The sequence below is a fragment of the Acinetobacter ursingii DSM 16037 = CIP 107286 genome, from assembly GCF_000368825.1.
Taxonomy (GTDB): Bacteria; Pseudomonadota; Gammaproteobacteria; order Pseudomonadales; family Moraxellaceae; genus Acinetobacter; species Acinetobacter ursingii.
In genome coordinates, this window is the sequence record NZ_KB849719.1 from 115,343 (window position 1) to 173,013 (window position 57,671).

Sequence of the window (57,671 nt, forward strand, 5' to 3'; positions counted from 1 at the left end):
TTCAAGTAAATCATCCATTTCGCCTGCTGAAATATATTGCAGCAACTTTTCGTGAGAAATTGACTGGACAGTATCACGTTGAAATAAATGCTGAAAGAGAGATGTGGTGCGATCAAACTGATTCTGATTTTCCTGAGAAAATGGTTTTAAAAACCCAGCTTTAATGCCGTTGCAATCCAGCGCATACACCATCCCCAAACAGGCTGAGGTTAAACCAACGCCTTCAGCGGTTGGAATCATTAAAATTGTATTCATAATGACCTTAAATAAAATTATATTTTTAACATTTGTATTTGGCCTATTGAGAGTACTGATCTCTCAATAAGCTCTGCATGATTAGCCAATCACAACGTCAAGCTTTTTTGCCTGTTGCACCACTTGCTCAGTTTCTTTGGCAATACGACCTTCTTCATCTGTAGGAATCACCCAGATTTGTGGTCCTTGACCTACATCAATCCGGCCCTCTGTACCACGTTGTAGTGTATTGTTTTGATCTTTATCTAGTTTAAAACCAAAATGAGGTAGATATATCATGGTTTTTTCGCGGATATAGGCTGAGTTTTCCCCAATCCCACCTGTAAAAATCAGACCATCGATTTTGGGTAAACCGCAGCTTAAACCAGCTAATGACTTGGCTAAACGGTAACTGAATACTTCAATGGCAAGTCTTGCATCTTCGTTGCCATTTTCTGAGGCTTCGATCAATGTGCGCATGTCATTAGATAAATTATCAGATAAACCTAACAACCCACTTTCTTTGTTGAGCATTTTATCAATCTTGTCGATATCCCAACCTAAGTTGTTGGCAATAAAACTATGAATACTTGGATCGACATCACCACTACGGGTTCCCATCACGATCCCTTCAAGTGGGGTTAAACCCATCGAGGTATCAATACTTTCACCATTCCAGATGGCACAGGTCGAGCTACCATTGCCTAAATGTGCACTTAACCAGCCGCCTTGTCGGAATTGTCCAGCCAGTTCACTGGCGCGATCAGATACATACGCATGGCTTGTACCATGAAAGCCATAGCGGCGGACATAGTGTTCCGTGTAAAAGAATTTCGGCAAGGCATAGCGATAAGCATGTTCAGGCATTGTTTGATGAAATGCGGTATCGAATACAGCCACTTGGGGTAATTCGGGAAACAAACGCATAGTGGCATCAATACCAACCAAATGTGCAGGGTTATGTAAGGGTGCTAATGGCGTTGCAGCAACAATACGTTCAATAATTTCTGGGGTGAGTAATTCCGCTTTGGTTAATGTTCCACCATGGACCACACGATGTCCTATTGCCTGCGGCTTATAGTTGGCTAAGCGTGCCAACAATGTTTCAAGTGCTTTTTCATGGTCAGCGTGTGGAATGGATAATTCAAGGGGCTCACCGCCGACGGTAATCCCTTTAATACGAGCTTCTGCTGTGCCTAGATTTTCAGCCAAACCGTAAATACGGTTTTCACGACGATCTGAAACCAAAGCATATTTGATAGAGGAAGAACCACAGTTAATCACTAAAACGGATGTAGACACGGTATTGCACCCAAAATATTTTAAATTGTTTCCTTAATATATTGATTTTCAAATCTGATTTTGTCAGTCCGAATATCAATATGACATGTTGTAACATGTGTCGTTTTTCTGTCCAAGCTAGACTTTAGCCGATTAGACTTAAGCACTATCGAACAATCTTTAATTTATCGTTAGCATTCATGGGTTAAAACCAACGAATAACCAACCTAAACGAATTTTCTTTTAAACCCAATATAACGTTGAACCGCTATTTTTTATAGTTTGATCATGTTGCAATTTATTTAATAAAAATGTTTCTATTTTTAAAAAATAACTTCATGATTCAATGCTGAATCATTTTCTGGCTCTGTCGACTGAACGACAAAACCAGAAGACATATTATTTTATTGACGAATTTGACCGTCACCAAATACGATCCATTTTTGTGAGGTCAAGCCTTCTAAACCCACTGGACCGCGCGCATGGATTTTATCGGTCGAGATGCCAATTTCGGCGCCTAAACCATATTCAAAACCATCGGCAAAGCGTGTAGAAGCATTAATCATCACAGAGCTTGAATCTACTTCAGCCAAAAACTTGCGAACTAATGAATAGTTTTCAGTAATGATTGCATCGGTATGGTGAGAACCATATTGGTTAATATGTTGAATCGCTTCCTCAATACCCGATACCACTTTAATCGCAAGGATGGGCGCTAGATATTCGGTATACCAGTCTTCTTCAGTGGCGACTTTGACGCTTTCACCGAGGATGCGGCGAGTTTGGTCACAACCTCGAAGCTCGACATGTTTTTCAGCATACAGTTCAGCAATACGCGGTAAAAACTCTTCTGCGATATTTTCATCGACCAACAACGTTTCCATGGCATTACAAACACCATAACGATGAGTCTTCGCATTAAGCGCAATTGGGAGAGCTTTATGTAGATCAGCTTCAGCTTCTACAAAAACATGACAATTGCCATCTAAATGTTTAATAACAGGAATACGTGCTTCAAGGGTAATTCGTTCTATCAGACCTTTACCGCCACGTGGAATAATCACATCGACATATTCGCTCATGGTAATCAGTTGACCAACTGCGGCACGATCAGAGGTTGCAATCACTTGGACGGCATGCTCAGGTAAGCCCACTTTTTTAAGCCCATACTGAATGGCTTCGGCGATGGCTTTATTGGACTCAAGCGCTTCTGAACCGCCACGTAAAATAATGGCATTGCCAGATTTTAGCGCTAAGGATGCTGCTTCAAGTGTGACATTTGGCCGTGATTCATAAATCATGCCGACAACGCCTAAAGGCACACGCATCTTACCGAGTTGAATACCTGTAGGGCGATATGACATATCAGTAATTTCACCGATTGGATCTTTAAGCGCAATCACATCTTTTAAGCCTTGTAACATGCCTTTAAAGCGTGAGGGGTTAAGTTCTAAACGATCAAGTAGAGCACTATCCAGGTTGTTTTCGTGCGCTTTTTGCATGTCAATCGCATTCGCCGCTAAAATTTGCGGTTGACGATCTTCTAGCGCAGTGAAAATGGCTGAAAGCGCATTGTTTTTCGTTAAGGTCGATGCGCTGGCCAACAAGCGGGAAGCCTGACGCGCATTTTGACCTACTGTTTGCATATAGTGTTCAATTGAATCGTGCATAGCAGTCTTTGATCGGTTAAAAATCCATAAAGGTACATTGCATAGTAACAGGCTATGACCAGATTGGTATAGTCATCATAATGCGGTAAAGATGAGCTAGTGCGTGATTTAGTAGAAAACTGTGAAATTGTTACGCGACTTTAAATATTTTGAAACTTGAAAAAGATCGAAACTAGATGAGTGGTTATAGAAAGGGTTGCTTAAAAAAGTCACATCTGTATAGAATGAAACAATAAGGCTATTGACGTTATACAAAAAAATTGAGTAAGGATGCATAGCCATTGTGTCGCATGGAACGGAGCCTGCATAGATAAAAAACAACGCAGGCAGGAGGCAGGAAATGAATTCCATTATCCAGATGGACGCGGATCTTCACCAAGCGGGTTCACCTTTTGGTTTTTTTGATCTTTATCATAAAGATATTTTTAAGCAATCTGCTCGTGAAACATGGATTGATGGCTGGAAAGTCGAATTCATGGCCATGGCTGATGTGCGTACAATTCATCAGACTCCCATAGTAATTGTGGGCGGGGCATTTCAAAATTTCAACTCTTATAAATATTGTGTTGAACAACTGTTTGCCTGCGGACCTGTCATTTTAATTGATTTACCTTCAATGGGTGCGAATCAGCAGATTACCAACCGTGATACAGGTGTTTCTGCGGGAATGCTTGAATTATCGGATTTATCCAGAATGCTTGGTATATGGCTGGATATCGTCGGTATTTCCAAAGTCTCTATGATGGGCATGTCATTAGGCTCAGTGGTTGCTTCTTCATTTGCGCACCAACGTCCTGAACTGGTTGACCGTATGGTCCTAATGGGAGTGATGCAAAAGACCCGTAAAAGCTGGCGCATGATCTTGGAAGAGTCACTGAAGTTGATGCAAGAAGATCGGATGGAAGAATTTGGTCAAGCCGTGATTTTGTATCTGGTAAATCATGCCAAACTTGACAAGACTCGCATGTCACCTACAGCTAAGCGTTTGTTCTTCCGTCAAATGGCTGAATTTACCAAAACTGAGCGTTTGCGTTATGAGATCAACTGTAATCGGCTATTGCGTTTAAAAGATGTGCCGATTCCACAGTGCAAAACGCTGGTTGCCGCTGGGCAGTATGATAGTTTCACCTTGCCTTTTGAAAATGCAAATTTTGCTTTGCAATGTCCTGATATGCAGTTTGCCTTGATCGCCAATGCGGATCATGTGCCGCAGCTTCAACGCCGTAAAGAAACCATGCATTTGTTTGCAACCTATTTAAATGGTGAATCGATTCAGGGTTTGGATGGCATTATTCCGATGACCCGTGAACAAATCAAACATATGGATCGTCGTGGTGAAGAGCGCATTGAAGTCATGCAACCACATACGCAACTGACCCATCGTTATTTGCCTGAGCAGTTCAAAGTAATGATTAGTGATTTAAGTTTCTTTGGTGTACTTTTACAACTGAATCAGCCGAATGAAGCGAATCGTGTCGAAAGTTATCCACGAGATTTGGCTCTTCATTTAGAAGATGAAGAAGGTATGTTTAGTATCGAATGTCTGATTTTTCAGGTCGATACAGCAGGGGTAAGAGCGATCTTTAAACACGGTAGTTTTGCGGTTGCAGATCGTTTGCTGCGCTATGTGGCGCGACAAAAAGAACATCAACTTCAGTACGCTGAGGTGGTGTAACGCGATTAAAGATATCTGAGAAGCCGTATCTTGCCGCGTTATTTGGGGATAAAAAACAGCATCTTTGATGCTGTTTTTTATTGTGTAAACTTTGCTTTATCTATCGATTCTAAGAGTGTTTCTTATTGATAGCATGAATCGTCCAAACTAGATCGCCTAAGTGTTCCTGTTTATTCTGCTGTTGTACGGTGTCTGAATCAAAATAATCTTTTGGTTGTGTCACTTTTACCTGATCAAAACCATTTTCCATAAAAAAAGTTTCAACATCGGCTGGGGTAGTAAAATGAAAGCTAAAGGCGCTGCGTGACATCCATTTGAGAAGTTTGCTGCTACTCCAGATAATATTTGCCAACTTGTTTTTGACTGGTTCTGGGTACAAGTCGGTGAGATAATGTAATTCTTTAAATGGCTGACCATATTCAGCAATCGACTGAATTAATTGAGCTAACAAAGGTTTATCAAAATAATTAATCAGCCCTTCACTGATCACCACCAGAGGAAACGAGGGGTCAAATAAGTCAAATGCTTGTTTAAATTCTGCGGTAAATAAATCAACAGACAGCATTTCGGGTGCATTGGCTTCAATCTGTTGCAATGCAGCTTGTTTGGTTTGTGCCATGTCTGGTAAATCTAGTTCACGGTAAGTGATCTCTGGATAATGTTGTCTAAACCACCAACCTCGCGGTGAAAGACCACTGGCGATTTCCAAAACCTGTAACTGAGGATGATGCTCAATGAGCGTCGTAAGCTGATCATCCAGTAAGGTGTGTCGTTGTTTGAGAGTACTTCGCATACTGCCACCGACATATTTCTCTGCCCAACTTTCCAATGGGTGAACCAGTGCAGCTAAAGACTTGCCCTTTTTGGTGGCAAAGACCTGATGTGAGATCCCCATTTGATACCAGATGTAACCTGTGTAATGAGCGGTAAAAGAGATATGTCGATGTTTTGAAAGTGGTTGGGTCATATTCCTGAGCCTGTTATTTTATTTATCATCCATGCATAATTTTAGACATCATGAATATACCCGTATATTCATGATGTAAAAGCGACTTTATTATAACCTTCAATGCCTTAAAAGCTATCTTTGAATTTTTCGATCTGCGCTTTATGAGATTGCCAGACATCTCCTAATTCAAGCGTATTGCCAATCTTTAATTCAGGAATCTTGCCTCGCATACGTTCCAAGCGTTGCTGATGTGGTAAAGCTAGATGCTCAATCGAATCGAGTGCCAAACAAGCCGATGAGCGGTCATTACACACCAATCCCATATCACAGCCTGCGGAAAGTGCCGCCTGTAAACGTGCATCAGCTCCACCCGCAACACAAGCCGCTTGCATGCTCAGGTCATCTGAAAATAACACGCCATCAAAACCTAACTGCTTACGCAAAATTTCCTGAACCCAAAATGGTGAAAAACCAGCAGGATTAGGATCGACCTGTTCATAAATCACATGGGCAGGCATGAGTGCATCCAGTTGTGGCATCAATTGGATAAACGTCTGCATGTCTTTTTGATGGATTTCATCGTAACTACGATGGTCAATCGCTGCGGCAACATGAGAGTCTGCCTGCACAGAGCCATGACCAGGGAAATGTTTGCCCGTATTCGCCATACCTGCTTGTTGCATACCTTTCATAAAGGCTGATGCTAATGGCACAATATCCTGCGGATTTTTGGCGAAGCCACGATCACCAATCACATCACTTAGGTCATTGATATCCAAAACGGGCGCAAAGCTAAAATCAATACCCACGGCTAAAACCTCAGTTGCCATGAGCCAGCCACATTGCTCAGCCAATTGAATCGCTTGTTCAGGTTGTTGTTGATATAACTCACCAAAACGACCCATTGCAGGTAATAAGGTAAATCCTGTTTTTAAACGCTGTACACGCCCACCTTCCTGATCGACAGCAATTAAAATATCTGGACGGATTTGGCGCATGTGATCTGTTAATGCACGCACTTGTTGTGGTGATTCAATATTTCGTGCAAATAAAATCATGCCACCGACTTGCGGAGCGCGTAAGAGTTCAATATCTTCTTGTGTAAGTTCTGTGCCAGCAATGTCTAGCATCAAAGCGCCGATCATAAAGGTTGCTCGTCTAATTTTTGGATAAAACAATAGCGGAATTTTGCAATGATTTGCTACATTCTGCCAGCATAGAATATGATAAAACTACACGACATACACAAATTAAGTTGGTTAAGATGTTGAATCTGTGACATTCGGGGTCGATGGCACAGCGGGTAATATTGGAAAATCCAAGGAAGTATTAAAAATTTATGAAACTTCAAACGATAGCTTGTGCAGTTGCAGTCGCGACTGGTGGATTGTTCTTCACACATGCGATAAACGAAGCAATTGCGGCAACTGATACTGCACCTGCGGCCATCTCTCAAACCATTCAACCGACTCAGGAACAAGCGCTGGTTTCACGCCAGTTAGCGACATTGGTCGACCGTCAGCATTATTTAAATATGCGTCTGGATGCCAATACCTCTAATCGTATTTTAGATATGTATCTGGATAGTCTGGATCCTGATCATTCTTTATTTTTGGCTTCTGAGGTTCAGGACTATAAAACAAAATATGGCTCGACTTTTGGCGCGGCGCTGAAAGCAGGTAATTTGACTGGTCCGTATGCGATACATGATCAGTACCGTAAACGCCTACGTGCCTTTTATGAGTACATGTTGTCTGAACTGAAAAAGCCACAAAATTTACATCAGCCGAATGTTTTCATTGATACTGATCGTGAGAAAGCAGCCTATTTTAAAAATACCGCTGAACAGCAAGATTACTGGCGTAAAATGTTGGTGTCGCAGCTCATTAACCTCACCATTAGCAAAGAAGAAGATCTGGCTAAACAAAAAGCCTTGAAAGACAATCCAGAGCTGGCAAATGGTCAGGATTTAACCAGTCCAGAAGATTTAACACCTGTTCAAACACTCACCAAGCGTTATACCCGTCAGCTTGAGCGTATTAGTCGCGTGAAGAGTGATGATGTGTTGGACAAAACCTTAAACGCCATGATGGCAACTTACGATCCGCACAGTAATTATTATCCGCCGATTGATGCGATGGAGTTGAATCGCCAGACTACGCTGCAACTGGAAGGAATTGGGGTTTCGATCCGCCCTGAACGCGGTAATGAAGACTATATTAAAATTGAAACCATTGTAGAAGGTGGTCCTGCAAGTAAGTCGGGTCAGGTCAAATCGGGTGATCGCATTGTTGGGGTTGCTCAGGATGGCGACAAAATGGTCGATGTGGTCGGCTGGTCGAGTGCTGAGATTGTCGGGTTGATTCGTGGTAAACGCGGAACCAAAGTCACGATCAAGTTACTCGGGCCGGGCGCGTCTATGAGTCAGGCGCGTACTGTAAGTTTGGTGCGTGATGTGATTCAGGAAGAAGATGCAGGTGTCCGTTCACGTACCGTTGATATTATGCGTGATGGCAAAAAACATACCTTTGGTGTGATTGAAATCCCTTCGTTCTACTTAAACTATCGTGCGCGCCGTGCGGGAACAGAATATCGTTCAGTGTCTGAAGATACCAACAATGCTTTGAAATCACTTTCTGCTAAAAAAGTGGATGGTATTTTAATTGATTTGCGCAATAACCCAGGCGGTTCACTTGAAGAAGTGGCACGTATGCTCGGACAGGTCATCAAATCTGGGCCAGTCGTGCAAATTCGTGATGGTAATGGCAATGTCAGTGTGTTTGAAGATAACGATGGCGGCGCACAAACTTATGCAGGTCCATTGGCAATTTTAGTGAATCTGGCTTCAGCTTCTGCCAGCGAAATCTACTCGGCTGCTATTCAGGATTATGAGCGCGGGATCGTGATTGGAAGTACCACCACAGGTAAGGGGACAGCCCAAGTTCAACTTGATACCTTGGCACATGGTCAGGCGACTTTAACGCAACGTAAGTTCTATCGTATTACAGGTGGAAGTACTCAAAATAAAGGCGTTATTCCAGACATCAAGCTCGTGGATATTTATGATGAGGAGTTTGGTGAACGTAAAGCTAAGAATGCATTGAAGTGGGATACCATTCCAACTGCGCCATTTAAGCGTGAAGGTTCAATCCAGCCTTACGTAGAAAAGCTGTCTCAGGAATCTAAAGCCCGTGTTGCGGTTGATCCTCAATTTAAATATCTTGAAGCGCGCCGTGCGATCGCGGATGAAACCAAAGATCAAAAACGTATTGTGTTAGATATTGATCAGCGTAAGGCGGAAATTTTAAGACTGGAAAAACAAACACTTGATGCTGAAAATCAGCGTCGTGCAGCGACAGGGTTAAAACCTTTTAGTAATTGGGAAAGTTATCAGGCATCACTGGATGCCTTGAGCGAATCTCGTGCCAAAATGAAGATCAATGCACGTCCGCCGTTACCAGAGGAAGAAACCTTTGTGAATGAAGCGGCGAATGTATTATTAGATTATGCCAAATTACAAAATCATTGATTGATTTTGAGTGAGCAAAAAAGCATATTTCGATATGCTTTTTTTGTGTCAAAAAACTGTCATCTGGATATCATCAAAATGTAAAAACGATTGTCTAATATTTGAGCTATGAAAATAAATCAAATGGATAGTTGTATGCAAGGTTCATTCGCTACAACGCTGCTAAAACAAGAAAATTTCCCAGACAGTTTTAAATTCTATTTTAAAAACAGACATGCGCAAATTCAACAAAATTGGCATGAACTGGATAAATTGGTACGTCCCAAACTCAAAATTGCCATTGTCACTGAGACATGGCCACCCGAAATTAATGGCGTGGCTTTATCTTTATTGCAACTGTGCAAGGGTTTACAGCAGCAGGGACACAAAATTTTACTGGTACGACCACAGCAAAGTCTAAAATGTGAAGAATTTTCACCCAATAAAGAATGTCTGGTGATCGCACAAACTTTACCCAAGTATCCTGGTTTGCAGTTTGGCTGGCCTCAATATTTGAAGGTAAGTAAGGCTTTAGCTGGATTTTCACCAGATGTCGTTCATATTGTGACAGAGGGACCGCTGGGTCTGACGGCACTGCAAGCAGCAAAGGCTCGAAATATTCCTGTGTCTAGCGGGTTTCATTCGCCTTTTCAGGATTTTAGTCGATTTTTTGATCTGGCCTTTTTGCTTAAACCGATTCAGGGCTATTTACGCTGGTTTCATAACAGCACGGATATGACCTGTGTGCCGAGTAAGGATACTGAAAAAGCCTTGCGTGGTTTTGGGATTACCTGTCCTTTAAGTATCGTAGGGCGGGGTGTGGATACTGAAAAATTTTCTCCGCAGTATCGTTGTCAGAAATTAAGAGAAAGTTGGGGTGCTGGCGATGACACGACCGTCATGTTGTATGTCGGACGTTTATCTCCCGAAAAAGAAATCCAGCTATTAATTCAAAGTTATGCAGCCATGCAACGGATGCAGCATCGAAAATTTAAACTGGTGATTGTGGGGGATGGACCAGATCGCACACGTCTGGAACAGATGGCAGAGAATTGTGAGGTTGTTTTTACAGGAAGTTTAACTGGCAAGAATCTTGCAACTGCTTATGCAAGTGCTGATGTCTTTGTGTTTGCTAGTCAGGTAGAAACCTTTGGTAACGTGGTCCTTGAGGCAATGGCAAGTGGGTTGCCTGTAGTGGCTTATGATTATGCATGTGCCAGTCAGTATGTAGAGCATGGGGTAAGTGGTTGGCTGAGTCCTTTAGGTCAAGTCAATACATTTATTCAAACCTTATATCAATTGCCTGCAAGATTACAGTTAAAACAGATGGGAATACATGCACTTAAGCATGTTAAACAAAGCGGTTGGCAACAACCTGTATATCAAATGGAACAAGCCTTATATCAGGTGGTCAAAGAGTTCTACCGAGTATAAATCTCCGTTTAAGTGAGAGGAGTGTCACCATGAATTTTAAAAACGCTAAAATTAGAATACTGGATTTAGATTTAAAAGGTTGTTTGTACCTGAATCATTTTTCGCATTCACAGCGAATTGCGCATTTCTTTAAAATCATCAGTCGGCTGGGTGATGGTCTATTTTGGTACGTCATGCTGTTTATGGTTTGGCTATCTCAAGGGTTGTTTTATGGTCTACAAATCATTTACTTATTATTAGGTGGTTCTGTAGGAACTGGAATTTATAAATTTCTAAAACATAAAACCACACGCCCGCGCCCTTATCAGGTGCATCAGGTCATTGTACTGGGTGAACGTCCACTGGATCATTTTAGTTTTCCATCGGGGCATACTTTACATGCGGTTATGGCGAGCATCGCATTAGGTTATATCCAGCCAATTTTGATCATCATCATGTTGCCGTTTACCATTTTGGTGGCTTTGTCTCGGATGGTACTGGGATTACATTATCCAAGTGATGTGATTGTGGGGGCTGTGATTGGGACTGTGGTCGGGTGCGGAATTATTTTTGCAGCACCATTGATGAATATTCATTTATAAGTTTGCATGTGCATTGCCCTTTAATAAATCCAACAGTTCACATGTTCGCTTTGCCTGAAATTTGCTAAAGTAGCCTTTATTTGATTGATGCAACAGGACAGACCATGGGCTTACGCTGGACGGATACCATTGATATCGCAATTGAACTGAGTGATGCACACCCAGATGTAGATCCACAATGGGTTCGTTTTACTGATTTACACGCATGGATTTGTGCTTTGCCAGATTTCTCAGATGATCCTGCAAAATCGACTGAAGGGCTGTTAGAGGCCATTCAAATGGCATGGATTGACGAAGTTCGCTAAAAAATCATCGGAAATTGATAACTTTTACACAATCAAGGCTGATTATTACCGTTGACCTCGGTATAATGCGCCCAATTTTTTACGTTTAAAATTTTAAGCGAGGAGCCACTCATGGCAATCGAACGTACTTTATCAATCATCAAACCAGATGCTGTTGGTAAAAACCACATTGGCGAAATCATTGCACGTTTTGAAAAAGCGGGTTTAAAACCAGTTGCGATCAAATACAAGCATTTGTCTCAAGCAGAAGCTGAAGGCTTCTATGCAGAGCACAAAGAGCGCGGTTTCTTTGCTGACTTAGTGGCATTTATGACTTCTGGTCCAGTGGTTGTTTCTACACTTGAAGGCGAAAATGCAGTTCTTGCACACCGTGAAATTTTGGGCGCAACGAATCCGAAAGAAGCAGCACCAGGTACAATCCGCGCTGACTTCGCAACTAGCATCGATGAAAATGCTGCACATGGTTCTGACTCTGTAGCATCTGCTGAGCGTGAAATTGCGTATTTCTTCGCTGCTGAAGAGATCTTCCCACGCACTCGTTAATCGAGAGCATCCAAACCAGATAAGTGGTATTATACTTATCTGGTTTTTTATTTTTCTCTGAATGAATTTGCTGAAATATTAGGCAATATTTCTTCGTCACTTCTATGGTTTAGGTAATCTCATGGCTTCTGTAATAGATCTCCCAGCACCAACAGAACATGCACAGCCTGCTGATGCGGTGCAAAATGCTGTCCGTGCCAAAGTTAATCTATTGGGTATGTCTCGCGCAGAATTAGAAGGATTTTTTGAACAATTAGGAGAGAAAAAGTTTCGTGCAGGACAAGTGATGAAGTGGATTCATCAGTATTTTGTCACTGATTTTGCTGAAATGACCAATATTTCAGGGAAATTGCGCGCCAAACTTGAACAGGTCTGTGAGATTACAGCACCTGAAGTGGTACATCGTCATTATTCCAAAGATGGAACCCGTAAATGGGTGTTCCGTGTCGGGGATGGTGCAGGTTCACTGGTTGAAACTGTTTTGATTCCTGCCGAAGACAAGACAGGATCCCGTAAAACATTGTGTATTTCATCCCAAGTGGGTTGTGCATTGGATTGCTCATTTTGTTCTACGGGTAAGCAAGGTTTCCAACGCGATTTAAATCCTGATGAAATTATTGGACAGCTTTGGGTCGCCAATCAGTCTTATATGGAAGATGTGCCTGTAGCTGAGCGTGAGCGTTCTGTGACCAATGTCGTGATGATGGGCATGGGTGAACCATTGTTAAATTACGATGCAGTCCTGAGTTCGATGCAATTGATGCTAGATGACTTTGCTTATGGGATGTCTAAGCGCCGTGTAACGTTATCTACCTCTGGCGTGGTTCCAAAGATTGATCAACTGGCACAGGATATTGATGTCGCTCTCGCAATTTCTTTGCATGCACCTAACGACGAGTTGCGTAATGAGTTAGTTCCAATCAATAAAAAATATCCACTTGAGCAATTGATTGCTGCTTGTCAGCGTTATTTGGCCAAAGGTGGCAATGAAAGTACGCGTAAACATGTCACGATTGAATATGTGATGCTCGATGGTGTCAATGATCACCCAGAACATGCACAACAAATGATTAAACTATTAAAAAATTTACCAAGTAAAATAAATTTGATTCCATTTAATCCATTTCCGCATGCGCCATATGGTCGTTCTAGCCGAAATCGGATTATTGCCTTTCAAAAAACTTTGTCTGATGCTGGATTTGTGTGTACGATTCGACAGACACGTGGCGATGATATTGATGCGGCATGTGGTCAACTGGTAGGACATGTCGCGGATCGTACCCGTCGTGCTGAACAATGGAAAAAGAAAGTCGCAGAGCGACAAGAGATTATTCGTTCACAGGGATAATATATTGGGGGTAGAGTTGTTGAGTAGATTCACTTCACGTTCCACAGTCTGGATTTCAGCATGTTTAATGGTGTTGCTGTTAACGGGATGCCAATCTCAAAAAACAACCAAAGACCCTAAAAAAGCGGTGCAGGTCCGTACACAACTTGCAGCTGAATATATCAAGTCTGGTGATCTGGATGCTGCTAAACGCGCATTGGATCAGGCTTTGGAAGTGAACTCGCGTGACTCCATGGCCAATATGATGATGGGTGTACTCTTACAACAAGAAGGTAGTGCAACAAATCTCGAGAAAGCAGACACGTATTTTAAACGTGCAATCTCGGAAGAACCTACCAATGCACAAGCTCGTAATAATTATGGTACGTACTTATACCAATTGAAACGTTATAATGACGCGATTGAACAATTTACGATTGCAGGGGCAACACTTGGGTATGATCAGCGTTATCGTGCCCTTGAAAATCTGGGGCGTATCTACGTATTGCTTGGCGATCGTGTGAATGCTGAAAAGTCATTCAAACAAGCTTTACAGGCAAACCGCGACTCTTATGTATCTATGTTAGAGTTGTCAGAGATTTTTTATTTGCAACAGCAAATGCCAGCGGCGACTCAAATGTATGAACAATATGTGCGTACAGTGGGGCAAACCAATCAGGGTGCACGTGCGCTTTGGGTGGGGATTCGTGTTGCACGAGCCAATGGTGATCGAATGGGAATGCTGGCACTGATCAATCAACTGCGTGCTTTATTCCCAGATAGTTCAGAATATAAACGTTATTTGCAATTACAGTATAGTACTGAGGCCGTATGGAAATAAATCCTAATTCACAGCAGCCAACTGGCTCAAGTTCACCTACTTCAGCATTAGGAAATGTTCAACGTCCAGGTGAGTACTTACGTCAGATTCGTCTTGCCCAGAAGCTTGAGTTAAATGATGTGGCATCTGATTTAAATATGCCACTTAAAGCCTTAACTGCTTTAGAGCAAGATGACTATAAAAGCCTGCCAGAACCTGCATTTATCAAAGGCTATTATCGCTCTTATGCGAAATACTTAAAGACGGATGCAACTGCGATTATTCAGCGCTTCGATGAAATTTATGCGAACGATACAGGTTTATTACCGAATCATGCCTTAAATAATTCACCGATTAAAATCATGGGGAAACTCCCTGGTTCAAAAAGTGATCGCAATAGAAAGTGGTTAAAACGTAGTCTGATCCTGATTTTAGCTCTGATTGTAATTGGCGTCATTGTGACGATGCTGCAAAATTGGTCTGCCAAGAAAACGAATACGGTCACACCGCAAAATTCGAATGTTGAAGTCTTGCCATTAAATAATGGAGCAGCAACTTCTGGAGATGAGTTGGTGCTTAATTTTAATCGTCCAACTTCGATACATATTGTTGATTCGACGGGTAAAGTGTTGGCAACTGGTCGTCAGGCATCAGCTTTAACTTTAAATGGCCAATCACCGTTTCAAATTCGTCTGGATGATGCAACTGCTGTGTCATTAAGTCTAAACCAAGAACCGATTTCATTGTCTCCATATACGGTAAATGGAAAAGCAGATTTCCGTTTATCTCGTTAATGAAGATTAAATGAGAGTGAAACCATGATCGAAAATCCAATCAAGCGTCGCCCAACACGAAAAATTCGTGTGGGTTCAGTCTATGTCGGTGGTGATGCCCCGATTAGCGTGCAAAGCATGACCAATACTGAAACCTGTGATGTCGATGCGACAGTTGCGCAAATTCAACGTTGCGCTGATGCAGGCGCGGATATCATGCGCGTGTCTGTTCCATCGATGGAAGCGGCGGAGGCTTTTGGAGCAATTCGTAAGCGCGTTACGGTTCCTTTGGTTGCCGACATTCACTTCGATCATAGAATTGCACTGGCTGTGGCAGACTATGGTGCAGATTGCCTAAGGATTAATCCGGGGAATATTGGTTCAGATCAAAAAGTACGTGAAGTCGTAGCAGCAGCGCGTCACCATGGTATTTCGATTCGTATTGGGGTCAATGCGGGTTCTTTGGAAAAAGATTTGCAGAAAAAATATGGCGAACCGACAGGCCAAGCCTTGCTTGAATCTGCGCTACGTCATATTGATATTTTAGATCGATTGGATTTTCACGAATTTAAAGTCAGCGTTAAAGCATCTAACGTATTTTTGACCATGGATGCCTATCGTCTATTATCCCAACAGATTGATAACCCATTACATCTAGGGGTGACTGAGGCAGGGATTTACCGTACAGGTACAGTGAAGTCTGCGATTGCATTGGGTGGTTTGCTGATGGAAGGCATTGGCGATACCATGCGTATTTCACTGGCAGCAGAACCCGAAGATGAAATTAAAATCGGCTTTGATATTTTAAAATCATTGGGATTACGTTCTAACGGCATTAACTTTATTGCTTGCCCAAGCTGTTCACGTCAGGAATTTAACGTGATTAAAGTCATGCAGATGCTAGAAGAACGTCTGGAAGATATACGTACACCCATGGATGTTTCCGTGATTGGCTGTAAGGTCAATGGGCCTGGTGAGGCTAAAGAAGCTGATATTGGAGTTGTTGGGGCATCTCCTCGTTCATTGGTCTATCGTAATGGTGAAAAAAGCCATTTAATTGATACCGATCAACTGGTTGAGGAAATCGAGTCAATGGTGCGTGATCGTGTAAAAGCGATTGAAGAAGCAAAATCTAAAGAAATTATTCGTACAAGTTTTGAGTAAGTCATGAGTTCAATTGTTGCAATCAAGGGTTTTAACGATATTCTTCCAAGCCAAACGGCTGCATGGAGACGTTTAGAACAACATCTGGCATCGTTAATGGATACTTATGGCTATCAACAAATTCGATTGCCAATTGTTGAGCAAACAGGTTTATTTAAACGTGCGATTGGTGATGCGACGGATATTGTTGAAAAAGAAATGTATACCTTTTTTGACAAGGGAACACCGCCAGAATCATTAACTTTACGTCCTGAAGGTACGGCTGGTTGTGTTCGTGCATTGCTAGAGCATAATTTATTACGTGGGGCTACACCACGTGTCTGGTATCTTGGGCCGATGTTTCGTTATGAAAAACCACAAAAAGGGCGTTATCGTCAATTCCATCAGTTTGGTGTAGAAACCTTTGGTGTGGCAACCCCTGATATTGATGCTGAAGTGATTTTATTGACTGCGCGTTTGTGGAAACGTTTAGGAATGGCGGATAAAGTCCAGCTTGAACTGAATACTTTAGGCGAAATCGACGAACGGGCAGAATATCGTGCAGCTTTGGTTAAGTTTTTGACTCAGCATAAAGATGCTTTGGATGAAGATTCACAGCGCCGTTTAACCACAAATCCTCTGCGAATTTTAGATTCAAAAATTGAATCGACCCAGAAAATTTTAGAAAATGCGCCGAAATTGCATGACTTCATTCAAGAAGACAGCATGAATCACTTTAAACAACTGCAACAGTATTTAACGGATGCAGGTATTTCTTTTGTGATCAACCAAAAGCTGGTACGTGGTCTGGATTATTACAACAAAACTGTTTTTGAGTGGACGACTACAGCATTGGGTTCACAGGGCACCGTTTGTGCAGGTGGACGTTACGATGGTTTAGTTGGACAATTGAAAGGTAAAGCAGATCAATCTGTTCCTGCTGTTGGTTTTGCGATGGGGATGGAGCGTTTATTGCTGCTTCTTGAGCAGATTGAACAAGCGCAGGTCGTACGAGATTGTGATGTGTTTTTAGTGGCTGAACCTGCTTATCAGGGTCGTGCACTGATTTTGGCAGAACAGTTACGTGATCAGCTTGAAACAAGCAATAGTTCACTACGTATCAAAACTGGTTCACAGGGCAGCATGAAAAGCCAGATGAAAAAAGCCGATCAGTCTGGCGCTGTCTATGCCATGATTTTGGGTGAGCGTGAATGGAATGCGGGTGAGTTGACCATAAAAGAGTTGGCAACTGCTGAACAGTCCACTGTCGCGATCGAGCAACTGGTTTCATTTTTAACTGAAAAATTGGCAAAATAAGCGAAAAAGCTGAAGGGAAAGGAACGTAGATGAGTGCGTTAACTGAAGAAGAACAACTGGATAATCTAAAGTCGTTCGGTAAAAAATATGGCTCTGCCATCATTAGCGGTATTTTGATTGCGCTCATCGCCTTTTTTGGATGGCAATATTGGCAGAAAAAAACACTGGCTGAAAATCAGGTGCGTACTGCAAAAGTGCAGCAACTTATGGATCAGGCACAAGGCGCTGAATCAAATCCAGATGCACTTAGTAACTTATATGCCTCAGCAGATAAAATTACCAAAGATGCGCCAGATTCAGTACAAGCCATTCAAACTGAACTGATGTTGGCAAAAGTGGCGTATGACAAAGCCGATTATGCCGCAGCAGAAAAATCATTGAAGAAAGTTGAAAACTCAAAACTTAATGATGATGGTCTATTGCAACTGGTTAAACTTCGTTTGGCATATGCTCAACTTGCACAAAATAAATATGACGATGCCTTAAAAACATTGGCATTGGTCACAGATCCTGCATTTAAGGCCACGGCTGAAGAAGCGCGTGGTGACATTTATGTCGCGAAGAAAGATATTGCTTCTGCGAAAAAAGCCTATCAAAGTGCGTGGGATGATTTGGCAAAGCGCAAGCAAGAGCGCCAAATTTTACAAATTAAACTCGAAAGTGTTGGCGTTTTAGTAGATGATCCTGAGATTGAACGCCCGATTATAGACACACAGGTGGATAAGTCTTAATGGATAGAAAATTTACACTCCCGTTTGCGCTTGCTTTGGTTGCAGCAGCTTTAGTTGGTTGCTCCACGAATAAACTTAAAGTAGAAGAACCGAAACCAAATCCTTTGCCAAAATTAGCACAGGCCAAAACACTGGTTCCCGTTTTTTCACAAAGCGTTTCTTCAACAGACAAAGCCGATCCACTACGTTTACAGCTTGACTCTGATAATGGTGTGAATTTTATTGTCGATCCAAAAGGTGAAGTTGCTGCCTATCGTGGTAAACAGCGTCTATGGGAAACTCGTGTGAATAAACACGGATTGACTTCAGGTGTCGAAGCCAAAGAAGGCGTGGTCTTAGTGGGTAGTGCCAAAGGTGAGTTGTTTGCACTGGATGAAAGTACAGGTCAAAAAAAATGGCAGGCACAATTAAGTGGTGCTTTGCTGAGTCCATCTTTAATCAAAGATGGACGTGCAGTGACCATTGCCAATGACGGTACAGTCTTTGCGCACGATTTACAGACTGGACAGCAGCTTTGGGCGTATAAAATGCCAAATGTACAATTTAGCTTGCGTGGACAGCCTTCCCCAGTGATGCTGGACGATCATACCGTGATCGTGGCATCTGCTAATGCTTATGTGTACGGCATTGATGTGATCAGTGGCGTACCACGCTTCCAGCGTCGCGTTGCAGTCAGTGAAGGTCGCTCAGATGTACAACGTCTGATTGACATCGATGGTGATCCGGTAGTGGTGGGTCAGTTTTTGGTCACCACCAGTTATCAGGGACAAATTACTGTAATTGATGTCGCTGCACAGCAAGTGGTTTGGAGTGAAGACGCTAGCAGCAATAAACGTGCTGAGGCCAGTAACGACAAAGTATTCGTAGCACAAACTGATGGTAAACTTGTGGCATATAACCTGACCACAGGCGAAAAAGCGTGGGAAAGTGATGCTTTGATGCACCGTCAGTTGAGTAACCCAGTGGTATTAGGTTCTGATCTGGTGGTCGGTGATTTAGATGGTTATTTGCACCTGATTGATCCAGACAATGGACAACTTGTGGGTCGTTCCAAAACCAGTGGTGAAGTGAGAACTTTACGTGTAGTGGATAATCAGCTTTATGTTTCCACACGCAAAGGTGAATTTACTGTTTGGCAAAACCGTTAATTTTAGACGGGCTTGTGTTAAACTAGTCATTCGCGAATTCTTTGCTTCAAATTCGTCGGGGTGTTTGAGTATATAATATTCAAAGCCCCGTTGTTTTTTATTCAGGTCTATGACCTAAAATCTTCCTTATTATTTCCTTGTTCATGCCAAATGGCTGATCTTGAATGTAGGTTACTTTATGAAACCCGTTATTGCGCTCATTGGTCGTCCCAACGTCGGAAAATCAACGCTATTTAACCAGATTACCAAGAGTCGTGATGCACTTGTTGCCGATTTTGCGGGGCTTACGCGTGACCGTAAATATGGTGATGCCGTTTACCAAAATAAATCCTTTATTGTGGTAGATACAGGCGGTATCGGCGAAAGCGAAGCGGGGATTGATGCTTACATGGCGGAACAGTCAAAAACTGCCATCAACGAAGCTGACATTATTATTTTTGTGGTGGACGCTCGTGCAGGCTTACTTGCTTCAGATGAACAAATTGCCCGTGAAATACGCAGTCTAGGTAAGAAAATTTATTTAGTTGCTAATAAAGTGGATGGTGTACACGCTGAAGCAGCCGTAGTCGAGTTTTATAAACTAGGCTTTGGTGAACCGATTCATGTTGCAGCCAGCCATGGTCGCGGTGTGGCACAGATGCTTGAAGATGTGCTTGAAGATGTTCCTGAAGATGAAAATCCAGAAGAACATGACAAAAATACAGGACTAAGACTTGCGATTATTGGTCGTCCAAATGTCGGTAAATCAACACTCGTCAACCGTTTGTTAGGCGAAGAACGTGTTGTGGCATTTGATGAGCCTGGGACGACACGTGATTCGATTTATATCCCCTATGAGCGCGATGGTCGCCAATATACCTTGATCGATACCGCAGGGGTGCGTCGTAAAGGTAAAGTGGATGAAATGATTGAAAAATTTTCAATCGTAAAGACACTACAGGCGATTAAAGATGCGCATGTGATTGTTGTGGTTTTGGATGCTCGTGAAGGTGTGGTTGAGCAAGATCTACATCTGATTGGCTATGCGCTTGAAGCGGGTCGTGCCATGGTGGTTGCCATTAATAAATGGGACAACATGACTGAGTACGATCGCAAGCAATGTAAACTGGATGTTGATCGTCGTTTTGACTTCATTCCGTGGGCAAAAGTACATCTGATTTCTGCCTTACACGGCACAGGCGTAGGTGAGTTATATCCATCGATTCACCGTGCTTATGACTCTTCGCATTTAAAAGTTTCACCTGCGAAATTAACCCAAATTTTAAATGATGCAACAGATGCACATCAACCGCCGATGATTAGCGGTAAGCGTATTAAAATGCGTTATGCGCATATGGGCGGCCAGAATCCTCCGACGATCGTGATTCATGGCAATAAAGTCGATAAAACCCCAGCGGATTATCGTCGTTATCTGGAAAACGTATTTCGTAAAGTGTATAAGCTTGAAGGCACGCCTGTACGAATTGACTTTAAAACGTCTGAAAATCCATTTGAAGGACGTAAGTCACAAATCGATGAACGCGTTGCTGCGCGTAAACGTCGTTATATTCAAAAATTTAAGAAAGCTGAGAAAAAATTTAAGCGTTAAATTGTCTTTAAATGCAAAAACCCCGATCCCATTTCGGGGTTTTTGCATTTAAAGACACTGCATCTTTTTGTTATTTCAGTTAAAATGTAATTTTTTGTTAATTTGAAGACTGGTGCTATAATTTTGCACCAATTTCTAACACCTTTGCCATGGGCTCGCATTCAGCATGATCAGATTTCATCTTTCTGCGCTTCGACTGTGTTGTACGCAACATGACTGTACGGCATTAGAGTCTTTGCCTGCAATGCAGCGCAGGCGACTTTCGCCTTTGGCAAAATTGGCGATAAATGCCGCCATGCAAACTCTGGCACAGCAATCTGCTGACTATATTGTATGGGCTTCTCAGTATGGCGATGAGGCCAAAACATTGGGTATTTTACAAGATGTATTAACCCATCAAACGCCATCACCTACACAGTTTTCAACTTCGGTTCATAATGCAATTGCAGGTCTTTATTCTATTTTGTGTCAAGACGAGACCATTTCGACCAGTTTAAGTTGCGGCTGGTCAGAAGCAATGATCGAAGCCTATGCGATTTTAAAAACTCAGCCTCAGATTAAAACCGTTTTAGTGGTTTATTATGACGCGCCATTACCTGAAATTTATCAAGATCGACAACCTTTTGAGCCATTTGCACTATCGACCTTACTGAGTTTGGAACGTGCCAATGTCGAGTTGAGCGCAGTTGAGCAGACTCAGGATATTGATGCGCTCAGTTTTTATTCCTTCTGGCAAGATCAGCATCAAACAGCATGGCTAGGATGGCAAAAATGTTAAATTGGGCATTATTAAACAATAAGATCAATTATATTTGGCGTGTTGCAGCAACCGGTTTCAGTTTTGCCAGTTTTGGTATTGGGGGCGTGGCAATCGCGACTGTGGTTGCACCTTTGGTAAATTTAACTGCACAGGATCAGGCAACTCGTCGACAACGTGCTCAACAGGTGATTCGTACCAGTTTTAAATGCTTTACCGAAATGATGGTCAAGTTGGGCATCATGACTTATTCGGTGGAAGGTCTGGAAAAATTACAGCAAAGCCGACAAGAATTGGTGATCGCTAATCATCCGACTTTGATCGATGTGGTGATCCTCATTGGACTCATGCAACAAGCCAATTGCGTAGTAAAGCAGTCGCTCTGGTCAAATCCATTTACACGAGGTCCTGTGCGCAGCGCAGGTTACGTTTTAAATGCAGGATCTAATCAATTTATCCATGATTGCGTGACAAGCTTACAGCAAGATAATGCGCCATCGCTCATCATTTTTCCAGAGGGAACGAGGACACAAAAAGATGAACAGATTAATGAATTTCAGCGTGGTGCTGCCAATATTGCAATTCGTGCCGATGTACCGATTCGACCTGTGTTGATTCGTTGTACACCCACGACGTTAACCAAAAATGAAAAGTGGTATCACATTCCTGCGAAGCCCTTTCATATTGAGATTAAAATTTTGGATGCCATCCATATTTCAGAGGTACTTTCTGATTTGACGGTCAGTCCTAAAAATGTCCGTGCCCTCAATCAGTATTTACAGCAATTTTTTAAGCAAGAGTTATCTAAATGAGCAATTTGGCCAACGAATTAAAACAAATGATTATTGATGTTTTAGCACTTGAAGACATCACCGTTCAGGATATTGATGATCAGGCACCATTATTTGGAGAAGGACTAGGGCTAGATTCAATAGACGCTTTGGAGTTAGGGCTTGCCCTCAAGAAACGTTACAACATTCATTTAAATGCTGAATCGGATGAGACCAAACAGCATTTTCGCTCAATTCAAAGTCTAGTGACTTTGGTTGAAGCTCAACAAGAAGTATAAGAGGTAGCTATGTTAAGTCAGGAACACATTCTTTCAACCTTACGTGAATGGATGCAGGATTTATTTGAAATTGAGCCTGAAACAATCCAATTAGAATCCAATCTATATTCGGATCTGGATGTTGATAGTATTGATGCAGTGGATTTAATCGTCAAAATTAAAGAGTTGACAGGGAAGCAGGTCAAACCTGAGGACTTTAAAAATGTCAGAACAGTACACGATGTTGTGACTGTTATTCAGAATATGACCGCTTAATGAATCACTTTTTGAAATGGATAACAGCGATTTTTTTCATTGCTTATCCTTTTATTGTGGGTTGGAGTTTATCCAACGGTCATTTTTTTGCCGTCAGTATATTGTTGGTGATGGTGGGGATGTCACGCCTTGTGTTTAAATCCAATGCATTATTATGGCCACTTTCTATGTTTGCCATTTTATGTGGTGGTTTAAGCGTGATGTTGAATGATCATGCATGGCTTAAATTTTATCCAGTTCTGATGAGTCTAGGCGCTTTGGGTATATTTGCATCGACCTTATGGCGCCCACCTTCCATGATTGAGCGTTTCGCACGCATCATGCAGCCCGATTTACCTGAGTCGGGAGTAAATTGGACGCGAAAAGTCACCATAGTCTGGTGTGGTTTTTTTCTATTCAATGCCGCTATGGCTTGGTGTACGATTGTTTATGCACCGACCCAGATTTGGGTGTTATATAACGGCTTTATTTCTTATGTCCTCATGGGCATTCTTTTACTTGGTGAATTTATTTTAAGAAAACGCCATCAGCGTTTGAACAATAATGATGAACAATTCCTTTAATCCATTTATTCAGTCACAACAGACTTTAGCGATTACCTTTGACCAACAGCAAATTTCTTTTGCTGCATTTTGGCAAGATGTGTCACAGCAGGCGCAATTACTTTCTTTGCGACCTGAATGCATATGGGCGCTTTGGCATCAAGACAGCTATGAATTTTTAGTCTTGTTATTCGCAGCACTTCAAGCAAAGAAAAGGATTGTGTTGCCTCCACATCGGGTGGCACAGCTTGAACAAAATTTAGCTTCACAACATATTTATTTTTTATCACGTCAGACTTTTACTGACGTGAACTCGAATTTCGTACTTGATTTGAGTCAAAATTTTCTTGAGCAAGCGCAGATCGATTTTTACACTTCTGGTTCAACCGGCGAACCGAAACGTATTGAACGCACTTTAGCGCAATTGTTTAAGGAAGTGCAGGGACTCGATCAGACATTTTGCTTAACTAAACAAGTCATTGCATTGGCGACGGTTAGCCATCAGCATATTTACGGTTTATTGTTTAAACTGCTCTGGCCATTATTTACAGGACGAAGTTTTTATAGTCCGCAACTGGCTTTCCCAGAAGATGTGATTGCCATACAAAAAAATTTTGCTGAATTTGGACTGCAAAACTATGTGATTTCTAGTCCAGCTTTACTCAAACGTTGGACGTTAGATCTAAAACTCGTAGATAGTCAGGCGGTATTTTCTTCTGGCGGCAAATTGGAAAATGGTGTTCGACCTTTACTCAATTATACGATTACTGAGATTTTAGGAAGTTCAGAGACGGGTGGAATTGCCTATCGAACTGAAGATGAAAGTGTATGGCAAGCCTTTGCAGATGTGAATATTAACATCCAGCAACAGCTTTTAAATGTACAAACTGAACACGCCTTTTGTTCTGACTGGATTGAAACTGGGGATCTGGCAGAATGGGAAAATGCCAATAACCCAAAAACTGGATTTAAATTATTGGGTCGTGCCGATCGTTTGATCAAGCTGGAAGAAAAACGTCTGAGTTTGGATGCGATTGAACAAACGATTCAAACCTTAGCAGCGGTAAAACAATGTCATGCTTTATTGGTAGAGCAGGAACAGCGCCAGTTTTTGGCGTGTATTGTGGTTTTGCACGATGCTGCACGTCAACAGTTACAATGCATAGGTAAACACGCATTTGTGTCTGAGATAAAACAACAATTAAGTGATGGCTTGGAAAATATCGCGATTCCCCGTTTATGGCGATTTTTGACAGAGCTTCCACAAAACACTCAGTCAAAATTGGATAAACATTATTTAAAAAGTTTGTTTCAGCCGATGCTGCAACCTGTGGTTCTGTCGCAGTTACAAGCAAGTGAATGTCATCAACTGAAACTGGAATTTATGCCCGAACTGCTATGTTTTAAAGGTCATTTTCCAAATCAACCGATCTACCCTGGTGTGGGGCAGATTGGATTTATTCAGACATTTGCCAGACAAATCTGGGGTGATTTAGATTGGTGCAATGGTTATGAACAACTTAAATTTCAACATCTGATTGAGCCGTATCATGTTATTGAGTTAAAACTGACGCGCAAACAGCATAAAGTGAGTTTTGAGCTATCTGATGTACAGCAAACTTTGGCATCAGGGCGTTTGTTATTTGCATTGAAAGATTCGGATGAGGAGACAGTTTGATGCAAACTTACGGTTTTGTTATTCCTGTATTTAATCATCCGCATTATCTTGATGAATTAATGGCAGCTCTAAGCCAGTATCATTTACCTATAATTGTGGTGAATGATGGTAGTCATGATGAATGTACCATGCGATTGAGAGCATTGGATCAGGCTTATGCGCAGCTTCATTTAATTGAGCATGATCATAATCAAGGTAAAGGTCAGGCGGTCATTACGGGGTTGAATTATGCAGGGCAAATGGGGCTCAGCCATGCTTTGCAATTAGATGCGGATGGACAACATCAGTGGACAGATATTGATCAGTTTTTGCAGTTATCGCAGCAACATCCTGATGCTGTGGTGATTGGACAGCCTGTATTTGATTTATCCGTCCCCAAAAAACGCTTGTATGGGCGATATGTCACGCATGTCTGGGTTTGGATTAATAGTTTGTCTTTCGATATTAAAGACAGCATGTGTGGTTTCCGGATCTATCCTTTAGCACCAACATTAAAAATTTTAAAACAAGCAAAGTTCCAACCACGTATGGGCTTCGACAGTGAAATCTTAGTCCGTCTAAAGTGGGAAAATGCCAAATTTATCAATATCCCAACGCCTGTGATTTATCCAGAACATGGGATTTCTCATTTTGATGTTTGGCGCGATAATCTGGGAATGAGTCAGGCACATGCGCGCTTATTTGCGGGTATGTTATGGCGTTTGCCTAAACTCATTAAACAAAAAATACAAGGCTAAACATGCAGCGCCAATCTTCGAACTGGAGCGATCGTAAAGAGCGAGGTGGACTGGGGCTACTCACGCTAGTGCTCTATTTTTATCGTTTGGGTGGGCGTTGGTTATGTAGGGTCGTATTGTACTTTATTATTCTGTGGTATTGGCTGTTTGCAGTTTCTGCACGGCAGGCGTCACTTGATTATTTGCGTCAATTACATGTATTTGCAGGTGGTCATTCACCATTTTCGGTTTTACCGTCTTGGGCAAATAGCTATCAGCATTTTATCCAGTTCGGAATCAGTATTTTGGATAAAATGGAAGGGTGGCTTGGGAATATCCCTGAACAACAGTTACAGTTGTTTGGTCATCAGCATTTTCAACGGGCTTACCAGAAAGGCGCATTATTAGTCGTATCGCATTTTGGCAATATTGAATTGTTACGTGCTGTTAAATCTGAGCATCCGCAGAAAATTAATGTATTGGTCTATCAAAAACACGCCACACAATTTAATGCTTTTCTGAAAAAACTCAATGATCAGTCGGATGTGAATCTGATTTCTGTCGATGAATTGGGACTAGAAACAGCCATTTTATTAGAAGAAAAAATGCAACAAGGTGAATGGGTGATTGTCGCGGCAGATCGTGCGCCTGTGCAGTCTAGTCGCGTTCAACAGATTGAATTTTTTGGTAAAGATGCACTATGGCCACAGGGTGCATGGATACTGGCAAGTTTACTCAAAGTGCCTGTTTTGGCGGTGTTTTGTTATCGACAGCAGCAACATTTTGAAGTGCATATTCATAAAATTGCAGATGTCATCGATTTACCGCGAAAGACCCGTATGCAAGCCATGCAAACGGTGACCCGACAATATGTGGCTTTGCTTGAGCAGCATTGCTTACGCGCACCGTATCAATGGTTTAATTTTTATCATTTTTGGACGAAGTAAATTGAATAACAGTATTTTAAATACGGGCATAGAACAATTCATTACCGTAGGGATAGAGCCATTAACTATTGAAGATGTAGTGCGTGTTGCACATGGGCATTGTCAGGTTTCATTACCCCAACAACAAACGTGGCGTGATTTTATTCAAAAAGGCGCTGACTTTCTGGATGAATTATTAGAGCAGGAAGGGGTTATTTACGGGGTTACAACAGGTTATGGAGATTCTTGTTTAGTTGAGGTGCCTGCGCATCAGGTGAATGAACTGCCTTTACATCTTTCTCGTTTTCATGGCTGTGGCCTAGGTAAAAATTTGGAATTGGTGACTGCGCGCGCTGTAGTCGTTACGCGATTATGTTCTTTGGCAAGAGGTTATTCTGGGGTTTCACTGGCGTTATTAGAGCGTCTAGTCTGGTTACTCAATAAAAATGTAATTCCTGTCATTCCATCCGAAGGTTCTGTTGGCGCGAGTGGCGATTTAACCCCGCTTTCTTATATTGCGGGGGTATTGGTCGGTGAGCGAGATGTCTATTACCAAGGTCAAATTGTACCTGTCCAACAGGTGTATAAAGCAAAAGGTATCGAGCCTTTGATTCTGCGCCCTAAAGAGGGACTGGCTTTGATGAATGGAACAGCAGTCATGACAGCAATGGCATGTTTAAATTATAAACGTGCTGAGCAAGTTACCCATGCTGCAACATTAATTACTGCTTTAAATGTTTTGGCATTGGAAGGGAATCCAACACATTTTGATGAAGTGCTTTTTGCTCAAAAGCCACATGCGGGGCAACAGAAAGTTGCAGCACAATTACGTGACTGGCTAGAAAGCGAAGTACAGACAGCCCACCAAAGTCCACGTTTGCAGGATCGTTACTCATTACGTTGTGCACCGCATATTATTGGTGTTTTTGAAGATTCTAAAGTTTGGTTACGTCAATTTATTGAAAACGAATTGAATTCGAGTAATGACAATCCTTTGATTGATCCTCTCAATCTGCGTGTTTTGCATGGCGGACATTTTTATGGTGGACATATTGCGCAAGCGATGGATAGTTTAAAAATCATGATTGCCAATATTGCCGATTTATTGGATCGGCAATTAGCGCAATTGGTCGATCATAAAATGAACCATGGCTTACCGCGTAATTTAACGGGTGCAACAGCAGACCGCTTACCTTTAAATCATGGTTTTAAAGCGGTACAAATTGGCGTATCTGCATGGACAGCCGAAGCATTGAAACAAACCTTATCGGCCTCCATTTTTTCGCGTTCAACGGAATGTCACAATCAGGATAAAGTCAGCATGGGCACAATTGCGGCACGAGATGCTGAACGTGTGATTATATTGACTGAACAAGTGGTCGCTGCCTTATGTTGTGCCAGTGTGCAGGCGATTCATTTAAAAGGCTTAAAGCAACAGCTTTCGCCAGTGCTGCGAGCATTTATGGACTGGACCTTACACAGTTTTGCATTGGTGGTGGAAGACCGACCATTACAAACTGAATTACAACAAATGATTGATCGTTTTGCCAACTTTGAACTGTCTAATACGGATTGGATGCTGCAACAGGAGCAAGCTTATGCAAGCTGAAGTCGTTATTGAGGTTCCTTTTCATGATGTGGATATTATGAATGTGGTTTGGCATGGGCATTATCTGAAATATTTTGAAATCGCCCGCTGTAAGCTTTTGGATCAGTTTCATTATAACTATATGCAAATGCAGGCTTCAGGTTATGCGTGGCCTGTGATTGAAAGCCATGTACGCTATGTACAAGGTATTCAGTTTGAGCAAAAAATTCGGATACGTGCGATTTTAAAAGAGTGGGAAAATCGTTTAAAAATTGATTATGTGATTTTTGATGAAGCGACTGGAAAACGACTGACTAAAGGTTATACCACGCAGGTCGCCGTTGAAATTCAAACACGGGAAATGTGTTTTCAGTCTCCGCAAGTATTATTTGATTGTCTGAATGCATGGTCTGAGTTTCAACCCGCGCAGGAGCAAAAACCATGATGGCTGCTATTCTAAATGAACATAAAAAAAGATTTAATTTTGTTCTACTCACAACTTTCGTATTTTGGGTTTTAAGTCTTTCGGTTACTGTGCAGGCAGCTTCGCCACAAGCTGAACAGATTTTTAAACAGCTTTCACAAACCACGCTGGTACGAGCCAAATTTGAACAGCAAAAAAAACTGGTATCTCTCCAAAAAACTTTTGTTTCCAACGGTGATGTGGTTTTTTCTAAAAGCAACGGTGTGCTGTGGCAGTTACAGCGTCCAGTCCAAGCAGACCTTGTAGTAACGCCCAAAAAACTGGTTCAAAAAACAGCAAACACCATGAGTCAGCTTGACGTCAGCAAGTCGCCTTATGGTTCAGTGGCGACTTTATTTTTGCAATTGATGTCGGGCAACTCAGCACTTTTAGATCAACATTTTACCGTCAATAAAACCAGTATCACAGCACAAGGTTGGTCAATTAGTTTGCGTCCTAAAAGCAGCTTATTTAAAAAGTTATTTGTACAGGTGGATGTACAGGGACAACAATATGTAAATCAAATTATTATCGCAGAACAAGGTCGTAATATAACCACGATTCATTTTAGTCAGCAACATTCACAACCAGCGGCACTCACGACTGATGAACAAGCACTTTTCCAATTGGCAAAATAAATGTAGCGTGGTCTGGCTGGTCATACTCGTGGTGATCAGTTTGATCATGGGCGTGGCATGGCTAAAAAAAGAGATTCATATTCAGACCAATATTTTTGCTTTACTACCTAAACTGAATCAGGATACAGATTTAGCTGAGACGCAGCACTATGTCAGTGAACAGTTAAATAGTAATATTTTTGTCGTGATTGATGCTAAAGATAGTCAACAATTACAACAAGCAACGGATGATTTACAACGTGCTGTGAGCCAAAGCTCGTTGTTTGAACCGTTACAGCCACAAGTAGATACGGAACAACTCGGGCGAATTTTATATCAGCACCGTGCAGGTTTACTCAGTACGGATGATCAGCAGTTACTTGATCAAAAAGATTATGCAAGTTTAACTGAAAAAAGCCTGATGCAATTGTTTACACCGGGTTTGCCGATTAGCGCAGAGAGCTTAAAACAAGATCCATTCATGCTGTTTAGCCGTTATTTGCTTGGAGTGAGTCAACAAGTACAACATGACAATGTCGAACTGGAAAACGGTTTTGCTACGATTCATGATCACGACAAAATTTCACGGTTGTTTAGCCTAAAATTAAAACAAAGCCCTTATAACATTGATTATCAAGAGCAGGCTTCAGCGTGGATTGATACGACGCAACAACACCTTGCCCAGATGAATGTTAAAAGTCACTGGACGGGCACTTTATTATTTTCCAACTATGGTACGCAGTCGGCAAAACAGGAAATTTCGACCATCGGTGTAGGTTCAAGTCTGGGGCTAATGCTATTGGTCTGGTTTGGTTTTCGTTCGTTACGCCCTTTATTGACTGAGTTTGTTGCTGTTTCGACAGGGTGTTTAGTGGCTTTCGCCGCCACTCACTGGATATTTGGTGAAATCCATCTGATGACCTTGGTGTTTGGGGCAAGTCTAATTGGTGTCTGTGTCGATTTTTCCTTTTACTTTATGGCAATGCAATCTCAGCACCGCAAGCTGAGTGGTTTTGAAGTTCTACGTCCGCTATTGCCGAGCTTGTTTATGGGATTGATGACCACCATCGTGGCCTATGTGTTTTTGAGTTTTACGCCATTTCCGGGCTTTAAACAAATCGCAGTGTTTTCCATTGTGGGTCTGGCTTCGGCGTGGTTGACCAGTATTTTATTATTGCCGCGTTTACCTGCCTTAAATGCTGAACCTGCCATTCAACGATTAAAGTGGATTGGTGAATTTAGAATCTGGTTTCAGCAGCATCGCCTAATTCGCTATGTCACTTTGCTGAGTATTCTATTCCTTGGTGGAAGCAGTCTATTTTTCTTAAAAACCAATGATGATATTCGCAATTTGCAAAGTATGGATAAATCCTTAAAGCAAGAAGACCAGTATGTGCGTGAACGCTTTATGGGGCAGCAGGGTAGCGACTATTTTGTGGTGCGGGGGCGTACGCCAGAACAAATGCAAGCCAATGAACAAGTATTGATTCAAAAGTTACAGCATTTACAACATCAAGATCAACTCACAAGTTTTCAGGCTTTAGGACAATGGATTCCTACGCAGCAACAACAGCAACAAAATATTGCCCAGCTTCAGTCGATTCCAGAATCTGTGTTAGAGCAGTACGCGCAAAATATGGGCTTACCCGTAAATGACGTAAAAGCATGGCAGCAACAATTAGCTACTTTACCTTTATTGTCACTACAGGATTTTAAGCAGCATCCATTGGCCTTTTTACAAGTTCGTTCTAATGAGCGTTTGGTACTTTTAAACGGAGTTAAGCATCTAAATGCTTTAAAACAATTGCAAAACGAGCAAATAATTTTACAGCAACCCATGAATCAGTTATCCGATTTATTTAAACAACACCGTTTACAGGCACAATCTTTATTTATCTATGCCCTGATTGCGTTGGCGATCGGTCTAGGTGTGATTTATGGCTGGCGCTCTATTGTGCCGTTGGTGATGCCAGTGAGTCTGGCATTACTTACGACTTTTGCGATACAGGCTTGGTTAGGAGTTGAACTTAATTTATTTAGTATCATGGGGACTTTTCTAATTGTGGGGATTGGTGTGGATTATGCGATTTTTTATCGACATGGCCATGATCATCCGCAAGTGGTTGGAATGGCATTATTCTTATGTATGATGTCAACTTTGCTCGGCTTTGGTTTATTATCATTGAGTCATACTTATGCGATTCATTGTTTTGGTTTAACGGTACTTTTTGGGGTCATTTTTTCATTTATTTATGCCACGTTGTTTACGCCATCGGATGAGCAACATGTGGTGATTTCACGTTATCAGTCAAAGAACTGAGATTAAAAAGGTCAATGTGCCATGCAAAATTTGCAACAAAATACGATACAACAAACAGATGTCATGATTATTGGGGCAGGACCATCTGGCAGTTCAGCAGCCGCTTTATTACGTCAAAAAGGTTTTAAAGTCTGCATCATTGAGAAACAGCATTTTCCGCGTTTTTCGATAGGAGAATCTTTATTGCCTCAATGTATGGTCTTTTTAGAAGAAGCGGGTTTATTAGATACTGTACGCGACCATGTTGAAAAATGCGCCTTTCAATTTAAAAATGGTGCAGCATTTTTACGTGGAAAACAACGTAGCTTTTATGATTTTACCCAAAAGTTTAGTGAAGGGCCTGGCACGACATGGCAAGTTCGTCGCGCTGATTTTGATCGCTTATTGGCCGAGCAGGCACAAGCTTTAGGTACAGATATTCGATTTGGGCACGAAGTCATTGCAGTCGATGTTGAAACAGCACAGCCGATTTTAACGATTCAACCTGAACAGGGTGACTCCTATCAACTACAGGCAAAATTTTTATTGGATGCCAGTGGTTTTGGACGAATCTTACCTAAATTTTTAGATTTAGAAGCGCCTTCGAGTTTTCCTGTACGCCGTGCATTGTTTACCCATATTGAAGATGGTATTGCTAACAATCCTGAATTTGATCGTCATAAAATCCTGATTACTGTGCATGAAAAAAATCATCGGGCATGGTTTTGGTTGATTCCTTTTGCAGATGGACGAAGTTCATTTGGTGTGGTTGCCGAGCAGGATTTTTTTAATGACTATCTGACTGGCAATGCCGAGCAGGATCAAAATGAAGTTTTACTGAAACGAATTTTAGCAGATGATGAGAGCCTGTCTAAAATTCTAGCACAGGCTAAATTTGATACACCTGTGCGAACATTGGTCGGTTATTCGGCTGATGTCAAACATCTGGCACAGCCCAATTATGCCTTGTTAGGTAATGCAGGAGAGTTTTTAGATCCAGTATTTTCATCAGGTGTAACCATTGCGTTGAAATCTTCTAGTTTGGCGGTTCCATTGGTGGAACGTGCGATCAAGGGAGAGCAAATCGACTGGTTAACAGAGTATGAGCAACCCCTTCGTCAGGGAATCAGCGTTTTTCGTGCCTATGTGGAAGCATGGTATACGGGCGAGTTTCAGGATGTGGTATTTTCCACACATAAAAATCCTGAGATTGAACGGATGATCGCGTCACTTCTGGCAGGTTATGCATGGGACGAACGTAATCCGATGTATAGAAATGCCAAACGTCGCCTCGCCACTCTGGCTGAATATTGTCGTGAAGACGCTTCTCCAGCACAGTTATCGGAAATTTAAGATGTCATCGATTCGCTTGCTGTTATTGAGTTGTATATTTACGGCATGTACAGCTTGTCAACAGCTCATGCCGAAAGCTGTAGGTCTTGAAAATGCGACATGGCAACAGCAAGCGTATCAGCGTCAGGATCAGGTAGATGTGCAATGGCATGGAAAGAGTTTTAGTTTTCTACTCTATCAGCAGCAACAGGGACAGGTATTAGAACTCATTGCTTTAAGTTTAACGGGACAGCAATTATTTCAGATTGAATATAATGGTCAGCATATTCAGGTGAAACAGCGTATCGAACAAATGCGTTTATTACCGTTTGAATTTTTAATTCGGGATATTTTGCTGGCAACCTATCCTGATTTTGCCCAACAACAAGCCATGATCCATCCTGAGCTTATTCAGGATCAAATCTATGCAGCAGGTGGCGAAATTTATATTCAAAAAAAATTGGTTTTGAAGATTCAATATCTATCAAAAGATAAGATGGAACTCGAAAATGTACAGGTGCCTTATCAAATGACGTTTTCACCGATTGAAAATACTTTACAGTCCAATGAATAGATAAAATGATGCAACAAAAACAACATTCTTCTGCTGTTGGCATTCAACTGAGCAGTAGCCTTTCGGCTTTAGGCAATTGTCCTGAACAGTTGCATCAGCGTTTAACCCTGCCAGAAACCAGCTTATCTATACAATCTGAATGGCTGCCTGAGCGTTCAGTTTGGGTAGGGGCATATACAGGACATTTGATAGAAAACTTACCAAATGACTGTGAAGCTTGGATGTCCCGTAATTTACGTTTTGCTGTGACGGCTTTACAACAAATTGAAATCCCTTTGCGAGATTTAACAGCCAACATCCATCCTCATCGTTTAGCGATTGTCATGGGAACATCGACTTCGGGTATTGGCGATAATGAACCGCTTCTAGCAGAATATTTTCATGGCAAAACCGAGCTGATGATTGATCATCATAAACAGGAAATGAATGCACTGGCCAAAGGTCTACAGGCCTATTTAGGTTGGCAGGGTACAGCTTACACAGTTTCAACCGCATGTTCATCCAGCGCCAAAGCATTTATTGCCGGACAACGTTTACTCAATGCAAATCTGGCTGATGCTGTTTTGGTGGGCGGCGTTGATACACTATGTCGTTTAACTTTAAATGGTTTTAATAGTCTGGACAGTTTATCTGAGGATATTTGTCAACCCTGTGGCATAGGACGGGATGGCATTAATATTGGCGAAGCCGCCAGTTTGTTTTTATTGACCAAAGATTCTGCTCCAGTAATGTTTCTTGGTGGTGGTGAATCGATGGATGCATGGCATATTTCTGCACCGCATCCAGAAGGACTAGGGGCGGCTCAAGCGATGCAACGCGCTTTGGCGGATGCTCAGTTGAATGCCAGTCAGATTGATTATTTGAATTTGCATGGTACAGCCACACCGCAAAATGATGTGATGGAAATTAAGGCGGTACGGCAGGTTTTTGCAGATGATCGTGTGCCGATGAGTAGCACCAAACATAAAACAGGACATTGTCTGGGGGCTGCGGGTGCCGTTGAAGCTTATATTTGCCAACAGGTTCTGCTCGATCAGACATGGTTACCGTTGCATCAACAAGGTGAAATTGATCCTGCGCTTGCAGATCAACATTTTGTTCATCACAGTAAGGTCAGTCCACAAACAGTTGTTGATCGACCTTTAAATTATGTCATGAGCAATTCATTTGCTTTCGGTGGCAGTAATGTCAGTTTGATTTTTGGAAGAACTTTGCCATGAATATTCAGCAAAAAGCAATTGAATATATTCCTCATCAAGAACCAATGGTGTTTATCGATGATTTGGTCGAGATATCTGAACAATCTGCCGTTGCCAATCTGAACGTTCGTGCAGCACTCTTATTTTGTGAAGCAGAGGGTTTACCTACATGGTCGAGTATCGAGCTGATGGCACAAACCATTAGTGCCTATTCAGGATGGAAAGGGCAACAACAAGGCAATATTCCCAAAGTTGGTTTTTTATTGGGAACACGTAAATTAAATCTGCCCGTGCCTTTTTTTGAAATGGGAAGTACCTTGATCATTCGAGTCGAGCAGCAATATTTGCATGAAGGTTTGGGACAATTTGCCTGTGAGATTGCGTACAAAAATCATAAAATCTCAGCCCTCTTAAGTGTTTATGAGCCGACAGGCGATCAAGATAATAAGGAAAATGTGTGAATAGACGAATTTTAGTCACTGGCTCAAGTCGGGGAATTGGTAAAGCGATTGCTTTGCAATTAGCACAGGCAGGTTTTGATGTTACGGTTCATGCGCGTTCGCGTATTGAAGAAGCGCAGGCTGTAGCACAGCAAATTCAAGATTTGGGACGAAACAGCCACGTATTGATGTTTGACGTGACTGAACGTGAAGTTGTGCGTCAGATGCTTGAGCAAGATGTTGAAACTCATGGTGCATTTTATGGTGTCGTCTTAAATGCGGGTTTAACTCATGATGCTGCTTTTCCAGCATTAAGTGATCATGAATGGGATGACGTGATTTCGACCTCTCTGGATGGTTTTTATAATGTGCTTAAACCGTTAATTATGCCCATGATTCATTTGAAAAAAGGGGGGCGTATCGTGACTTTGTCTTCAGTTTCTGGGGTGATGGGTAATCGTGGTCAGGTCAATTATAGTGCAGCAAAAGCAGGCTTAATTGGGGCGACCAAAGCTTTATCACTAGAGTTGGCAAAGCGGAAAATTACGGTCAATTGTGTCGCTCCAGGTTTAATTGAAACTGAAATGGTGACTGAAGAAGTCAAGCAACATGCTTTAAAAATGATTCCATTACAACGTATGGGAAATGTGGACGAAGTTGCCAGTGTCGTGAAATTTTTGTGTTCCGATGATGCATCCTATATCACACGACAAGTGATTTCAGTCAATGGAGGGCTGATCTAATGAAGCGTGTTGTGGTTACAGGGATGGCAGGAATTACTTCGCTTGGTGAAACGGCAGATGCGATTTTTGAACAATTTGCTCAGGCTAAAAGCGGCATTCGTTATATGCCCGATTGGGAAAAATATACTGATTTGCGCACCAAGCTGGGTGGGCCTGTCGAAAGTTTTACGGTTCCCAAACATTTTAATCGCAAAGTCACACGCGGAATGGGCCGAGTAGCCTTAATGTCAGTGGTCTGTGCTGAAAATGCGCTGACAGATGCAGGTTTATTAAATGATCCCATTTTAAAAAGTGGTGATGCAGGTGTGGCATTTGGTTCATCTGCGGGAAGTGTCGATGCCGTACGTGAGTTTGGTTGTATGTTGATTGATAACGACATGAGCCAAATGAATGCGACCACGTATATCCGAATGATGTCACATACCAGTGCGGTGAATATGACCGTTTATTTCGGTTTAAAAGGTCTAACCTTACCGACATCGAGTGCCTGTACTTCAGGTTCTATGGCGATTGGTCAGGCTTTTGAAGCCATAAAATATGGCAAACAAACCGTGATGCTGGCTGGCGGCGCAGAGGAACTCAGTGCCGCAGGAGCTGCGGTTTTTGATGTGTTATTGGCCACCAGTGGCATGAATGATCAACCTGAACGAACCCCGCGGCCATTTGATCAAAAACGTGATGGGTTGGTGATTGGTGAGGGAGCTGGTTGCTTAATTTTAGAAGAATATGAGCATGCCAAAGCCCGTGGTGCCAAAATATATGCAGAAATTTTGGGTTATGGCAGCAATACCGATGGACAACACGTCACCCGTCCTGATCAGGAGATGATGGCGCGCTGTATGCAACTCTCTTTAAAAGATGCGGGCGTGACAGCAGATCAGATTGATTATGTTAGTGCACATGGCACCTCGACTGATCAGGGAGATATTGCTGAAACCCAAGCGACCGCGCAAGTGTTGGGGAAAAAACCGATTAGCTCACTGAAAAGTTATTTTGGTCATACGCTTGGGGCTTGTGGCGCGATTGAAGCTTGGCTAAGTATCGAAATGATGCATCGGAAGCAATTCATTCCAACCCTAAATCTAGATGAAGTTGATCCGCTTTGCGGTGATCTGGATTATATTACAGGGCAGGTAAGACCTTTAAATGCCAATATTATCATGAGTAACAATTTTGCTTTTGGGGGAATTAATACCTCCTTGATTTTTAAAAACCTGAAATAAGAGGAATACAACAATGTCACTTAAGAAACAATTCAGCCTTGCTGTACTGTGTATGGGATTAATGGGAACTGTACAGGCAGCAGATCAAGTGCATGATCTAGATTTTAAAGCGGCTGTGGATCGTGCAGTCGCAGATGGGGCGCTAGATGGTTCTGTTAAATTTTATTTGAGTGGAACCAAATCTGGTGGAAGAGTGTTACAGCAAGGTATTGTCACTAACAAAAAGACCAATGGCTTTGCCAAATCGGCAGAAACGTCTTGTGACTGGGTATTACGTTCTGCTTTGATCCAGTTACAAAGTGCAGCAAAGGCTAAAGGCGGCAATGCAGTCACCAATATTGTGAGCTATTTCAAATCCAATGAAGCGAAAAGCACAACCACTTACCAGTGTTATAAAGGTATGGCGGTGGCAAGTGTGGCGCTAAAAGGGGATATTGTTAAGTTTTAACTCAGTCTAAAATAGTTTTATCCGGAAGTGAGCCAATGAACATGAAAAATATTCAAGTGTATATTCGATCATTGGCTGATCTTCTTGAGTTATCCGTTCAGGATTTTGCTAATCGTGCCGAATATCAAGCTTATAAAAAAAACAAAATTTATCAGTATCGTGATGAATTAATTTCAAAATTTTTACATGTGCCTATTTCAAAATTACAATATGCGATTGCGGAGCAAGGTAAACCCTATCTACTTGATCATCCCTTACAATTTAATCATTCGCATAGCCAGAATGACTATGCATTGGCACTGAGTTTAAATGTTCAGGATTTGGGTGTGGATATAGAAAGCCTAGATCGCAAAATCCGCTTTGAAGCACTGGCTCAACATGCTTTTCATCCGCAAGAATACCAATGCTGGAAAGCTTTAGGGGAAGACATCAATTATTGGTTTAAGGTCTGGACCACCAAAGAAGCATTGCTAAAAGCGCATGGTATGGGCATTCGTCTGGATTTAAATACCTTAAATACCCAGATGCATCCAACACACGACAATGGCCAGATTATCGATGAACGTTTAGGTGTATTTGCATATCAATGTTTTGATTTGGGACATGCCATGCTAAGTGTGGCGTGGCGTTCTGGAATGGGATGCGGTCAGTTTATTCTGCCCAATATTCAGATTATAAACATGAATACATAAAACTTTTAGAGAATAAATTGGAAAACCATATGAAATTAAAAATCACTGATCGGGATATCACTTGTCTTTATTATTTATTTTTAATTTGTGCTTTTTGTTCATTCGGTAGTGAACTTTATGAGAAATTTTTTATTGCGAAACGAACGATGGATTTGTCTTCATTTTATACGTTCTTATTTTTTGCCTTATTAACTCGATACTACTATGCGATTGTTTATTTGCTCATAAAGCTTGAGGGTATCAATCAGCAAGAGCGTCAAAGACAATTAGATAGAGAGAAAGAACTAGAAAATAAAGAGCTTTGATCAAATGGATCATCAAAAAAATGCCAGTATTTCACTGGCATTTTTACGTGTTAACTTTTCAAAGATATTTAAGGAATATCATCTTCAAACTCAGGTTTAACCTGAACGATGAAGTCCTGACGGTTTAGGCCGCGCCATAAGGCAAAGGCTGTTCCGATATAAATCGAAGAATAAGTTCCGACAAATACCCCGACACACATAGCGACAGAGAACCATTTTAAGCCATCTCCACCCAAGAACATCATTGACACTACCACAAGGAGTAATGTCATAGAGGTGTGGATAGTACGACGTAAGGTTTCAGTCAAAGCAATATCTACGATTTCACGAGGAGTTGCACCGCGAATCTTACGGAAGTTTTCACGGATACGGTCTGACACGACGATATTATCGTTTAGTGAGAAGCCAATCACTGCCAATACTGCTGCAAGAACAGTCAGGTCAAAAGGCCATTGGAACAATGCAAACGCACCAATGATGATCAGAATGTCATGGAATAATGACATGATCGCACCTAGCGCCAGTTTGAACTCAAAGCGGATGGTGACATAGATGAGCATGAGCAAAAGTGCCAAAGCCACAGCACCCGCAGAACGGATATAAAGCTCATTCCCGACTTGTCCACCAACTGCATCGACTTTGTGTACCATCGCAGTATTGTTTGGAAGTTGAGCCGCTTGAGAAATCGCTTTACCTAAGTCATCTACTTTAATTTCTTGTACAGGCATGCGCACCAGCAGGTCTTTATTACTGCCTAAAGTTTGCACTACAGCATCTTTAAAGCCTGCTTTTTCCAAAGCCTGACTTACCGCAGCTTGATTGACAGGCTGCGAGTAATTAATTTCTGCTGAGATACCCCCCGTAAAATCAAGGCCAAGATTTAAACCTTTGGTCACGATAAAGAAAATACTGGCGAGTGTCAGTAGAATCGAGAAGATTGCCGCTGGTTTGGCGATCTTCATAAATGGGATAATGCGTTCGTTGTCTGGACGGCCGTATTGTTTAGGTTGAGTCACATCAGTCATCATCGATCTCCTTATATGCTCAACTTTTTCAAATTACGACGTTTGCCATAAATGAGTTGGACAATCGCACGAGTTACTGTAATTGCAGTAAACATCGAGCAGACGATACCAATCATCAAGGTGACAGCAAAGCCTTTAATTGGACCTGTCCCAATCGCAAAAAGAATAAATGCAACAAGGAACGTAGTGAGGTTCGAGTCAAAAATGGTGTTATAAGCTCGATCATAACCTGCAACAATGGCTTGTTTGGGCGAAGCACCCCATTTCATTTCTTCTCGTATTCGCTCACAGATCAGGACGTTGGCATCGACGGCCATACCAATGGTGATCACGATCCCTGCAATACCTGGCAGGGTCAGGGAAGCGCCAATCCACGACATGACGGTTAAAATCATGGCAAGGTTAAAGACCAAGGCAAAGTTGGCAATCAAACCAAACAGACGGAAGAACACGATCATCCAGATGGCGACTAAAATAAAGCCGACTTCGGTCGATAAGATACCTTTGTCGATATTTTCCTGACCTAAGCTTGGGCCGACGACACGTTCTTCAACAAAGTACATTGGGGCTGCCAATGCGCCTGCACGTAACATCAATGCAAGTTCAGAAGCTTCTTGTGGAGATGCAAGTCCTGTAATACGGAATTGTGAACCCAAAACGGCTTGAATGGTTGCGGCATTAATGACTACCGACTCTGTATAAGGCGTACGAACTTCAGTTTGCGCCCCTGTCACAGGATCAGCCACATAGCTAATGCGTTGTTTATTTTCAATAAACAATACCGCCATACGTTTGCCGACAGAATTACGTGTAGCATCCGCCATCAGCTTACCACCCGCACTGTCCAGTGTGATGTTCACTTCTGCACCACCTGTATCCTGACTAAAGCCAGAACTTGCATTTTGAACACGTTCACCGGTCAAAATACGGTTACGATTCAGTAATAACTGACGGCCACTATCCAATGATTCATACGCAAAAACTTCTGTACCTGGCGGTAATGGCTGACCATTATATTTTCCTGTGTAGCGGTCAATATATTGATCGTTCTGGTCTGAAACCAAACGGAATTCCAGATTCGCTGTACGGCCTAAAACACGTTTCGCTTCGGCAGTATCCTGTACACCCGGTAATTCCACCACGATGCGGTTATTACCCTGAGTTTGTACCAGTGCTTCTGCCACCCCTAACTCATTAATACGATTGCGCAGTGTGGTTAAGTTCTGATTTACCGCATAAGACTGAATTTCCTGACGACGAGCATCGGTATAAGTCAAACGCAAGCTTGAACCGTTATCCGTTGCCACAGCCTGTTGGGTGAATTCATTGCCATTACGACGTAAGAAATCCATCGCCGCATCACGGTCAGTATTATTGGCAAACTGAACGTTAATCGCATTGTTATTGAGTGAAAGACTATTGAACTTGATGTTGTTGTCGCGGAATTGACGACGAATATCACTCGCCGATGTTTCCATACGTTGCGCAATGGCTTTGTCCATATCAACTTCAAGCAGGAAGTGGACACCACCGCGTAAGTCAAGACCAAGCTTCATCGGCTTCGCCCCAATCTTCTGCAACCATTCTGGGGTTGTGGGTGCAAGATTGAGTGCCACCACGTAGTTTTCACCTAAATCACGACGTAAGACATCCTGCGCTTTCAGCTGATCTTCAGATGAACTTAAACGCAACAAGGCCGCATTGGCACTGAAGGTATTGTCATGGCTTGGGATATGGGCAGTTTTTAAAATTTGCTCTGCTTTTTGTACAATGCTCTGATCAATTTGAGTACCGGCTTTGGCACCTGAAATCTGAACAGCAGGTTCATCTGGATACAAACTTGGCAGCGCGTAGAGTGTACTGATGATGAGTACAACCACAATCAGTACATATTTCCATGCAGGGTAACGCATTCGCTTTCTTCTTAAAATGAAAAAGTCGTGCAACAAGCACGACTGTTTTTATGATTAAAGGTTATTTAGAGTGCCTTCAGGAAGAACTGAAATCACACTTGCGCGTTGAATTTTAACTTCATTACCACGATTCAGTTCAACTACCGCATAATCACCTTCGATTTTGGTGATACGGCCCATCAAACCACCCGCAAAAACGACTTCACTACCAACACCTAGACTCTCAATGAGGGAGCGATGCTCTTTGGCACGTTTAGATTGAGGACGCCAGATCAAGAAATAAAAGATCGCAATAAATACTGCAATCATCAGTAAGTTGGTGACCATGCTTGGGCCTTGTGCCGCTGCTGGTGCTGCGTGAGCAGAAGAAATTAAAAAGCTCATTTCGATTTCCTAAACTTAAAACCTAAATTAAAAAAGGATTGTCAAATCCTGACAAAATACGAGTTCGTTCTGCAATTTACCTTGTCTTTTTGTTGAGCGCAAATCTAGTTGCATCAATCTACAGGACAAGCGGGAACTTCTAAACCACGACGGGTATAAAAGTCTGTCACAAATTCATCGAAAGTCCCGTGATCCAAAGCATTTCGGATATCTTGGGTAAAGCGCTGGTAATAACGTAAGTTATGGATAGTCCCTAACATCGATGCCAGCATTTCACCACATTTTTCAAGATGATACAGATAGGCACGAGTAAAGTTTTTGCAGGTATAACAATCACAATGCGGATCAAGCGGACTTTGATCATGACGATACTTGCTATTACGGATACGCACCAGACCGTCTGTCACAAAGTAGTGTCCATTCCGCGCATTACGGGTGGGCATCACGCAGTCAAACATATCAATCCCGCGACGAATCCCTTCCACAATATCTTCAGGCTTCCCAACGCCCATCAGATAACGTGGTTTATCATGCGGCATTTTATTTGGCAGATAATCCAGCACCTTGATCATTTCATCTTTCGGCTCACCGACTGATAAACCACCAATCGCATAACCATCAAAACCAACTTCAAGCAAGCCATTTAAGGATTCATCACGCAAATCTTCATACATGCCGCCCTGAATAATGCCAAATAAAGCATTGGTATTTTTCAGTTGATCATGATGATGTGTTTTACAGCGTTTTGCCCAACGTAGCGAAAGTTGTAAAGACTTTTGTGCTTCTTCATGGGTTGCAGGATAAGGCGTACACTCATCAAATATCATCACGATATCCGAGTTAAGCACCTGCTGAATTTCCATAGAGATTTCAGGGGACAAAAATACTTTTGAGCCATCAATCGGTGAACGGAACGTCACGCCTTCTTCTTTAATCTTACGCATCGCGCCGAGACTAAACACCTGAAAACCACCAGAATCGGTCAAGATTGGCTTATTCCATTTGATGAAATCGTGCAATCCACCATGCTCTTTGATGACTTCAAGACCAGGGCGCAAGTACAAGTGGAAGGTATTACCCAAAATAATTTGTGCCTGAATTTCTTCAATGTCACGTGGCAACATGCCTTTGACCGTACCATAAGTACCCACGGGCATAAATACAGGAGTTTCAACGATGCCGTGTTCAAGAGTCAAACGGCCACGACGGGCGCGCCCCGACTGACCTAATTTTTCAAACTTCATGCAACTTTCCAAATCGAGGCGAAAAAACAGTTCGCTGATGGCTAAAATAAAGAGCGCTATTTTCCTAGATTTATGCAGGGAGTTCTACTACTAAATGTTATGAGATCGATAAAAAGCCAAATTCTACGATCAACTGTACCTAATATTGCTTTGTCGGTTAGATTGAAGAGCGTGATTCATCACTCAGGATAGAGCAATGATCACTTTATTCAAAACCAGGATTTAAAAATTAGGACGATAATCAAAACTTTGCGCAGCAGCATGATCACGAAATGGACGAATCGATTTCTTGCCTAAGGTTAAAGTATTAATCATATTATTGGGAAATACTTCAATATGATTATTAAACAGTTCGACATTGCGGTTAAAAATGGTGATGGCCGCACTGACATTATCATTTTGCTCATCAATCTCATTCATCATACGTAAATAGATTTCATTGGCTTTGAGTTCAGGGTAGTTTTCTACCACTACATTCAAACTACGCATTAATTCTTTATTTAAGTTTTCAATACGTTGCAATTGAGCAATATCTGTATGATCGACATTCAGGTTAAGAATACTTTGGCGTAACTCAGTGACTTTTTCCAAAGTGCCTTTTTCAAAACTGGCATATTGTTCAACCATTGGTGCAAGTTCGTCCAATACTTTTAATTTTTGCCGTTCATAAGTCGCTACATCAGCCCATGCGCGTTTGGTTGCATTAAAATGCAATACAATTTTATTGCGAATGAAAATACCAAAAATAATAATGACTAAAATAATGAGCAGAAAAATCCACAAACCCATCGTATTCCCCAAAATTGTTATTTTAAAAAAGTGCTGAGATCAGAACACAGTTGTTCATAATGTTTTAATCGAAAGGTGCGTAAATGTCCACGCAAACTTGAAATATCCTGAATTTCTCGTGCTTTGGAACTGACTTCAAATAAATCTGCCTCACCTAAAAAGCACATCATATTTTGATGAGAATGAAAAATCAGTTCACCTTTACGCGATTTAAAAAAATCAGACAAGCGCAGTAATAATGCAGGATTAAGTGTTTTGACCAATTGTAGTTGATCCATCCCATAAATCTGTAATTGCTGATTAATCTGGATATCACTACTGTTCCAGCGGACTTCGTATGGGAAACCAATGTCCCGACGTAAATTAGTTACCGCAAGTCCGCGTATTTGTGTCTCAAAGATAAAAACGCCCCACTGATTTTTTTCTGTACGACGAATAGTAACTTTGTCTCCATCTGCATCATGAATATGCGTTTCTTCGATATAGGTATATTGGAAAATAAAAGCAGGATATTGATGGTTCTCATCATCACTGATATTTGCACTGGCATACCACGGAATTTGATTGGAGGTGGAACCTTTATTAAACAGGGGAAAGCTATTTTTGAGTTGATTAATCAATGAGGTTGAACTCATGCCTAAAGGTAAATGTTCAGGAGTTCGCCCAAATTTTAAATGGTAGCGTGTTTCAATCGACTTTTCTTCCAGATAGCGAACAACTTCTTGAATAGCATCATCTGTTTCATAAAGAATAAAAGCTAAAAACAATAAAACAATACCATTAAAAAAACCAAAAATAAAAGGCAAACCTATGCTGGGCAAAGCAAACATGGCAAAGAAACTGAGGGCACCTAGCAGCATCAGAAACTTGGGTAAACCATTGTCAAAACGGAGTGTAGGATGATCTCCCCATGGATGCAGTTGATCCAAAATTTGCTGATGCGTTTCGACTTGTTCGCCAATCTCCCAAAGCCGCGCAATATTACGAAATACATGCGCATTTTTTTTACGACGAATATGTAATGCGCGTTGTAAGCTCTCGACTGGCATCTTGATGATTTACCTTATTGGGCCTGATCGATCAACATGGCGTCGCCATAACTAAAGAAACGGTATTTTGATTCGACTGCATGGGCATAGGCTTTCAGGATATTGTCACGATTTGAGAGTGCCGAAACTAACATCAATAAGGTCGACTCAGGCAAATGAAAATTGGTAATCAAGCGATCTACCACACAAAACTGATAACCTGGATAGATAAAAATTTGAGTATCGCCTGTCCAAGCCGCAATCTGACCCTGATGTGCTTGTGCTGCGCTTTCCAATGCACGAGTTGCAGTCGTTCCAACAGCAATGATTTTATTGCCACGTGCCTTTGTTTGACGAATTAACTTGACAGTGGCATCTGGTACATCACACCATTCACTATGCATAGTATGATTTGTAATATCATCCGTTCGTACAGGCATAAATGTTCCCGCACCGACGTGCAAAGTGACAAACGTTTTTTGAATGCCTTTTTGTTCTAGTTTTTTGAGTAAATCTTCATCAAAATGCAAACTTGCAGTTGGTGCCGCAACGCTGGCAATTTTTTCAGGATCATGAAACACCGTTTGATAGCGTTCTGTATCAATGGCTTCCGCTTCTCGATTAAAGTAGGGTGGAATGGGAAGTTGTCCATAACGATCTAAGACTGACAATATAGGTTGAGAAAATTCCACCACAAATAAATTCTCATGACGGCCTTGTACAACGACCTTGACTCCATCTTGACCCATAAATAGCTCTGCGCCCGCTTTCGGGGTATTGCTGGCTTTTATATGGCAATGGGCAATGGTTTGATCCAGCATACGTTCAACCAAAACTTCAACGGCGCCACCACTTGCACGTTTACCTTTTAAACGCGCTTTCATGACTTTGGTATCGTTTAAAACCAGTAAATCACCTTCATTTAATAAATCGACAATCTCGGTAAACATACGATCGTGATATTGACCTTGTGCATCTAAATGAAGAAGACGCGAAGCACTGCGTGATTCAAGTGGATAACGAGCAATAAGTTCATCTGGAAGATCAAAGTTAAAGTCTGAAAGCTGCATAATACGGGACATTACAAAATTTGCGCCTAGTATAGTCTTTTTGGCTTTTGGAAGGGAGTCATGATGATTTTATCCTGATAAAAGTTTGTTTGCTGCAAAAGTAGGCAATAGTTAGAGTCTTGTCGTTGACAAGTTTTTAAAACACGCTATTATACGCAACACAAAGCAAGCATCAGCTCTCCCGAGGTGGTGAAATTGGTAGACGCGGTGGACTCAAAATCCACTGTCAGCGATGACGTGTCGGTTCGAGTCCGACCCTCGGGACCACTTATTAATCAATAAGTTATAATAAAATCAATTTTCTTAAATCCTTCAAATTTTGTAGCCTTCTCTAAATCTGTAGCTCTTTTGTAGACAGTTGCTAATATTTCCATATCTATTCTATTATCATCAAATGTTCTGAATTGTCAGTATTTTCATGGCTACCTATAAAATTACTAAATCTTTTGTTGATAAAGTTGAATTTGAGCAAACTGGTCAGAAAATCTATCGTGATGCTTCATTGATTGGTTTTGCTCTTCGTGTAACTCAAAAATCTAAAACATATATTGCGGAGCGACGTAAAGAAGGTAAAAACTATCGTATCGCAATTGGTAAAAATTTTGAAATAACAGCGACTGAGGCTAGAAGTAAAGCTGAGTCCATACTCACACAAATTGGTTCTGGCGAAGATCCTCGTAAACCCCAAAAAATTAAAAAACAAGTTCCCACTTTATTAGTGGCTTATGAGGAATATATCAATGAACGTAGCTTAAAAGGTAAAACACTCATTTCTTATAACAAGCAGATTAAAAATTATCTTGCTGATTTTCAAGATATACGACTGAGTGAAATTACCCGTCAGAATATTGTTGTCAAATTTAAGGAAATCACTAAGGTTAGTCCAGCTCAAGCAAATGCATCTATGCGTTTGCTTCGTGCTATATATACTTGGGCAGAATTTACTTATACCGATGAAAATGAGCAACCTTTGCTTAAAGATAATCCCATCAAGATCCTTACTGCAAAAAAGCTTTGGAATAACATTAAAGCAAAAACATCTTATTTAGAGGAAGACGAAGCTGGTAATTTCTTTAATGCTTTATTGAATTATCAGGATGAAACGCGTTGGCACAATAAACCATACGCAAACAATGCACGAGATTTATATCTATTGATTATGCTTACAGGCATTCGATTAGATGAGGGGCAATGTCTACAATGGGATCGAGATGTAGATATGAAAAAAGGGTTGTTAATTTTTCATGATCCAAAGAATGGCGATAATCATCAATTGCCTATGGGTGATTTTTTGTTTGAAATATTCAAATTAAGATATGCTCAAAAGCGTGGTGAATGGGTTTTTCCATCTCGTCAAAATGAAGGGCAACATATAACAAATATGAGAGCAGGATTGGCTGCTTTGAATCAAAATGCGGGAACAAATATTACGACACATGATTTAAGACGAACTTATGCAACCATTGCGAATAATCTGGACTATAGTGTCGCAACGATTAAAAGATTACTAAATCATCGTGACTCTTCCAGACAGAATGATGTGACGTTGCGTTATATCCAAATGTCTACAAAGAAGCTAAAACAAGCAATGAATGATATTGAAAATCAAATCTTTGAGTACTCAGGTATTGTTTTTCAGGATGTTATTAAAAAAATTAAAGCCTCAACTTAAGAGGCTTTTCTTTGATATTGGTTGGTATTCTCATATTTCTGCTTAAAAAAATCTAGCACATCAGATTTTTGGTAAAGGATGGTTCTACCGATTTTTTTGAATTTTGGACCACCACCATTACATCTCCATTGCTGTAATAATGAAAGTGAAATTCCATAGTATATGGCAATGGTTTCTTGCTCAAATTCTGTTTGTTCTGTTGCATTTGAAAAGGCATTCCTTAACGCGAGTTTTTGTTCAAAAGGTATTTCTGAAATTTTTAATTTAGCCATAATAATTCACCAATAATGCTAAGTGATTGTTGATGAATGAATGTTAATATATATAGTAAGAACATTAAAAGAATAGCACATGTATCTAAAAATATATTAGTATTATGCTATATAATTATCTGTATTTTAATGAATTATGAATGATAAAAAATTATTAAACTTAGAAATGCTTGAGCAGGATATGTGGTTAAACTTTTGCTATTACTATCAGTGTGAACTGAGTGAAGAGTCAATAGTAATAGAGAGCCAATCATATATAGATAAAAAAGAAAAAATCATAAAAAGAATGCAGCAGAATGATTTTTCACTCAGTGAGATTGTGGCTTTTCGTCACGAAATGATGGGAGAGACTATTCCTTTTAAACCTTTTCAAATAGCTGGACTATTAACACGGATTAATAGGTTAAGGATTGAGGTGAATGACTTATCTGCCCTAATATTTCAAAGACAATATTCAGATATTTTAATTGCCTATGTACAATTAATTGGTGGATTGGAATCTATTAAAAATCATAAGCTTTTCAGAAGTGCAAGAGCAACGCTCGCAGTGAAAGACCGTTACGATGAGCATTTATACCCAAGACGTGAAATCATATATCGGGTTTTACGGGAGCAAGTAGTTCAACGTGGTCGTAAATGGGATAACCTTAATCAAGCAGTTAATTCTGTACTTGATGATCTGATCAAAGCTTTTGAAATTTACGATCTTGACTGGCTTCAGTCTAAATTTGTTCTTAAGCAAAAAATGCTCAGTGAGCTAGAACAAAGTAATCCATCAGTGAAGCAAGACAAAGCTGATTTGGATGGTATACGCAGAAAACCAAGAACAGCCTCAACTTCTAAAGAAATAGTAGATTTAAGGAAAGAACTTATTAATCTGAAGAAAATCCTTAATTCAAAATATCCTTCTAAAGAGATGGAAAAGTTTGGGTATAAGATGCCTTACAGTGGTGGATACATTGCCGAAACCATCATTCATGAGCTCCGAACTCATCCTGATATATTGAAAGAAATCTTGTTCTAAAAGTTTGTTTTAAGCTGTACCTGTAAAATATATCTAATGAAAATTTGGCTGAATTGATCCTAGACAGTATCGTGGACAACAAATCCCTCTAAATTCTTAAAATATTTCTGTTCAAAGGCTTCTGGGCTTAACTAGCCGTTTGCGGAATGCCTTCTGACCCGATTGTAATAAATCTCAATATAGTCAAACAAGACAGTATTCGCTTCTTTTCGAGTGGCAAACACACTGCCATGGACCACATGACCTTTCAATGTATGAAAGAAGCTTTCGGTCACTGCATTATCCCAACAGTTTCCCCTGCGTGACATACTTTGAACGCAGTTATTCGTCAATAATAGCGTCCTAAAATCACGACTACAGTACTGTGAGCCTTGGTCCGAATGCACCATGACACCCATTGGATACCCCTGACGAGCCATTGCATAATGAAACGCATCACACACCAATTGACGGTCTATTCGATGGCTGATTTGCCAACCGACGATACGACGGCTGAATAGATCCAGCATCACACACAAATACAGCCAACCTTGCTTAGTACGGATATAGGTAATATCCGTTGTCCAGATCTTATTGGGTTCATTGACCGTAAATTGACGATCCAACAAGTTGGGTGCTGTAGGCAAACGATGGTTTGAATCAGTCGTATGCTTGTATTTACGTGCAATCCTGCTACGTAAACCAAGCTTTTTTAGCATCCTTCCAATAGTACGTTCGCTCATGTTGTAATCTAATTCATGCATGTCATGTACTAATGAAGGTGCACCCAATCGTGCATGATGCTGCCAATATACGGCTTTTAAGTCATTATATTTCTGTGCTGGATTGGCTTGACGTTTTCGCCAGGCATAATAGCCTGAAGTGCTGACACCTAGGTATTTACAGGCAGAAGATACGGTGACTTCATTCATATCTAGATCTTGAATTACCGTGTACTTTTCTTGGCATGATCTGTTAGAAAGTACACATGCGCTTTTTTTAAGATGTCATTGGCTTCCTTGAGCTGTTTGACTTCTTTCTCTAATTCCAAGATCCGCTGTTGTTCTGGTGAAAGTTGACGTTTGCTTGAACCCACTGGATTGGCTTCACGAATCCATTTGTCTAAGGTTGAATAACCCACACCTAATTTCTGGGCGATTGCAGCTATAGCTTCGTGGGAGTTTGAAAGTGCATAATCAATCGCTTGCTGTTTAAATTCAGGACTTGAGCAGCATTGCTGCGCAAGATAGCCATTTCTTGAATCTCCAAAGATTAAAGTTACGTTATCTTTAGATGGGTGAGGAGCACTGCTCCGCAAGGTCCATTATTTTGTCTAGGATCAAACAAAACCTAGCCCAATCTTCCATCAAACCTTTCCTTTTTTTCAGATAAGACCCCATAAATAGAAATCTATATTGAGGCAGTTTTTACTTTTGCAGGAGGTCTAATGATTGATATGACATTTTTATGCAGTGAATGTTTGTTTTATGCTTCAAACTGACAGTATTCGTCTAGGTCATTTTCTGTGTTGAAAGAGATAAAATATTTGCTTTTATTGTGATAGGATTCTTCTAAATTTTAACTTAAAATCGAAATTTAATAATAAATAGTGTGTTTTTGGTCTCTGATTTAAAATTAAGTGAGTGTTGGTTGGTTTTTTTGATAAAAACCAATAGACTTGCTACATTTTTGTATGAAAAGTTGGCTTTCTGTAGTATTCTGGTTAAAAAATCATCAACAAGAATTTATTTTTATGATTTTAGTGGGTTATTGGATATGGTAAGTCGATTCAAGGGAAGTGTTATTTCACGAGTTTCTTTTGCCTGCTGTCTTAGTTTATTTATTTTTACTTATAGCCCTGTGGTTTTTGCTCAACCCAAGGCGGGAAGTAGCATTACTAACATAGCGAGTGGTGACTTTTATGATGAGCAAGGCAACTTGCAAGTCATCAACTCCAATCCCGTTATCCTCACAGTTCAGCCTATTTACTCATTGAGCCTGCAAAGCAATCAGCAGAATATCGGAACTATTGGCAGTAAACTCAATTTTCCTCATGTACTCACCAATACGGGAAATATTGCTGATAGCTATAAAATTACACTGAATCAACTTACAAATGACCAGTTTGATCTAGAAAATATCGCAGTTTATGCGGATCGGGATCAAAATGGTGAGCCTGATGACAATAATAATTTACTCAATAATGCAATTCTGAATTTAGAAGCAGGTGAGTCTGTGGCTGTGGTTGTGGTGGGAAGTATTCCAGTCAACAGCATTAGCGCAGGTCATGTTGCAAACTTTACTTTAACTTCAACCAGTCAACTTGATTCAGGTAATGTGTCTGCCACTGTCTCAGATGTTGCAAAAGTGGTTGATGATGCGGTTATTCAGGTCACAAAATCTCAAAATATCAGTACAGGTAAAACAGGCACAGAAGTTACCTATACATTTACTTATAACAATACGGGGACTGCACTAGGTCAACTATTTGTCCGTGATACTTTGCCGAGCAGTGTAAGTTACCAAGCTGGAACAGCTATTTGGAATAATGGCGCAAGTACATTAACAGATGTAGATAATGACAATGAAGCAGGCAGTACTGCTGAGTCAGTTATGAACTATAAATATGCGGGTGGTGAGGTGGAATTTAAACTCACAGGCATTACTGCGTTAAGCAAAGGTACATTTAGTTTTAAGGTAAAAGTTAATCCGAATGCAGCGGAAAAAATCAATAACACTGCTAACTATAAACAGTATAAAAATAATACAACTACCTTGTTAAAAGATACATCAACCAATACCGTTATTTTTACAGTTCAGCAAACCTTAGGGGTGATACTGAATAACTCTTCTGTTGGAAATACTGATGGAGGAACGAATGACTTGCTCACCAAATCAAACACATTTACTGGTGCAGCCAAAGAAATCCAGTTTGATAATTATGTTTGGAATACAGGACAGGCGACAGACAGCTATAATTTAAACATTACAAAAAGTGCAAATGTCCCAAGTTGTGCAGTCACACGCTTATACCAGTCCGATGGGCGTACTTTACTGACAGATAGTAATGCTGACGGTATTATTGATACAGGTTCGATGGCAGCAGGCGCATCGAAAAAAATTGTGCTTGGTGTTTATTTCCCTGCCAATTGTGTTACAGCGACTAATGAAATACTAGATTTTGATGTTAAGGCAACTTCAGTTACAGATACAGCAATTGCCAATAGTACTCGTAATCGATTAAACAATACCAATACCGCAGGTTCTAGTGACTTGTACAATAATGATAGTTCAGGAACTGGTATAGGTGCTGTTACATCACCTGGTGGACAGGCATGGGTAAATAAATCAGCAGTTAGGGGTGGAACAGCCGTATTTCCTTTGGTTGTAGAGAATAAGAGTACGGTAACGAATAGCTATAATTTATATGCTTCGGTTGCTGAAATTGATGTCAATAATATCAGTACCAGTTTGCCTGCCCAGTGGATAGTGAAATTCTATGATACGAGTGATGATTGCCAAAGCCTAGGAAATGTAATCAGCAGTACTGGCAATGTAGCAGCGGGTGCAACCAAAAAATATTGTGCTGTTGTCACTGTTCCCACTAATACAGACTTGGCTAATCTTCCTATTTGGTTTGCGATAAAATCCCCAATGAATGCACAGGCGGATAGTATTAAGGACCAAGTTGATATTATCCAGAGACAAATGACACTGGCAAATGATCGGCAGGGTCGGGTCAATATTGGTGGCACAGTTGTCTATCTACATACCTTAAAGAATACAGGAACTGTGGTTGAGGGGAATGCAGTAGGCCAGATCACGTTTAGTGTTATTCCGCAAAACCCAAATGATACCTTTACTTATACTTTGTATCATGATGCCAATAATAATGGCGTGATTGATGCGACTGATCCAATGATTAATGATTTATCCATCATTACAGGTGGTTTAGCGCCGCAAGCTTCAATTCAACTTCTCTTAAAAGTCCAGGCACCAACAACGGCAACCAATGGTATGTCTAGTGTGGCGAATATTGTGGTGAAAGCAAACAATACCATTCAGGGGCTGACCTTGGATGATTTACAAAACACTGACTTGACCACGGTAGATCCAACCCAGTTACGTTTGACCAAAGAGCAGGCGAAAGATGAAAACTGTGCCTTAACTTTAGCTACGGTAAGCAGTGCAACCTACGGAAGCACACCACTTCAAGTAAAACCAAATCAATGTGTGAGCTATCGTTTAACCATTAAAAATGAGGGCGCCACCCCAGCTAGTAATATTGTGATTAATGATATTGTGCCTGCTTACAGCCAATTACGTAGTGGTTTACCACCATCTATTAGTCAAGGCACAATCGCTGTAAATAACGATCAAATTGCAGGCAGTGTGGGATCGCTTACACCACAAGGTCAGGCTTCCATGTACTTTTCTATTCGGGTAAGCCCATAAACAGAGCGGATATTAGAGCATGAAGATGATCAATACACTAAATAATAACCGCCCAAAACTGTTTAATTGGGTCTTGACCTTGCTGTGCGTGTTGATGGTCCAGCAATCGGCCTGGGCTGCAACCAACTCGATCATCAGTAACATGGCAGTTGGTGAATATAGCGAAGAGGGCTCAACGGTTGTACAGGTGGCGCGTTCAAATCTTGTCCAAACCACGATTTTGCCTGTGTACTCATTAAATTTGGTGGCAGCCAATAACAAAACAGTAGTGGCGGGACAGACGGTTTATTTTAACCATATCTTAACCAACACCAGTAATGAGACAGATCAATATACTTTCACTGTAAGCGATAATTCCACTGATGATTTTGATTTTGTGAATAATAGCCTGATGGTTTATCTGGATGCCAATAATGATGGTATTCCCGATGGATCAGCGATTACAGGTTATACATTGGGTGCAGATCAGTCAGTTGGACTAATTGTTGCAGCAAGCATACCGAATACGATTAGCACAGGAAACTTTGCAAATTTAACTTTGATGGTGACATCTGCGAATGGCGCGAGTGGAACAAATAGCAATGTTGACAAGGCAACTGTAACTGACCAGTCAACTCTGGTGGTGCGTAAAAAATTCTCTCAAATCACTGCTGCAAATGGTGATGTGGTCACCATACGTCTGGATTATCAAAATCCAACAAACACAATTGTACCAACGGCAACCTTGACTGACACGTTAGGAAGCAATTTAACCTATGAAGTAAATACTGGTAAATGGAATGGCGTAACTGTATATGATGCAGTGGGGGGAACAGCCGATCCAACAGGAATTAATTATAGTGTCACCTCGAATGTTGTTACCGCAACCCTAACCAATATTCCAGCGAATACGATTGGCTATATCGAATTTAATGTAAAAATTAATAAAAGCATTGCAGGGAAAATTGAGAACGTCATTAATGTAACAGGGCTAATGACAGACACAAGTAATACAGCAGTTGTAAATGTTGCTCCAGTCTATGCTGTCAAAATGAATGGTAGTGCAAGCAACGTCAGTGATAATACCAATACCATTACGGCCAGTGCGGTTCCCCAGGGTGGTGAACTTAAATTTACCAACTATGTCTGGAATATAGGGAATACCACAGATCGTTTTAACCTCACTTTAACTAACAGTACATTTCCAGCAGGTAGTCAAATTGAGTTGTATCGTGCGGATGGTGTGACACCATTATTAGACAGTAATGGTGATGGTATTCCTGATACGGAATTATTGGCTGCCAATAGCAGTGTTCCTGTTGTGGTCAAAGTTCGTTTCCCAAGTAGTTATGCAGTAACCACAAATACACCTTTTGAAGTTACACCAAAGGCACAGTCTTTGGGTGATGGCACTAAAACTGGCACAATTAAAGATCAGGGTAGTTTAAATCCTACTCTGGTCTCACAATTGGTGGATTTAACCAATGCTGATAATACAGGTTCGGGTAATGGTGCAGTTGATAATAATGGCGCTGCTTGGAAAACCCTAACAGTAAAATCCAGTGATAATGCTGTGACTGGCGGACAGGTAATTTTTCCATTAACAGTGAAACATACAGGTGTTGGAACAGAGTATTTGCTCAGTGCACATGCCAGCAGTGATTTTTCTAGCCTGACTTTACCCGCAGGCGTAAACCGTGTGCGTTTTTATGCGTCAAGCAATGGCACAGATTGTAGTGTTTTAGGCAATGAAATTGGCAAAACCCGTTATTTAAATGATGGTCAAAGCCAGCTTGTCTGTGCGGTTGTTGAAGTGGATAAAGTCAATAAAGACGTGACTGTACCAATTTATTTCCGTGTGATCTCAACCAGCTTTGTTGGTACGGATAACCCTGCTCAGGACATGATTAAAAATGCTGTAACGATTCAAAGTGTCAATTCCGTACCCCAATTGGAATTTACACCAGATTTACATGCTCAGGTCGCACCCTTGGGCACAGTGGTCTATCGTCATTTACTGACCAACCCTGCTGCTACAGACTTTACGGGGAGCTATGGTTTTATCATCAACAATAGTGAGTCTAGCTTTAACAGTGTACTATTTCTGGATGTCGATGGGGATGGCAAGTTCAGCAGTGGGGATTTAAATATTCGTACATTGGCGGACTTACCAGGTGGCAAAGTGGCAGCTCATGAGCAAATTCAACTGCTACTACAGGTCACGAATGTTGCAAATAACAATCTCAATCAGACGAATACAACGATTGTGAGTTTAACAGATAGTAGCAATCAGGTTTTTGCCTCTATTACTGACGTGACCACAGTCAAGCAGTCACAATTAACCCTGACAAAGTTGCAAGCACGAGATTTCAATTGTGATGGTACAGCCGATGAAACATACACAACAAATGCTTTAACTATTGGTAAGCAAAGCAATGGTCAAGGCCAATGTGTCTTATACAAGGTTATTTTAAATAATTCAGGCGCAACAATTAACAGTACATTTACCTTTAGGGATATGACACCTGCTTATACGGTGTTATCGAAAGCACCTACCTGTACACCAGCATGTGCAAGTGTTTCGCCATTGTCATTGAATAGTGCAGGTGAATTGAGTGGAACATTAAATAGTGTGGCTGCAAATCAAAGTTATGAATTTAATTTCGGGGTGCGCTATGTGGGGCAGTAAGCAAAAAATGAAAAAAAATACCTCTAATTACAGCATGATGAATCATAAAGTTATTTATATATATACTTTGGTTTTGTTTATCTTAACTTGTTTGATGTGTAGTCAAGCTGTATTGGCTGCTCCACCAACGATTGAGATTTTTTCAGGCTCTGGGTCTGGGCAGGGTCTAACTGCTGGCCCAGTAACAACAACATTTAGACTTAATGCTAATAACCCTAGTGATAATGCTAATTCAGCATATCTACCATTAACTACAGCAACATATACCGTTACAGAGTCAGTGTATAATAGAGCAACTTACCCATCCTCAGCAGGTGGCGGCACTACCAGACCTAATTTGACAATAGGTGGAAGTGGAACGGCAGCGACAGTAGCAGCTACAAACGTTATTTTACCATTAACTTCATATGGTGCTAGTACTGACGATATGTTTGCTGCATCTATACAAAATGCGCCTACTGGCTGTGTCAACGGATCGAATTGCCCAAGTACTAATGGAGGAATTAAAGCGGGATCTAGTTCATCTGATACTACAGCGAATTATGGAGTAACTGTACATATAAAAACAGCAGGGTTTTCAAGCTCACGGGGCAGTTTGAACTTGTCAAAGACTGCTAGAATAAGGGTTGGACAGATCAAAATAGAATTTAATCGTCCTGTGAATAATCCTATTTTGCAGGCAGCAGGAATGGGGGGGGCTAATGGAGATTTTGGTGCTTCTGCTGAATTTACATTAGTGAGTGGTAATACCCCCGTAATATTAAGCCGTTTAGCAGGTAGTAAAGAGCTATCTGTTGTTGGAAATGATATTACAAATAATGCAAGTAAAAAAGGAGCTGATTCTAATGCTGGAGGAGCGAGTGGTAGTATTTACATTAAAGGGAAAGGTATACAAACTTTAGTCTTTGATGTCTATATCAAAGGAGATGGCGGTAGTGATGGATGGAGTGATACGGGTGCAGATACATTCTTTTTTGGTATGTCCAGTATGGATGCTGATAGCGACATCGCTCTAGTTAAAGCTCAACGTGTAGGCAATACAGGCACATTTGTATCAACTCAGTTGAACAATGTGCCTCTCGGTTCATTAATGCAATATCAATTGGAAATTACCAACAATACACCATCAGGTGCAACATTGGGTGGCACAGTTGTAAATTTACCTTTTAATGACATACTCCCAGTCAGTTTAAAAAATGTTTCTATTGTCGGAACACCAGCTACGACACAAGGTACAGGAGGTTCAAGCCCTGTT

Annotated in this window: 53 protein-coding genes, 1 tRNA gene and 1 pseudogene (2 of these 55 running past the window's edge); 41 read left to right on the top strand and 14 right to left on the bottom strand. The window is 41.2% G+C overall.

All coding sequences use genetic code 11. The features are described 5' to 3' along the window. The 3 genes from pta to F944_RS15595 form a co-directional block, all read right to left on the bottom strand. Positions 1 to 255 carry the beginning of a phosphate acetyltransferase gene (gene pta / locus F944_RS15585; RefSeq protein ID WP_004992641.1) on the bottom strand. 1,908 nt of this gene lie to the left of the window's left edge, so only the first 255 of its 2,163 coding nucleotides appear in the window; it begins with the start codon at positions 253 to 255; its stop codon lies beyond the left edge, outside the window. Positions 256 to 336: 81 nt separating this feature from the next. Beyond that, a complete protein-coding gene (locus F944_RS15590) occupies positions 337 to 1,536 on the bottom strand; it encodes an acetate/propionate family kinase (RefSeq protein ID WP_004992644.1) in 1,200 nt (399 codons plus the stop codon). A 383-nt stretch (positions 1,537 to 1,919) separates the two neighbouring features. Further along, entirely contained in the window at positions 1,920 to 3,185 is a 1,266-nt protein-coding gene (locus F944_RS15595; RefSeq protein WP_004992646.1) for a glutamate-5-semialdehyde dehydrogenase, read from the bottom strand. A gap of 340 nt (positions 3,186 to 3,525) precedes the next feature. Between F944_RS15595 and F944_RS15600 the strand changes: the two genes are divergently transcribed. Next, on the top strand, positions 3,526 to 4,860 hold the full coding sequence (locus F944_RS15600) for an alpha/beta fold hydrolase (protein ID WP_004992654.1): 1,335 nt from the start codon (positions 3,526 to 3,528) through the stop codon (positions 4,858 to 4,860). Positions 4,861 to 4,969: 109 nt separating this feature from the next. Here the strand turns inward: F944_RS15600 and F944_RS15605 are convergent, their stop codons facing one another. Together F944_RS15605 and nagZ are read right to left on the bottom strand one after the other, a co-directional pair. Further along, positions 4,970 to 5,827, bottom strand: coding sequence for a class I SAM-dependent methyltransferase (locus F944_RS15605; protein WP_004992658.1), 858 nt, complete (start codon positions 5,825 to 5,827; stop codon positions 4,970 to 4,972). A gap of 107 nt (positions 5,828 to 5,934) precedes the next feature. Continuing rightward, positions 5,935 to 6,954 (bottom strand): beta-N-acetylhexosaminidase, encoded by a 1,020-nt coding sequence (nagZ, locus tag F944_RS15610; RefSeq protein WP_004992660.1) that lies wholly within the window; start codon positions 6,952 to 6,954, stop codon positions 5,935 to 5,937. A gap of 194 nt (positions 6,955 to 7,148) precedes the next feature. Here nagZ and F944_RS15615 point away from each other — a divergent pair, with 194 nt between their 5' ends. The 34 genes from F944_RS15615 to F944_RS15780 all read left to right on the top strand — a co-directional run bounded on the left by F944_RS15615 (position 7,149) and on the right by F944_RS15780 (position 38,893). Next, the gene (locus F944_RS15615) at positions 7,149 to 9,338 is read left to right on the top strand and encodes a carboxy terminal-processing peptidase (RefSeq protein ID WP_004992662.1); all 2,190 of its coding nucleotides are present in this window, start codon (positions 7,149 to 7,151) and stop codon (positions 9,336 to 9,338) included. A gap of 135 nt (positions 9,339 to 9,473) precedes the next feature. Beyond that, positions 9,474 to 10,751: a glycosyltransferase family 4 protein gene (locus tag F944_RS15620; protein ID WP_004992664.1), complete on the top strand. Its 1,278-nt coding sequence runs from the start codon at positions 9,474 to 9,476 to the stop codon at positions 10,749 to 10,751. A 29-nt stretch (positions 10,752 to 10,780) separates the two neighbouring features. Beyond that, positions 10,781 to 11,332, top strand: coding sequence for a phosphatase PAP2 family protein (locus tag F944_RS15625; RefSeq protein WP_004992665.1), 552 nt, complete (start codon positions 10,781 to 10,783; stop codon positions 11,330 to 11,332). 104 nt (positions 11,333 to 11,436) lie between these two features. Next, positions 11,437 to 11,637, top strand: coding sequence for a Fe-S cluster assembly protein IscX (gene iscX, locus F944_RS15630; RefSeq protein ID WP_004992669.1), 201 nt, complete (start codon positions 11,437 to 11,439; stop codon positions 11,635 to 11,637). 111 nt (positions 11,638 to 11,748) lie between these two features. Then, positions 11,749 to 12,180, top strand: coding sequence for a nucleoside-diphosphate kinase (gene ndk, locus F944_RS15635; protein WP_004992670.1), 432 nt, complete (start codon positions 11,749 to 11,751; stop codon positions 12,178 to 12,180). A 121-nt stretch (positions 12,181 to 12,301) separates the two neighbouring features. Further along, positions 12,302 to 13,528 carry a dual-specificity RNA methyltransferase RlmN gene (gene rlmN / locus F944_RS15640; protein ID WP_004992674.1) on the top strand — a complete coding sequence of 409 codons (1,227 nt, stop codon included), beginning with the start codon at positions 12,302 to 12,304 and terminating at the stop codon, positions 13,526 to 13,528. Between the two features lie 67 nt (positions 13,529 to 13,595). After that, positions 13,596 to 14,348: a type IV pilus biogenesis/stability protein PilW gene (gene pilW / locus F944_RS15645; RefSeq protein ID WP_004992677.1), complete on the top strand. Its 753-nt coding sequence runs from the start codon at positions 13,596 to 13,598 to the stop codon at positions 14,346 to 14,348. Continuing rightward, positions 14,339 to 15,121 carry a helix-turn-helix domain-containing protein gene (locus F944_RS15650; protein WP_004992678.1) on the top strand — a complete coding sequence of 261 codons (783 nt, stop codon included), beginning with the start codon at positions 14,339 to 14,341 and terminating at the stop codon, positions 15,119 to 15,121. Before pilW ends, F944_RS15650 begins: the two co-directional genes overlap by 10 nt. 24 nt (positions 15,122 to 15,145) lie before the next feature. Continuing rightward, positions 15,146 to 16,264, top strand: coding sequence for a flavodoxin-dependent (E)-4-hydroxy-3-methylbut-2-enyl-diphosphate synthase (gene ispG, locus F944_RS15655; protein WP_004992682.1), 1,119 nt, complete (start codon positions 15,146 to 15,148; stop codon positions 16,262 to 16,264). Between the two features lie 3 nt (positions 16,265 to 16,267). Then, entirely contained in the window at positions 16,268 to 17,560 is a 1,293-nt protein-coding gene (hisS, locus tag F944_RS15660) for a histidine--tRNA ligase (protein WP_004992685.1), read from the top strand. Between the two features lie 29 nt (positions 17,561 to 17,589). Next, positions 17,590 to 18,291 carry a YfgM family protein gene (locus F944_RS15665; RefSeq protein ID WP_004992686.1) on the top strand — a complete coding sequence of 234 codons (702 nt, stop codon included), beginning with the start codon at positions 17,590 to 17,592 and terminating at the stop codon, positions 18,289 to 18,291. After that, the gene (bamB, locus tag F944_RS15670; protein ID WP_004992687.1) at positions 18,291 to 19,439 is read left to right on the top strand and encodes an outer membrane protein assembly factor BamB; all 1,149 of its coding nucleotides are present in this window, start codon (positions 18,291 to 18,293) and stop codon (positions 19,437 to 19,439) included. The genes F944_RS15665 and bamB overlap by 1 nt, the downstream gene beginning before the upstream one ends. Positions 19,440 to 19,617: 178 nt before the next feature. Continuing rightward, positions 19,618 to 21,027, top strand: coding sequence for a ribosome biogenesis GTPase Der (gene der, locus F944_RS15675; protein WP_004992690.1), 1,410 nt, complete (start codon positions 19,618 to 19,620; stop codon positions 21,025 to 21,027). Positions 21,028 to 21,193: 166 nt separating this feature from the next. Further along, positions 21,194 to 21,805: a beta-ketoacyl synthase chain length factor gene (locus tag F944_RS15680; protein ID WP_026039867.1), complete on the top strand. Its 612-nt coding sequence runs from the start codon at positions 21,194 to 21,196 to the stop codon at positions 21,803 to 21,805. Then, positions 21,799 to 22,596 (top strand): lysophospholipid acyltransferase family protein, encoded by a 798-nt coding sequence (locus tag F944_RS15685; RefSeq protein ID WP_004992694.1) that lies wholly within the window; start codon positions 21,799 to 21,801, stop codon positions 22,594 to 22,596. Before F944_RS15680 ends, F944_RS15685 begins: the two co-directional genes overlap by 7 nt. Continuing rightward, positions 22,593 to 22,853 carry a phosphopantetheine-binding protein gene (locus tag F944_RS15690; protein ID WP_004992697.1) on the top strand — a complete coding sequence of 87 codons (261 nt, stop codon included), beginning with the start codon at positions 22,593 to 22,595 and terminating at the stop codon, positions 22,851 to 22,853. Before F944_RS15685 ends, F944_RS15690 begins: the two co-directional genes overlap by 4 nt. A 9-nt stretch (positions 22,854 to 22,862) precedes the next feature. After that, positions 22,863 to 23,108, top strand: a complete 246-nt coding sequence (locus F944_RS15695; RefSeq protein WP_004992699.1) for an acyl carrier protein — start codon at positions 22,863 to 22,865, stop codon at positions 23,106 to 23,108. Continuing rightward, positions 23,108 to 23,671 carry a COG4648 family protein gene (locus F944_RS15700; RefSeq protein WP_004992701.1) on the top strand — a complete coding sequence of 188 codons (564 nt, stop codon included), beginning with the start codon at positions 23,108 to 23,110 and terminating at the stop codon, positions 23,669 to 23,671. Before F944_RS15695 ends, F944_RS15700 begins: the two co-directional genes overlap by 1 nt. After that, entirely contained in the window at positions 23,652 to 25,328 is a 1,677-nt protein-coding gene (locus tag F944_RS15705; protein ID WP_004992703.1) for an ApeI family dehydratase, read from the top strand. Before F944_RS15700 ends, F944_RS15705 begins: the two co-directional genes overlap by 20 nt. Beyond that, entirely contained in the window at positions 25,328 to 26,065 is a 738-nt protein-coding gene (locus F944_RS15710) for a glycosyltransferase family 2 protein (protein ID WP_004992706.1), read from the top strand. The genes F944_RS15705 and F944_RS15710 overlap by 1 nt, the downstream gene beginning before the upstream one ends. 2 nt (positions 26,066 to 26,067) lie before the next feature. Further along, positions 26,068 to 26,991 carry an LpxL/LpxP family acyltransferase gene (locus F944_RS15715; RefSeq protein ID WP_004992707.1) on the top strand — a complete coding sequence of 308 codons (924 nt, stop codon included), beginning with the start codon at positions 26,068 to 26,070 and terminating at the stop codon, positions 26,989 to 26,991. 1 nt (position 26,992) lies between these two features. Continuing rightward, positions 26,993 to 28,579 carry an HAL/PAL/TAL family ammonia-lyase gene (locus F944_RS15720; protein WP_004992710.1) on the top strand — a complete coding sequence of 529 codons (1,587 nt, stop codon included), beginning with the start codon at positions 26,993 to 26,995 and terminating at the stop codon, positions 28,577 to 28,579. Next, the gene (locus F944_RS15725) at positions 28,569 to 29,003 is read left to right on the top strand and encodes an acyl-CoA thioesterase (protein ID WP_004992712.1); all 435 of its coding nucleotides are present in this window, start codon (positions 28,569 to 28,571) and stop codon (positions 29,001 to 29,003) included. The genes F944_RS15720 and F944_RS15725 overlap by 11 nt, the downstream gene beginning before the upstream one ends. After that, positions 29,000 to 29,659, top strand: a complete 660-nt coding sequence (locus F944_RS15730; RefSeq protein WP_004992713.1) for a LolA family protein — start codon at positions 29,000 to 29,002, stop codon at positions 29,657 to 29,659. Before F944_RS15725 ends, F944_RS15730 begins: the two co-directional genes overlap by 4 nt. Next, positions 29,628 to 31,958: an MMPL family transporter gene (locus tag F944_RS15735; protein WP_004992714.1), complete on the top strand. Its 2,331-nt coding sequence runs from the start codon at positions 29,628 to 29,630 to the stop codon at positions 31,956 to 31,958. The genes F944_RS15730 and F944_RS15735 overlap by 32 nt, the downstream gene beginning before the upstream one ends. 21 nt (positions 31,959 to 31,979) lie before the next feature. Beyond that, positions 31,980 to 33,290, top strand: a complete 1,311-nt coding sequence (locus tag F944_RS15740) for an NAD(P)/FAD-dependent oxidoreductase (protein ID WP_004992716.1) — start codon at positions 31,980 to 31,982, stop codon at positions 33,288 to 33,290. A 1-nt stretch (position 33,291) separates the two neighbouring features. Then, entirely contained in the window at positions 33,292 to 33,843 is a 552-nt protein-coding gene (locus F944_RS15745; protein ID WP_004992721.1) for a DUF3261 domain-containing protein, read from the top strand. Positions 33,844 to 33,848: 5 nt separating this feature from the next. Then, positions 33,849 to 35,063 (top strand): beta-ketoacyl-[acyl-carrier-protein] synthase family protein, encoded by a 1,215-nt coding sequence (locus tag F944_RS15750; RefSeq protein WP_004992723.1) that lies wholly within the window; start codon positions 33,849 to 33,851, stop codon positions 35,061 to 35,063. Between the two features lie 2 nt (positions 35,064 to 35,065). Continuing rightward, positions 35,066 to 35,503 (top strand): hotdog family protein, encoded by a 438-nt coding sequence (locus F944_RS15755; RefSeq protein ID WP_026039868.1) that lies wholly within the window; start codon positions 35,066 to 35,068, stop codon positions 35,501 to 35,503. Next, positions 35,500 to 36,225: a 3-ketoacyl-ACP reductase FabG2 gene (locus F944_RS15760; RefSeq protein ID WP_004992727.1), complete on the top strand. Its 726-nt coding sequence runs from the start codon at positions 35,500 to 35,502 to the stop codon at positions 36,223 to 36,225. The genes F944_RS15755 and F944_RS15760 overlap by 4 nt, the downstream gene beginning before the upstream one ends. Continuing rightward, the gene (locus tag F944_RS15765) at positions 36,225 to 37,448 is read left to right on the top strand and encodes a beta-ketoacyl-ACP synthase (RefSeq protein ID WP_004992730.1); all 1,224 of its coding nucleotides are present in this window, start codon (positions 36,225 to 36,227) and stop codon (positions 37,446 to 37,448) included. The genes F944_RS15760 and F944_RS15765 overlap by 1 nt, the downstream gene beginning before the upstream one ends. 13 nt (positions 37,449 to 37,461) lie before the next feature. Beyond that, on the top strand, positions 37,462 to 37,896 hold the full coding sequence (locus tag F944_RS15770) for a hypothetical protein (protein ID WP_004992733.1): 435 nt from the start codon (positions 37,462 to 37,464) through the stop codon (positions 37,894 to 37,896). A gap of 35 nt (positions 37,897 to 37,931) precedes the next feature. Further along, positions 37,932 to 38,588 carry a 4'-phosphopantetheinyl transferase family protein gene (locus tag F944_RS15775; RefSeq protein WP_004992735.1) on the top strand — a complete coding sequence of 219 codons (657 nt, stop codon included), beginning with the start codon at positions 37,932 to 37,934 and terminating at the stop codon, positions 38,586 to 38,588. A gap of 29 nt (positions 38,589 to 38,617) precedes the next feature. Next, positions 38,618 to 38,893, top strand: a complete 276-nt coding sequence (locus tag F944_RS15780; RefSeq protein WP_004992737.1) for a hypothetical protein — start codon at positions 38,618 to 38,620, stop codon at positions 38,891 to 38,893. Positions 38,894 to 38,961: 68 nt separating this feature from the next. On the opposite strand, the gene secF is transcribed toward F944_RS15780, so the two are convergent. The 7 genes from secF to queA all read right to left on the bottom strand — a co-directional run bounded on the left by secF (position 38,962) and on the right by queA (position 46,346). Further along, positions 38,962 to 39,921, bottom strand: a complete 960-nt coding sequence (secF, locus tag F944_RS15785) for a protein translocase subunit SecF (RefSeq protein WP_010588618.1) — start codon at positions 39,919 to 39,921, stop codon at positions 38,962 to 38,964. A gap of 8 nt (positions 39,922 to 39,929) precedes the next feature. Then, positions 39,930 to 41,831, bottom strand: coding sequence for a protein translocase subunit SecD (secD, locus tag F944_RS15790; protein ID WP_004992743.1), 1,902 nt, complete (start codon positions 41,829 to 41,831; stop codon positions 39,930 to 39,932). Positions 41,832 to 41,885: 54 nt separating this feature from the next. Beyond that, positions 41,886 to 42,215, bottom strand: coding sequence for a preprotein translocase subunit YajC (gene yajC, locus F944_RS15795; protein WP_004992746.1), 330 nt, complete (start codon positions 42,213 to 42,215; stop codon positions 41,886 to 41,888). Between the two features lie 113 nt (positions 42,216 to 42,328). After that, positions 42,329 to 43,459 carry a tRNA guanosine(34) transglycosylase Tgt gene (tgt, locus tag F944_RS15800; protein ID WP_004992748.1) on the bottom strand — a complete coding sequence of 377 codons (1,131 nt, stop codon included), beginning with the start codon at positions 43,457 to 43,459 and terminating at the stop codon, positions 42,329 to 42,331. Between the two features lie 222 nt (positions 43,460 to 43,681). Continuing rightward, positions 43,682 to 44,248, bottom strand: a complete 567-nt coding sequence (locus F944_RS15805; RefSeq protein WP_004992751.1) for a LemA family protein — start codon at positions 44,246 to 44,248, stop codon at positions 43,682 to 43,684. A gap of 17 nt (positions 44,249 to 44,265) precedes the next feature. Then, entirely contained in the window at positions 44,266 to 45,297 is a 1,032-nt protein-coding gene (locus tag F944_RS15810; protein ID WP_004992753.1) for a hypothetical protein, read from the bottom strand. A gap of 14 nt (positions 45,298 to 45,311) precedes the next feature. After that, a complete protein-coding gene (gene queA, locus F944_RS15815; RefSeq protein ID WP_010588619.1) occupies positions 45,312 to 46,346 on the bottom strand; it encodes a tRNA preQ1(34) S-adenosylmethionine ribosyltransferase-isomerase QueA in 1,035 nt (344 codons plus the stop codon). A gap of 180 nt (positions 46,347 to 46,526) precedes the next feature. Between queA and F944_RS15820 the strand changes: the two genes are divergently transcribed. Together F944_RS15820 and F944_RS15825 are read left to right on the top strand one after the other, a co-directional pair. Then, positions 46,527 to 46,613: transfer RNA gene (locus F944_RS15820), tRNA-Leu, on the top strand. A 151-nt stretch (positions 46,614 to 46,764) separates the two neighbouring features. Beyond that, a complete protein-coding gene (locus F944_RS15825; RefSeq protein WP_004992757.1) occupies positions 46,765 to 48,018 on the top strand; it encodes a tyrosine-type recombinase/integrase in 1,254 nt (417 codons plus the stop codon). On the opposite strand, the gene F944_RS15830 is transcribed toward F944_RS15825, so the two are convergent. After that, positions 48,015 to 48,290: a helix-turn-helix transcriptional regulator gene (locus F944_RS15830; protein ID WP_004992758.1), complete on the bottom strand. Its 276-nt coding sequence runs from the start codon at positions 48,288 to 48,290 to the stop codon at positions 48,015 to 48,017. The genes F944_RS15825 and F944_RS15830 overlap by 4 nt on opposite strands. Before the next feature lie 136 nt (positions 48,291 to 48,426). Here F944_RS15830 and F944_RS15835 point away from each other — a divergent pair, with 136 nt between their 5' ends. After that, positions 48,427 to 49,314: a hypothetical protein gene (locus tag F944_RS15835; protein ID WP_004992759.1), complete on the top strand. Its 888-nt coding sequence runs from the start codon at positions 48,427 to 48,429 to the stop codon at positions 49,312 to 49,314. A gap of 59 nt (positions 49,315 to 49,373) precedes the next feature. Here the strand turns inward: F944_RS15835 and F944_RS16890 are convergent. Next, positions 49,374 to 50,566 (bottom strand): annotated as a pseudogene (locus F944_RS16890) (IS3 family transposase). Between the two features lie 503 nt (positions 50,567 to 51,069). Here F944_RS16890 and F944_RS15850 point away from each other — a divergent pair. The 3 genes in view from F944_RS15850 to F944_RS15860 are tightly spaced (at most 19 nt apart) and all read left to right on the top strand, a layout consistent with a single transcriptional unit that may run on beyond the window. Then, a complete protein-coding gene (locus tag F944_RS15850) occupies positions 51,070 to 53,748 on the top strand; it encodes a DUF11 domain-containing protein (protein ID WP_004992764.1) in 2,679 nt (892 codons plus the stop codon). A gap of 19 nt (positions 53,749 to 53,767) precedes the next feature. Next, complete coding sequence (locus tag F944_RS15855; RefSeq protein ID WP_004992765.1) at positions 53,768 to 56,416, top strand: autotransporter outer membrane beta-barrel domain-containing protein; 2,649 nt, start codon at positions 53,768 to 53,770, stop codon at positions 56,414 to 56,416. Next, positions 56,403 to 57,671, top strand: partial view of a beta strand repeat-containing protein gene (locus F944_RS15860; protein ID WP_004992766.1) — the start only. The gene runs 2,718 nt beyond the window's last position; 1,269 of the gene's 3,987 nt are visible here — the first part of the coding sequence; its start codon is at positions 56,403 to 56,405; the stop codon falls past the right edge of the window. The genes F944_RS15855 and F944_RS15860 overlap by 14 nt, the downstream gene beginning before the upstream one ends.

Excerpts from the sequence above, each read along its gene's own strand:
- F944_RS15595 (WP_004992646.1), bottom strand. The coding sequence starts at position 3,185 with ATGCACGATTCAATTGAACACTATATGCAAACAGTAGGTCAAAATGCG.
- F944_RS15600 (WP_004992654.1), top strand. The coding sequence starts at position 3,526 with ATGAATTCCATTATCCAGATGGACGCGGATCTTCACCAAGCGGGTTCA.
- F944_RS15605 (WP_004992658.1), bottom strand. The coding sequence starts at position 5,827 with ATGACCCAACCACTTTCAAAACATCGACATATCTCTTTTACCGCTCAT.
- nagZ (WP_004992660.1), bottom strand. The coding sequence starts at position 6,954 with ATGATCGGCGCTTTGATGCTAGACATTGCTGGCACAGAACTTACACAA.
- F944_RS15615 (WP_004992662.1), top strand. The coding sequence starts at position 7,149 with ATGAAACTTCAAACGATAGCTTGTGCAGTTGCAGTCGCGACTGGTGGA.
- F944_RS15620 (WP_004992664.1), top strand. The coding sequence starts at position 9,474 with ATGCAAGGTTCATTCGCTACAACGCTGCTAAAACAAGAAAATTTCCCA.
- F944_RS15625 (WP_004992665.1), top strand. The coding sequence starts at position 10,781 with ATGAATTTTAAAAACGCTAAAATTAGAATACTGGATTTAGATTTAAAA.
- iscX (WP_004992669.1), top strand. The coding sequence starts at position 11,437 with ATGGGCTTACGCTGGACGGATACCATTGATATCGCAATTGAACTGAGT.
- ndk (WP_004992670.1), top strand. The coding sequence starts at position 11,749 with ATGGCAATCGAACGTACTTTATCAATCATCAAACCAGATGCTGTTGGT.
- rlmN (WP_004992674.1), top strand. The coding sequence starts at position 12,302 with ATGGCTTCTGTAATAGATCTCCCAGCACCAACAGAACATGCACAGCCT.
- pilW (WP_004992677.1), top strand. The coding sequence starts at position 13,596 with ATGGTGTTGCTGTTAACGGGATGCCAATCTCAAAAAACAACCAAAGAC.
- F944_RS15650 (WP_004992678.1), top strand. The coding sequence starts at position 14,339 with ATGGAAATAAATCCTAATTCACAGCAGCCAACTGGCTCAAGTTCACCT.
- ispG (WP_004992682.1), top strand. The coding sequence starts at position 15,146 with ATGATCGAAAATCCAATCAAGCGTCGCCCAACACGAAAAATTCGTGTG.
- hisS (WP_004992685.1), top strand. The coding sequence starts at position 16,268 with ATGAGTTCAATTGTTGCAATCAAGGGTTTTAACGATATTCTTCCAAGC.
- F944_RS15665 (WP_004992686.1), top strand. The coding sequence starts at position 17,590 with ATGAGTGCGTTAACTGAAGAAGAACAACTGGATAATCTAAAGTCGTTC.
- bamB (WP_004992687.1), top strand. The coding sequence starts at position 18,291 with ATGGATAGAAAATTTACACTCCCGTTTGCGCTTGCTTTGGTTGCAGCA.
- der (WP_004992690.1), top strand. The coding sequence starts at position 19,618 with ATGAAACCCGTTATTGCGCTCATTGGTCGTCCCAACGTCGGAAAATCA.
- F944_RS15680 (WP_026039867.1), top strand. The coding sequence starts at position 21,194 with ATGATCAGATTTCATCTTTCTGCGCTTCGACTGTGTTGTACGCAACAT.
- F944_RS15685 (WP_004992694.1), top strand. The coding sequence starts at position 21,799 with ATGTTAAATTGGGCATTATTAAACAATAAGATCAATTATATTTGGCGT.
- F944_RS15690 (WP_004992697.1), top strand. The coding sequence starts at position 22,593 with ATGAGCAATTTGGCCAACGAATTAAAACAAATGATTATTGATGTTTTA.
- F944_RS15695 (WP_004992699.1), top strand. The coding sequence starts at position 22,863 with ATGTTAAGTCAGGAACACATTCTTTCAACCTTACGTGAATGGATGCAG.
- F944_RS15700 (WP_004992701.1), top strand. The coding sequence starts at position 23,108 with ATGAATCACTTTTTGAAATGGATAACAGCGATTTTTTTCATTGCTTAT.
- F944_RS15705 (WP_004992703.1), top strand. The coding sequence starts at position 23,652 with ATGATGAACAATTCCTTTAATCCATTTATTCAGTCACAACAGACTTTA.
- F944_RS15710 (WP_004992706.1), top strand. The coding sequence starts at position 25,328 with ATGCAAACTTACGGTTTTGTTATTCCTGTATTTAATCATCCGCATTAT.
- F944_RS15715 (WP_004992707.1), top strand. The coding sequence starts at position 26,068 with ATGCAGCGCCAATCTTCGAACTGGAGCGATCGTAAAGAGCGAGGTGGA.
- F944_RS15725 (WP_004992712.1), top strand. The coding sequence starts at position 28,569 with ATGCAAGCTGAAGTCGTTATTGAGGTTCCTTTTCATGATGTGGATATT.
- F944_RS15730 (WP_004992713.1), top strand. The coding sequence starts at position 29,000 with ATGATGGCTGCTATTCTAAATGAACATAAAAAAAGATTTAATTTTGTT.
- F944_RS15735 (WP_004992714.1), top strand. The coding sequence starts at position 29,628 with ATGAACAAGCACTTTTCCAATTGGCAAAATAAATGTAGCGTGGTCTGG.
- F944_RS15740 (WP_004992716.1), top strand. The coding sequence starts at position 31,980 with ATGCAAAATTTGCAACAAAATACGATACAACAAACAGATGTCATGATT.
- F944_RS15745 (WP_004992721.1), top strand. The coding sequence starts at position 33,292 with ATGTCATCGATTCGCTTGCTGTTATTGAGTTGTATATTTACGGCATGT.
- F944_RS15750 (WP_004992723.1), top strand. The coding sequence starts at position 33,849 with ATGATGCAACAAAAACAACATTCTTCTGCTGTTGGCATTCAACTGAGC.
- F944_RS15765 (WP_004992730.1), top strand. The coding sequence starts at position 36,225 with ATGAAGCGTGTTGTGGTTACAGGGATGGCAGGAATTACTTCGCTTGGT.
- F944_RS15770 (WP_004992733.1), top strand. The coding sequence starts at position 37,462 with ATGTCACTTAAGAAACAATTCAGCCTTGCTGTACTGTGTATGGGATTA.
- F944_RS15775 (WP_004992735.1), top strand. The coding sequence starts at position 37,932 with ATGAACATGAAAAATATTCAAGTGTATATTCGATCATTGGCTGATCTT.
- F944_RS15780 (WP_004992737.1), top strand. The coding sequence starts at position 38,618 with ATGAAATTAAAAATCACTGATCGGGATATCACTTGTCTTTATTATTTA.
- secF (WP_010588618.1), bottom strand. The coding sequence starts at position 39,921 with ATGATGACTGATGTGACTCAACCTAAACAATACGGCCGTCCAGACAAC.
- secD (WP_004992743.1), bottom strand. The coding sequence starts at position 41,831 with ATGCGTTACCCTGCATGGAAATATGTACTGATTGTGGTTGTACTCATC.
- yajC (WP_004992746.1), bottom strand. The coding sequence starts at position 42,215 with ATGAGCTTTTTAATTTCTTCTGCTCACGCAGCACCAGCAGCGGCACAA.
- tgt (WP_004992748.1), bottom strand. The coding sequence starts at position 43,459 with ATGAAGTTTGAAAAATTAGGTCAGTCGGGGCGCGCCCGTCGTGGCCGT.
- F944_RS15805 (WP_004992751.1), bottom strand. The coding sequence starts at position 44,248 with ATGGGTTTGTGGATTTTTCTGCTCATTATTTTAGTCATTATTATTTTT.
- F944_RS15810 (WP_004992753.1), bottom strand. The coding sequence starts at position 45,297 with ATGCCAGTCGAGAGCTTACAACGCGCATTACATATTCGTCGTAAAAAA.
- queA (WP_010588619.1), bottom strand. The coding sequence starts at position 46,346 with ATGCAGCTTTCAGACTTTAACTTTGATCTTCCAGATGAACTTATTGCT.
- F944_RS15825 (WP_004992757.1), top strand. The coding sequence starts at position 46,765 with ATGGCTACCTATAAAATTACTAAATCTTTTGTTGATAAAGTTGAATTT.
- F944_RS15830 (WP_004992758.1), bottom strand. The coding sequence starts at position 48,290 with ATGGCTAAATTAAAAATTTCAGAAATACCTTTTGAACAAAAACTCGCG.
- F944_RS15835 (WP_004992759.1), top strand. The coding sequence starts at position 48,427 with ATGAATGATAAAAAATTATTAAACTTAGAAATGCTTGAGCAGGATATG.
- F944_RS15850 (WP_004992764.1), top strand. The coding sequence starts at position 51,070 with ATGGTAAGTCGATTCAAGGGAAGTGTTATTTCACGAGTTTCTTTTGCC.
- F944_RS15855 (WP_004992765.1), top strand. The coding sequence starts at position 53,768 with ATGAAGATGATCAATACACTAAATAATAACCGCCCAAAACTGTTTAAT.